Origin of the sequence: Candidatus Aegiribacteria sp. (assembly GCA_021108005.1) — a bacterium.
GTDB lineage: Bacteria > Fermentibacterota > Fermentibacteria > Fermentibacterales > JCC-6 > Aegiribacteria.
Genome location: JAIORS010000117.1, coordinates 1 through 41,357, shown reverse-complemented (window position 1 = coordinate 41,357; position 41,357 = coordinate 1). Strand labels below are relative to the sequence as shown.

General features: G+C 45.9%; 34 protein-coding genes and 1 pseudogene. 27 read left to right on the top strand and 8 right to left on the bottom strand.

Annotation, left to right across the window (positions count from 1 at the left end; translation table 11 throughout):
• Both K8S15_07385 and ahcY read left to right on the top strand, forming a co-directional pair.
• Positions 1-820 (top strand): methyltransferase domain-containing protein (locus tag K8S15_07385; GenBank protein MCD4775859.1); only part of this gene is annotated, 820 nt, incomplete at its 5' end.
• The gene (gene ahcY / locus K8S15_07380; protein MCD4775858.1) at positions 820-2,229 is read left to right on the top strand and encodes an adenosylhomocysteinase; all 1,410 of its coding nucleotides are present in this window, start codon (positions 820-822) and stop codon (positions 2,227-2,229) included. The genes K8S15_07385 and ahcY, both read left to right, overlap by 1 nt.
• Before the next feature lie 139 nt (positions 2,230-2,368).
• Here the strand turns inward: ahcY and K8S15_07375 are convergent, their stop codons facing one another.
• Complete coding sequence (locus tag K8S15_07375; protein MCD4775857.1) at positions 2,369-3,214, bottom strand: site-specific integrase; 846 nt, start codon at positions 3,212-3,214, stop codon at positions 2,369-2,371.
• Positions 3,215-3,512: 298 nt separating this feature from the next.
• Here K8S15_07375 and K8S15_07370 point away from each other — a divergent pair, with 298 nt between their 5' ends.
• Positions 3,513-5,702 carry a response regulator gene (locus tag K8S15_07370; GenBank protein ID MCD4775856.1) on the top strand — a complete coding sequence of 730 codons (2,190 nt, stop codon included), beginning with the start codon at positions 3,513-3,515 and terminating at the stop codon, positions 5,700-5,702.
• Complete coding sequence (locus tag K8S15_07365) at positions 5,692-6,384, top strand: MgtC/SapB family protein (protein MCD4775855.1); 693 nt, start codon at positions 5,692-5,694, stop codon at positions 6,382-6,384. Before K8S15_07370 ends, K8S15_07365 begins: the two co-directional genes overlap by 11 nt.
• 4 nt (positions 6,385-6,388) lie before the next feature.
• Here K8S15_07365 and K8S15_07360 read toward each other — a convergent pair whose 3' ends face one another.
• Positions 6,389-7,729 carry an HD domain-containing protein gene (locus K8S15_07360; GenBank protein MCD4775854.1) on the bottom strand — a complete coding sequence of 447 codons (1,341 nt, stop codon included), beginning with the start codon at positions 7,727-7,729 and terminating at the stop codon, positions 6,389-6,391.
• 352 nt (positions 7,730-8,081) lie between these two features.
• Here K8S15_07360 and K8S15_07355 point away from each other — a divergent pair, with 352 nt between their 5' ends.
• Entirely contained in the window at positions 8,082-8,390 is a 309-nt protein-coding gene (locus tag K8S15_07355; GenBank protein MCD4775853.1) for a nucleotidyltransferase domain-containing protein, read from the top strand.
• A pseudogene (locus K8S15_07350) lies at positions 8,380-8,718 on the top strand (DUF86 domain-containing protein). The gene K8S15_07355 and the pseudogene K8S15_07350 overlap by 11 nt, the downstream one beginning before the upstream one ends.
• 6 nt (positions 8,719-8,724) lie before the next feature.
• Here K8S15_07350 and K8S15_07345 read toward each other — a convergent pair.
• Positions 8,725-9,009 carry a hypothetical protein gene (locus K8S15_07345; GenBank protein MCD4775852.1) on the bottom strand — a complete coding sequence of 95 codons (285 nt, stop codon included), beginning with the start codon at positions 9,007-9,009 and terminating at the stop codon, positions 8,725-8,727.
• 191 nt (positions 9,010-9,200) lie between these two features.
• On the opposite strand from K8S15_07345, the gene K8S15_07340 reads away from it, so the two are divergent.
• The 16 genes from K8S15_07340 to K8S15_07265 all read left to right on the top strand — a co-directional run bounded on the left by K8S15_07340 (position 9,201) and on the right by K8S15_07265 (position 26,000).
• Positions 9,201-10,085 (top strand): PHP domain-containing protein, encoded by an 885-nt coding sequence (locus tag K8S15_07340; protein MCD4775851.1) that lies wholly within the window; start codon positions 9,201-9,203, stop codon positions 10,083-10,085.
• Between the two features lie 3 nt (positions 10,086-10,088).
• Positions 10,089-10,298 (top strand): hypothetical protein, encoded by a 210-nt coding sequence (locus K8S15_07335; protein ID MCD4775850.1) that lies wholly within the window; start codon positions 10,089-10,091, stop codon positions 10,296-10,298.
• A 26-nt stretch (positions 10,299-10,324) separates the two neighbouring features.
• Positions 10,325-11,077, top strand: a complete 753-nt coding sequence (locus tag K8S15_07330; protein MCD4775849.1) for a hypothetical protein — start codon at positions 10,325-10,327, stop codon at positions 11,075-11,077.
• 186 nt (positions 11,078-11,263) lie between these two features.
• Positions 11,264-12,244: a rod shape-determining protein gene (locus K8S15_07325; GenBank protein MCD4775848.1), complete on the top strand. Its 981-nt coding sequence runs from the start codon at positions 11,264-11,266 to the stop codon at positions 12,242-12,244.
• A 124-nt stretch (positions 12,245-12,368) separates the two neighbouring features.
• Entirely contained in the window at positions 12,369-13,043 is a 675-nt protein-coding gene (gene mreC, locus K8S15_07320; protein ID MCD4775847.1) for a rod shape-determining protein MreC, read from the top strand.
• Positions 13,044-13,081: 38 nt separating this feature from the next.
• Positions 13,082-13,585, top strand: coding sequence for a hypothetical protein (locus tag K8S15_07315; protein MCD4775846.1), 504 nt, complete (start codon positions 13,082-13,084; stop codon positions 13,583-13,585).
• Positions 13,572-15,281, top strand: coding sequence for a penicillin-binding protein 2 (mrdA, locus tag K8S15_07310; protein MCD4775845.1), 1,710 nt, complete (start codon positions 13,572-13,574; stop codon positions 15,279-15,281). The genes K8S15_07315 and mrdA overlap by 14 nt, the downstream gene beginning before the upstream one ends.
• Complete coding sequence (gene rodA / locus K8S15_07305) at positions 15,274-16,482, top strand: rod shape-determining protein RodA (GenBank protein MCD4775844.1); 1,209 nt, start codon at positions 15,274-15,276, stop codon at positions 16,480-16,482. Before mrdA ends, rodA begins: the two co-directional genes overlap by 8 nt.
• An 86-nt stretch (positions 16,483-16,568) precedes the next feature.
• Positions 16,569-17,399 carry a prolipoprotein diacylglyceryl transferase gene (gene lgt / locus K8S15_07300; GenBank protein ID MCD4775843.1) on the top strand — a complete coding sequence of 277 codons (831 nt, stop codon included), beginning with the start codon at positions 16,569-16,571 and terminating at the stop codon, positions 17,397-17,399.
• Positions 17,400-17,554: 155 nt separating this feature from the next.
• A complete protein-coding gene (locus tag K8S15_07295) occupies positions 17,555-18,079 on the top strand; it encodes a hypothetical protein (protein ID MCD4775842.1) in 525 nt (174 codons plus the stop codon).
• A gap of 28 nt (positions 18,080-18,107) precedes the next feature.
• Positions 18,108-19,220, top strand: a complete 1,113-nt coding sequence (locus K8S15_07290) for a hypothetical protein (protein ID MCD4775841.1) — start codon at positions 18,108-18,110, stop codon at positions 19,218-19,220.
• A 26-nt stretch (positions 19,221-19,246) separates the two neighbouring features.
• Positions 19,247-22,714: a DNA polymerase III subunit alpha gene (gene dnaE / locus K8S15_07285; GenBank protein MCD4775840.1), complete on the top strand. Its 3,468-nt coding sequence runs from the start codon at positions 19,247-19,249 to the stop codon at positions 22,712-22,714.
• On the top strand, positions 22,711-23,433 hold the full coding sequence (locus K8S15_07280; GenBank protein MCD4775839.1) for a hypothetical protein: 723 nt from the start codon (positions 22,711-22,713) through the stop codon (positions 23,431-23,433). Before dnaE ends, K8S15_07280 begins: the two co-directional genes overlap by 4 nt.
• A 32-nt stretch (positions 23,434-23,465) precedes the next feature.
• Positions 23,466-24,695: an aminopeptidase gene (locus K8S15_07275; GenBank protein MCD4775838.1), complete on the top strand. Its 1,230-nt coding sequence runs from the start codon at positions 23,466-23,468 to the stop codon at positions 24,693-24,695.
• 9 nt (positions 24,696-24,704) lie between these two features.
• On the top strand, positions 24,705-24,881 hold the full coding sequence (locus K8S15_07270) for a Trm112 family protein (protein MCD4775837.1): 177 nt from the start codon (positions 24,705-24,707) through the stop codon (positions 24,879-24,881).
• 105 nt (positions 24,882-24,986) lie between these two features.
• Complete coding sequence (locus tag K8S15_07265; protein MCD4775836.1) at positions 24,987-26,000, top strand: transposase; 1,014 nt, start codon at positions 24,987-24,989, stop codon at positions 25,998-26,000.
• 52 nt (positions 26,001-26,052) lie between these two features.
• Here K8S15_07265 and K8S15_07260 read toward each other — a convergent pair whose 3' ends face one another.
• From K8S15_07260 to K8S15_07245, 4 genes are all read right to left on the bottom strand, one after another.
• Entirely contained in the window at positions 26,053-27,738 is a 1,686-nt protein-coding gene (locus K8S15_07260) for a T9SS type A sorting domain-containing protein (protein ID MCD4775835.1), read from the bottom strand.
• A gap of 368 nt (positions 27,739-28,106) precedes the next feature.
• On the bottom strand, positions 28,107-29,513 hold the full coding sequence (locus K8S15_07255; protein ID MCD4775834.1) for an FAD-dependent oxidoreductase: 1,407 nt from the start codon (positions 29,511-29,513) through the stop codon (positions 28,107-28,109).
• Positions 29,510-31,438 carry an asparagine synthase (glutamine-hydrolyzing) gene (gene asnB, locus K8S15_07250; GenBank protein MCD4775833.1) on the bottom strand — a complete coding sequence of 643 codons (1,929 nt, stop codon included), beginning with the start codon at positions 31,436-31,438 and terminating at the stop codon, positions 29,510-29,512. Before asnB (K8S15_07250) ends, K8S15_07255 begins: the two co-directional genes overlap by 4 nt.
• A gap of 24 nt (positions 31,439-31,462) precedes the next feature.
• On the bottom strand, positions 31,463-32,392 hold the full coding sequence (locus K8S15_07245) for a glycosyltransferase family 2 protein (protein MCD4775832.1): 930 nt from the start codon (positions 32,390-32,392) through the stop codon (positions 31,463-31,465).
• Between the two features lie 244 nt (positions 32,393-32,636).
• Here K8S15_07245 and K8S15_07240 point away from each other — a divergent pair, with 244 nt between their 5' ends.
• Together K8S15_07240 and K8S15_07235 are read left to right on the top strand one after the other, a co-directional pair.
• Positions 32,637-33,650 (top strand): flippase-like domain-containing protein, encoded by a 1,014-nt coding sequence (locus K8S15_07240; GenBank protein MCD4775831.1) that lies wholly within the window; start codon positions 32,637-32,639, stop codon positions 33,648-33,650.
• Positions 33,643-35,004 (top strand): hypothetical protein, encoded by a 1,362-nt coding sequence (locus tag K8S15_07235; protein ID MCD4775830.1) that lies wholly within the window; start codon positions 33,643-33,645, stop codon positions 35,002-35,004. Before K8S15_07240 ends, K8S15_07235 begins: the two co-directional genes overlap by 8 nt.
• A gap of 19 nt (positions 35,005-35,023) precedes the next feature.
• Here K8S15_07235 and asnB (K8S15_07230) read toward each other — a convergent pair whose 3' ends face one another.
• Entirely contained in the window at positions 35,024-36,943 is a 1,920-nt protein-coding gene (gene asnB, locus K8S15_07230; protein ID MCD4775829.1) for an asparagine synthase (glutamine-hydrolyzing), read from the bottom strand.
• A 375-nt stretch (positions 36,944-37,318) separates the two neighbouring features.
• Between asnB (K8S15_07230) and K8S15_07225 the strand changes: the two genes are divergently transcribed.
• The 3 genes from K8S15_07225 to K8S15_07215 form a co-directional block, all read left to right on the top strand.
• A complete protein-coding gene (locus tag K8S15_07225; protein MCD4775828.1) occupies positions 37,319-40,171 on the top strand; it encodes an AAA family ATPase in 2,853 nt (950 codons plus the stop codon).
• Between the two features lie 60 nt (positions 40,172-40,231).
• Entirely contained in the window at positions 40,232-40,774 is a 543-nt protein-coding gene (locus K8S15_07220) for a hypothetical protein (protein ID MCD4775827.1), read from the top strand.
• A gap of 385 nt (positions 40,775-41,159) precedes the next feature.
• Positions 41,160-41,357, top strand: a 198-nt coding sequence (locus tag K8S15_07215; protein MCD4775826.1) for a hypothetical protein, incomplete at its 3' end; no start/stop codon positions are given.

Below are 41,357 nucleotides of genomic sequence, written 5' to 3'. Positions count from 1 at the left end.
TGGGCTGAGTCAATCAAACGTAAGTCATAGCCTTCGAAAGCTTCTCGATGCCGGGATTGTTGTTCGGAAGGGCAGAGGTATCTGGGTTTACTACAGATTGAACAGGCAGGATCCTGTTAATGGGATGATTCTTGATGGTATTTCCTCAGGTATGAAGGAAATTGAGAATTATGAGAACGATATGTCCGAACTCAGGCTCTGCTACGATAAAAGAAGGTCGGAGGCCAGGGAATTCTTTGACCGTGTTGCCTCAGAACTGGATGATGTGTCTTACCTGATGCCTGATCCGGAAGCTTACTTGGAAGATGTTATTGATATGTATCCCGCGGGAAGTACAATTCTTGATGCCGGGTGCGGTAACGGAGAACTGGTTATGAAGCTTGACCGGAAAGGCATGTCGGTAATAGGTGTTGACCAGTCCCGGGAGATGCTTTCAAAAGCGAGAAAAAAAATTGCAGCTGACTGTAGCGTCTGTAACGTTGAACTCCGTCTTGGTAGTGCTGAACACCTTCCTATTGCCGATTCCTCAGTTGATGGGATCATTGCCCATATGCTTCTTCATCATCTCAGTGAACCTTCCGAGTTTTTCAAGGAGGCTTCAAGAGTTTGCAAGGGTAACGGAAAGTGCATTGTTATCGAGCTTACACCACATGAGGATTTCAATCTTAAGCGGATGCAGGGAGATCTTTGGCCGGGCCTTGACCGGAATGAAGTGAGGGAATGGATGTTATTGGCGGGATTTATCGGGATAGAGGAGATTGGTACGGACGATGAGAGAGTATTCATTATTTCAGGTGTACTGAATGAGAGGAGAGTTTAATGGCTGATTACAAGGTTGCTGATATGTCGCTGGCTGATTACGGTCGGCGGGAGATAGAAATAGCTGAAAAAGAGATGCCCGGCCTGATGGCTGTGCGGGAGAAGTACGGAAAAACCAGGCCCCTGGATGGGATGAGGGTAACAGGTTCGCTTCACATGACCATTCAGACCGCTGTGCTTATTGAAACTCTCGTTGAGCTTGGAGCGGATGTAAGGTGGGCAAGCTGCAATATTTTTTCAACCCAGGATCATGCCGCTGCCACAATTGCTAAAACCGGTATTCCTGTTTTTGCATGGAAGGGTGAGAGTCTTAAAGACTACTGGTGGTGTACCAGGAACGCTCTGAGTTTCCCCGGAGGGAAGGGACCAAATCTGATAGTCGATGATGGCGGTGACGCGACTCTTATGGTGCACAGGGGATACGAGCTGGAACAGGGCTATGCTGAAACAGGCATACTTCCGGAGGATATTGAAGGGCCGGAAGATGAAGTTGCTCTTGTTAGAAATTTGTGCGATGGCATTCGTGAAAATCCTGAGTACTGGACCTCCGTTGTACCTGAAATAGCGGGAGTTTCCGAGGAGACAACAACCGGTGTTCACAGACTCTACAACATGATGAAGACCGGGGATCTGCTGTTTCCCGCGTACAATGTCAACGACTCCGTTACGAAGAGTAAATTCGATAATCTTTACGGCTGCAGGGAGTCACTTGCTGACGGGATAAAACGGGCAACCGATGTGATGGTTGCCGGAAAGACCGTCCTCATCTGCGGATATGGAGATGTAGGCAAGGGGTGTGCCCAGAGCATGAAAGGCTTTGGTGCCAGGGTACTGGTAACAGAAATCGATCCAATATGCGCTCTGCAGGCGGCCATGGAGGGTTTTGAAGTTACTACGGTTGAGGATGCTTTATCGGAAGCGACCATAATCGTAACCGCTACCGGTAACTACAATGTATTAACGGCAGATCATATGAGCAGAATGAAGGATCAGGCCATTGTATGCAATATCGGTCATTTTGATAACGAAATCGATGTTGCGGGTCTTGAAGCCCTGCCGGGTATTGAAAAAGAGGAGATCAAGCCCCAGGTTCACAGATTCCGTTTTTCCGATGGTCATTCCATTTTTCTTCTTGCGGAGGGAAGGCTGGTCAACCTCGGATGCGCGACAGGCCATCCAAGTTTCGTGATGTCCAGCTCCTTCACAAACCAGTGTCTTGCTCAGATAGCTTTAGCTGAGGAAAGGCCTGGAATTGGTGTTTACATGCTGCCGAAACTTCTTGATGAGGAAGTGGCAAGGCTGCATCTCGATAAACTGGGAGTTAAGCTGACGAAGCTGACTCCGCTGCAGGCGAAGTACATCGGTGTTGAACTGGAAGGTCCTTACAAGCCGGAGCATTACAGGTACTGATAACTCTGCATTATCCTTGAAGCCAGCGGTTTTGAAGTTCTCACAGCTTCAGGCGGTGCTGAAGAGCTTGAAATGGTTAAGGAAGAGGGCGACAATTTAACTGCCGCCCCTTTCCGTACCGTATACTGAAAAGTGCCGGTTACTTCTTTAAGAGGAACCTGTCCGCGGGGCTGTTAACCCTGAGTGCACTTCTTTTTTCGGCAAGCTTCATGTAGGGAGATATCATTGAAGGAGTGGTAATTCCCAGAAGGCTTCGCACCAGCTTTCTATCTATACCGTCCTCAAGCATATGAACAGCGAAGCTGTGCCTGAGCCATCCCAGTGTTGCCCGTTTCTCGATACCAACGGCCAGCATCGCCTCGGCGAAGGCTCTCTGGATTGTTCTGGGGGAGATGCAGTTGGTTTTGCCTCTGCCGGGGAACATCCATGGAGAATCGTCTGTTCTCGTTTCAATGTAGTACTTGAGAATATCGGCTATCGAATTTGCCAGTATAGTATCTCTGATGAATTCCTTGTCCTGGTCGTTAACATGAATTACCATGCTATCAAAATCGACAGCGTTCCTGAGAAGATGTGTTGCTTCACCCACCCTCAGTCCTGAAGAGTAGATAAGCATAAGGGCAAGCCTGTATTTCAGCTCATGTACATTGGCGAATATCTGTTTGATCTCATCTCTGCTGAAGATGCCATGGAGAGGAATCTTCTTCGAAATGAGACCTGGACCGGGAAGAGGGTTATCCTTGGAAAGCACATGCTTGTACATGAACCTGATAGCACTTTGGGCCTGGTTAATGTAGGAAAGTGATTTTCCTTCATCAACAAGATCCTCAAGGTATTTTCTCAGAGTGTCCTCATCGAGGCTTTCAGTCACATTTCCGTATGTGTTCTCAAGCCGTCGGATATGAGATAGATAGCTGTTAGCCGTTTTAGGACTTCGCCCGGCTGTTCTCAGTACCTTTCTCGTCTGTTCAACATAATCCGTCATTTCCATACCCCTTTCGGATTAGTGTTATAATGAAACAAGTGAAATAAAAATACGAAACCCCCTCTATGCATAAATTAATCTATTAAAGAAATTAATTGTGTCAAGCCACTTAGTAAAGATTAGTGAAGTAAAACTGACTAAATTTGTATCGATGAGATATGTAATGTATTCATATACACCTTTAGAAAACAGAATATCGAGAGGATTTGTGTTTTCCGGGTGGGTTTTGATTATAACCCTTGACATATTCATTCCATTAACCGAAACTATTAAGTTGATACTTTTGAAACGGAGAGAAATGATCCTTTTCCCTGGCGTATCGTCAAAGGTAATATTGCGGGTGTTGCTGCCCTACATTTTCAGTGTAATCGTGATACTTACTGTCATTGCGGGATATATTCATTTTACTGATGGTGTGTGTTCCCAGGTGGTCCAGATTGAACAGGAACAGGCCATCCGGATCGCCAGGAGTATTACCGGGAACTCCATGAATGAGGAGATGTCCATTGTCATGTTCAACAGCAGCCGGAGTAACGGGTCTGTACATATTGAACTGAAGCCCGAATTTTTGGAACTCTTCAATCTGAGCGCTTTTTTAATGGTGTGTCCGACTATCGGAGAAACACAAGAAGTTATCCCATTCAACGAGAATTCTCTTGCAGAGAGCGCTATAAGCAGCGGTTCGCCAACCATGCAATATATAGAAAGCGGGAATCAGACCAGACTTCTTCTGTTCTATCCCCTGATTGATTCATTCGGGAACAGAGCGATTGCAAGGATGGTTTTTGAAAACGTTCTTGGAACAGATTCTGTTAACAGCAGCAGGTACAATATTTTTATAATGTCAGTAGCAGCTGTTATGCTGATTCTCATACCTTGTTTGTTTCTCAGGCTTGCAGGTTTCAGAAGGAAGATAGAAAAGAAAGATTTCTATAACGGCGATACAGAAATTAAAACTGAAAATGATTTGAAAATCACTAACTCCGATATCTGTCCTTCATCGATACTGAATAATTTTGAGTTCCCTGCGTTGTTTCGGCTGGACAGCAGCGGAACGGTATTTTTCATGAATAATACCGCTGAAAAGCTTATCGACATCTCGAAGAACAATATCGTAGGTATTAAATTCCACGAGCTGCCCTGTTTTTCCGAAGAAGACAGAAATTTGATAGTCTACCCGGAGAATGAAAAACCTGTTGAAATGATTCTCGGTATTATGGATAGTTCAGGCAGTTCAAGGAAATCCACTTTCAGGATTGAACTGCTGAGCAATTTCAGGGAATATACGATCGCTGTTAGAGATGAAAGATATGAAGACGGAAAAGTGATGGAAACAGCTAAATCCGGAACTGATTCGAAGGAGCATGAAGAACCCCAGGGGAGCCTCTCTCATAATGATATTAAGTACATCAGGAAGATTATAGAGGATTGCAGGATTAGATCCTCGGAAAATCCTGCCTGTCTTAATGATCTCGGAATCATATCCGATGTTCTTTCCAATATAGAAAGTGACAACGGAATGAACAACAAGGAAAAGGCTGACACTATTGAGATCTTCTCGGAGCTGGATGCAATTACGGAAGCCCTGAACGATGTGCTTCCGCAAAGGGCTTCAATAGAGTTTGATGTTCCGGGTTTTCTGCCGCAGGTTGAATGCTCCAGAGAAGATTTTACACAGATAGTCAAGAACCTGGCTTTCTATTCACTTGAATCCACAAACGGTCCTGTAAGGATAAAACTGGGTGCCAGGGATGTACCTTCACCGGTATCTGATTCAGTATTCTCAGCGAACTGTGATAGAACAGTTTCAAGATCGGTGTCTTTAAGTTATACGGATGGAACCAGAATGCCTGTGGTACTGAAGGAAGCCCTGCTGGATCCCGAAACCGATCTGTCCGGAATTCAGAGGGATTACGGTTCACATATCTCATCGGTTGCAGCTGTGCTTTCAAGACATGACTGTCATCCCGTATTTACGGAAAGACCCACCGGCACTGCACTCAATATCCTGTTCCGTACAAGAGAAGATTATCTGTTTGATGTATCTCACACTGAATCTCTCCACAGAGAAAACCTGAGCAGTATAAAACTGGCGATCTGTGACGCATCGAGGGCTGTGAGGGAAAGCGTATCCGACATTTTAACTATGTATGGAATTGATGTAAGAAGTGAAGCCGATCTGGAAAGAATGAGAGATTGGCTGACTGAATCCCAGGTGGATTTCTTAGTACTGGATTACTCCGCTTCAGGGGAATCAATGGAAGAAATGCTTTCGAATGTAAGTATAGAGTTTCCCGATATTGAGATAATCCTGACTACAGGTTCATCTGAAGCCGGCAGTTCTCTATACGAATTACTGGGGTGGAACGGCAGAATTCTTATAAAACCCTATTCAGTTGATGAGTTGCTGAATATTATTGAAATGTCTGTTTCCACTGAATTGAATACTGAGAATGAACTGGAAACGGGAGGAACCGATGACTATTGAAAATTGGATTGTGAAACTGGCTCTTTCTGTTTTCCTGGGATCCCTGATAGGACTTGAGCGGGAATTCCATGGTCGACCTGCAGGTCTCCGAACACATATTCTGGTCTGCATGGGAACTACAATACTTACTTTAAGCGGCATTGCCGTAGCGGAAACATTCTCGGGCAGTAATTCTCCTCCCGGTGCAGAGATCAGCAGAGTAATAGCTGGCATAATGACGGGAATAGGGTTTCTGGGAGCAGGTGCGATTATGAGAACGAAAGATATGATTCGCGGCATAACTACAGCAGCCTGTATCTGGTTCATTGCCGCTATCGGAATCGTAATAGGCATTGATCAATATGTTCTTGCAGCTTCTTCAACAGGTATTGCACTACTTATTCTTATTCTTCTTCCATTGTTAGAGGGTCGTCTTGCGGCTCTGCAATACAGAGATGTAATAATCCATGGAGAGAACAGCGATCCGGAAACAATGATTGAAAATTGCACCACTGTCTTAAAAAACAATGGCCTCGGGATCCATGATGTTGATATTGGAATTGATAAAGAAGAAAGCTCCATCACTCTTCTCTACCATCTCAGGATTAGAAAACTTGAGAACAAACTGCAACTTATGAATACTCTTTCAGAAGTACAGGGAGTCATCAACGTTCAATGGCAGAGAGCTTCCGCGAAGATTTAGCCGGTTAGCTCTTTGGAAAAAGCGGCATTGCTGCCATACGGAACAGGTTCTCACATGCTTTCCTGACTTTATTCTTTATTTCCGGGCTGCAGCATACGGTAAGATAATTCCTGTTAGGTTGTGCCCTTGAAAGGTATTCGGCGAATGGCGGATCGATCTTCTCAAGAGGCAGAATATTCCCTGATTTGTCTATGTACTTGATGTCCAGCTTCGTAAACCTTTCCTCAGATATCTTTACTGCTTCCAGGGGCATGTCCACAAGTATGTACCCTGGATCCACTCCGGCTGTTTCAGACAGTTTTAATGCAAGACTACCGGCTTTTTGGGATGGAGTTTCATGTGAACTGCCGATTGTGTTCAGGAAGGAGATATCACTTTCGTCAAGTGTTGCTGCATCTATTCTGAATACCTGAGAGAACAGCTTCTGTCTGTATTTAACCCTCCAGGCCATATCCCTCACCCATGGATCCTTTGATTTCTGCACGAGAAAACTCAGTATCTCATCATCGGTCAGTATGTGGAAATCATCTATTTCTTTCAGCTCAACGATACTTCTTCTGGAAGCTGCGAGAAGCATCATATCCACTATCCTTGTTTTCTTGTGAAGGTAGACACTTGAATACATCTGCATCCGTGCGAAGAGGAAATCACGTATGGCTTCGTGTCCCTTGCTGAGGAAAACGATGTTATCGTTCTCAATCTTCATGGTTGAAATTATCCTGTCCATCTCTATATGACCGAAAGCGACCCCTGTGAAATAGAAATCTCTCTGGAGATAATCCAGCATATCGGCATCTACCTCACCGAATATCATTTGCTGCAGGTAACGCGGTCCTTTAAAAGTGCTGCAGATAAGGTCTGCTACGTCCGACGGGTCAATATCGTATGACCTCAGTATTTCGGGAATTCTCCCTGCTCCTTTTATATTGAAAGTTGAGTCACCCCTTACCAGATCCGCTACAAGGCCCATGTGGTCAACGCCGTTCATTTCTATGTAAAGTGGTTCCAGCGTATGTGACCATGGTGTATGCCCGATGTCATGAAGCATACCCGCAGCCTGCAGGAGCTTACGGATACCAGTTTTTTCCATATCCGGCATACCCTGCATATCCTCAAGAACGTGCTTTCCGATGGTGTCGGCAAGGTAAGAGACACCCAGTGCATGTGAAAGACGCATTCCGTGTGCGCCCGGGTAGCACTGAAATGTAGTACCTAACTGGTGTATAAAACTGAGCCTTTGAACCTCCACGGTTTGGATCAGTTCTTCCTGGAGCCCCGAAAGACGGATATTTCCATGTACAGGATCTCGAATGTACATTATCTTGTGATTTTCCTGATTTTTCATTTCTGCCTGTATCTCCATCCGGTCTATGTACTGATGAATCTGATATTCGGTTCAACTTATTTTAATGCTGGCTGCGAAACTGATTTTGGGAGCAGCATGAATATATTTAGCGAATTTTCTTGCGAAAGTAAACAAAGGTGGTATTGCATAGTAAATAGTAGGAAAGTGGATTTTCCACAATCTCTTGATTTGCTTGCAAAGTAACCTAATTCGTCCCGATAACCCTCCGATTCTTGTTGTGTTCTTGTACGAGACAGAGACCGGAGATATATTCATATGTGGTTGAGGAAAACATCTTCAGAGTAAGTTCCTGAAACGGCTCAGTTACAGCTAATGTTAAAAGAGAAGAGCAATGCAGAAGATTCTTGAAAGAAACATGCTTGACCTTAAGAACCTGTGTCTGGCATTTGGAGTAAGAAAGCTCTATGTGTTTGGCTCAGCAGTTTCTGGTAATTTCAGAGATGACAGTGATATTGATTTTCTTTTAACGCTGTCTGAGAACCTATCGATACAGGAGTATACCGATAACTATTTTTCGCTGCAGCATAAGTTGAGAGAGCTCTTTGATAGAGAGATAGATATCGTAACAGAAAGAACTTTGTCGAACCCATATTTTATAGAGAGTATAGATGAGACCAAGGAATTGATCTATGAAGCGTGAGATCAAGAAACACCTTTATGACATCAAAGTCTCGATTGACTCTATAGAAGAATTTATGGGGGAGAGATAGAGTTTTATTGATTATCAGGAAAACAAACTTCTGCGACGTGCTGTTGAAAGAGAGATAGAAATCATTGGTGAAGCAATGAGTAGGATCCTTAAGCTGGATGAGTCAATCAAGATTGAGAACTCACGGAGAATAGTTGATGCAAGGAATTGGGTTATACATGGATACGACAAGGTTGATGATGTTGTAATATGGGGAATAGTATTAAATCATCTGCCTAAGCTTAAAAAGGAAATCGAAAGATTATTGGATGCAGGCTAATCCCTATTACCTGCCACTGGTATCACTCGCCATAATATCCACTGATGTCTCGCCTGCCGTAAGTGGCGGATCGTAATAGTTGAAGACAGCCGTGAGATGCTCTGCAGATACCACCTGTCTGTCAAGAAGCTCGTAGGGGTACATCCCGGTATCCGGATATCCTACCGGGTCCCAGACTTCTGCGTAGAAGTCGCTTGTATCCCATGGGTAGGCAGATGAATGGTAAGTAAAACCAGAATTCCGAGTAGTCCAGTCCCAGGGCGTACGATCCTGGATCGAAGTCGGTAACATGAAACCATACGCCGCGGTGTACTCCCGTCCAGGTAAACCAGACGGCGGCACCATCGTCGTACTGGCAGTAGAAATCGACGGGGGATCATTCCAAACAAGACCTCAATCGACGAGCGTCCTTTAATAAACAAAGGTGGTATTGCATAGTACATCACCGTTAGTAATATTCTTCTTTCTGGAGGAAACTGCATATGAACAGAGTTGATCTACATTCCCACAGTACCGCCTCAGATGGTGTTAGTTCCCCCGTTGAACTTGTGTCAATGGCGTTCGAGAAGTCGCTTTCTCTGTTTTCCATTACAGATCACGATACATTTGATGGGATTCCTGAAGGTGCTTCAGCAGCAACGAAGCTGGGGATGAATTTTCTTCCTGGAATTGAGCTGAGCGTGGATCTTGAGGAAGACGGGCTTACAGCTCACCTGCTGGGATACTTTCCGGGAATTGATATTTCTGACCTTGTAAACGGTTCAACCACTCTCGGAGAGGCAATATCTTTTGTCCAGGGAGGTCGTTCCCGAAGAAACCCGGTAATACTTGAGAAACTGGCCAACAGCGGTATATTCATTGAAATGGATGAAGTGGAGGTAATCGCTGGAGGTGACGTTGTGGGAAGACCTCATATAGCCGAAGCAATGCTTAATGCCGGGTATATAAGCAGCATGAGGGAAGCTTTCGACAGGTTCCTCGCAAAGGGAAAACCCGCATACGTAGAGCGGGACAGATTGCCTGTGCTGAATGCAATAGAGATTATTACGGAATCCGGCGGATTGCCTGTAATGGCCCATCCCGGATATATTGAGATGGACCATGAAACGCTGAAGAATTTCTTTAGAACAATGAAAGAGTATGGATTGGCGGGAATAGAAATCTACTACCCTACACATACATCTTCAATGGTGGAAAGACTCAAGTCTTATGCTCTGGAATTCCAGCTTGTTGTTACGGGCGGAACCGACTATCATGGAAGGAATAATGAAGCCGCTCCCCTTGGGGGAACAGAAAATGGGTTTCATGTTGATATTGAAGATGTAAAAGATTTTATAAAACTATGCGGATATCATAGCAGGAGGTAACAAGTGGCAAAACTTAGCGAACTGGTAAGCAAGATAGATAATGAGGCCAAAGAGGGTAACCGGAAAAAGGCACTCTTGATGCTTGACAAGCTTCTTGAAAAAGTACCGGATAACAAGCAGCTTCTCACACGCAAGGCGAAGTTCAATAAAGAGTACGAATACGAACAGAGGATAATTGCCCTCGAGAAGAAGTACGATATAGCGCCAGGATAATGAAGGTTCGATCTGCAGTATTCCTGATGAGTATTCTCCTTTCCTGCGGTACGGTAACAGTTGAATCCTTACACAGGCAGAGCGAACTATACGCAAGCAGGATAGCTTTCGGCTGGGAGAATCTGGGTTGTTTTCAACTCAGGGGCAACGCAAGGCTGCAGGGAAGTAATCTTGTTGCCAGGGGTCCCTTTGTGCTCTGGGGTGATGCTGATGGTGGGCTTCTCAGAGGTGATTTCTATGGACCCGACGGTAAGCCCGTGGTTTCCATCAAGGGTGATTCAACCGGCATACTGATCTATATGCCCCAGGATGAATACGCAACTTTCACTCCGGGAGGTCTTCAGGCTGGCGGAGGAACCATTCCGTCAGCCGATCTTATTCATCTTCTTAGAACAGGCTATCCTCTTACAATGGAAGCATGGGAGATAACCGGTAGCGCAGCCGTGATAGATGAGAATATCCAGTGGACCTTCCGCGGTTCGGATACAACGTATCGAATGGTTCTTACAATGGAAAACGGAGATCTTTTCCCGTCTGAATGTAAATGGGGGTCGGGAGAATTTTCGATCAACGGATCTTCACCGCACGATGAATATAACGCCTGGCCCTGGAGCTGGAGCACAAGAATTAGCGATAATGCGGTAGACCTTGAGTTAACAGAGATAAACACAACAGCTGTACCCTGGGAGGGTATATGGGAAATGAACGTGCCAATCCCTGTAGATACAGTTGTTTACGTTCCTTTATGGCAATCATCGATTAAGTCTGATCAGAGGTAGTGTTAACACTATACTCAACTTGTTAACCATGATTATTCTTGTATATTATCAAACTGTTTGAACCGGGAGTTGACGCAAGCCAGTTTGTTTACTATTCAACCAGCTATCGTTCAGTATACAGGAGGGTAAATGCGTATATTAAACAGTGTTTTCGGCAGAAAACCCGGAACACTGCTTTCAAATTCAATGGCCATTGATCTAGGAACCGCGAATACACTCGTATACCTTCAGGGCAGGGGCATTGTACTTGAACAGCCAAGTGTTGTGGCTCTTGATCGAGAAACGAACGAACTAGTAGCGGTAGGACACGACGCCAAGGCAATGCTTGGGCGTACCGGAACTACACTGCAAGCTTTGAAACCTCTGAAAGATGGTGTTATAACCAACGCCACCGCTACGATGGCAATGCTCAGAGAATTTTTCAGTATGGCAAAAACTCGCAGGATATCGATGAGACCAAGAGTTCTTGTATGTGTACCAAGTGGTATAACCGAGGTTGAAGTGTCAGCAGTGCGGACAGCACTGGAAAGAGCTGGCGCAAGGGAGGTTCTTCTGGTCTCTGAACCTCTTGCTTCTGCTATTGGTGTGGGAATTCCAGTGGAAGGAGCTGCAGGTAATATGGTTGTTGATATCGGTGGCGGAACAACTGAAGTTGCAGTGATATGTCTCTCCACTATTGCGGCCAATAATTCCATAAGAATAGGTGGAGATGAGATTGACAACGCGATATCGACATATCTGAAAAAGCAGTACAGCCTTCTGATAGGCGAAAGAACAGCTGAAACAGTTAAAATTAGAATGGGAACAGTGCTGGAGGCTGACGATGAAGAATACGAGGTCAGCGGTCTCGATTTTGTGAACGGAATTCCAGAAACCTACATTATTAATTCTGAAGATGTCAGAAACGCTCTGAAGGAAGTTATCGGAACGATTATTGAAGCCGTAAGACATGGCCTTGAGAAAACACCTCCGGAGCTTGCAAGCGACATTGTTGACCGCGGAGTAATACTGACGGGGGGCGGAGCCCTTCTAAAAGGATTGGACAGACTTTTAATGAGTGAAACCGGGCTGCCTATAAGAGTAGCAGACAACCCGCTGTCCTGTACAGTGCTGGGTGCCGGTCTGATCCTGGAAGATATATACCGGTACCGTAACCTTCTTCTGTAGCTGTATAATGGATAGTTCAGGAAGACGGACCAGAGACCGCAGGAGCGGAAAGCACAGCAGATTCTTATTTTTTATTTCCATATCATTTCTCCTTCTTATATTTGGTCCATTTCTTTTGAGCGGAATGGGCAGCTGGCTGGGAGCCAGGTTCTCAGAAGTTATTTTAAGGGGGACGGATACACCAACAGAAGAAAAACTCAGAAGTGATATCGTGCAGCTTATGCTTGAGAATTCGATTCTCCGGGAGGAGGCTGTTAAAGCAGAACGATACAGAACACTGCTTGGTATCACCCGGACGGATAACGGAGAAGCTATTCCTGCGAATGTTCTATACCGTTCGGAAGGGTTGGTTACAGGCACGATTGTTATAGATCAGGGGAGCAGCGACGGTATAATCGAGAATTCGGCATGTATCTCTTCTGAAGGTCTTGTGGGCATTGTATGTTCGGTGGGTGAAGCGACAAGCGAGATCCTTCCCATTATTAACCCTTCTGTTAACGTAAGCTGTGTCACATGGCCATCGGGAGCGTACGGAATACTCCAGTCAACATCAGATGGTTCACTGAGCCTTGTTCATGTTGATCTTACAAGCGAAGTGGAGACAGGCGACCAGGTAATCACTTCAAGATATGGTGGTATTTATCCAGATGGACTTCTTGTAGGAAGAGTGTCGGGTATCTCATCAGGCGAGCAGGGACTTGCGTTGAAACTCAGTGTAATCCCTGATGTTGATTTTCAGAATACCGGAGAGGTTCTCATACTTCCTCCGGAGGATTTCAATGAATCCGATACTCAGTAGTTGGCATGTGATCGCCCGGGATGGATTTCAGGTGAAATTTGCAGTTTAGGGTATTCTTTCTCGCTTTCACAGTAATTATCCAGTTTCTGCTGGAAGTGACAATCGGCAGAATATTCGTTGCGCCGTCTCTTATACCTTTACTACTTGTTTACCTTTCGGAGAATTACGGGAAAATTTGGGCGGTTGACGGAGCTTTCTGGTCAGGAATCGTTCTTGACCTCCTTCTGCACCAGCCTCCGGGTTCATCTTCTCTTGCCCTCCTTACTGGGCTTTTTGCGGCAAAAATTTTCAGTAGACTGTCATCCGGAGAGGGTAGAAGCTATCTTCTCAGTATGATGGCCATTTCGGTACTGGTTTCCGATACGGTTTTCATACTTGTTGCATCAAAGCCTATCGGTTCAGGTTTCAGTCCCGTGCTTCTTCTTGTCGTTCCAAGAGCGGTCATTACGGTTATTATAGGCGCATTGATCCTATCTATAACCACCTGGGTCACTGAAATAAGATCCAGGAGAGTAACCGGCAGGCTGCATGTTCAGGGATAAGAAGCAATGGTCCTTTGTGGCGTATCTATTAACGGTACTCGTTCTTTTCCTTGTACTTGGCGTGAGGCTTTTTTACCTGCAGATAGTCAGGGGGGACTACTATAGAAGTCTTTCCAGCCAGAATCATATCAGGATAATCACCAGGCCGGCACCACGCGGACTGATAAGTGACAGAAACGGAGTAGTTCTTGCGGATAGCAGGCCTTCCTTCATTGTAACTGCTGTGCCTTCGGAATTCGATAGTTTGAACATCGTTCAGGTTGCGTTTCTTCTGAATATGCAGGTGGATGCTTTATCTGAAATTTTGAGTGAGGCTTCATCGGTACCCCATAGACCTGTCGTTCTGAGGGAGAGTATGAGCGTGGAAGAAGTAAGTTCGATTGCAGAAAACATATACAGGATCCCAGGCGTTCTAATCGACGTTGCGCCACTTAGGAGATATCACAGAGCCGAAGATTTCTGCCATGTCATCGGATACGTAGGACTGGCTGACGATCCAGAATCCTTCAGGGGGGAAATAACCGGAAGAACCGGAATTGAACTCAGCCTGAATGGTACTTTACAGGGAAACCCCGGGCTGCACAGGGAAGTTGTGGATGCCATGGGCAGGATTGTTGAGGAATACAGGGGAACGGAATCCGAAGAGCCTGTCCCCGGGAAGAATGTGGTACTTACCTTAGATGCGGAACTACAGAGAACAGCCTTCGAGAACATAGGGAAAACCGGGCTGCCCGGTGCCGTAGTTATCATGAATTACAGGAACGGAGATATTCTTTGCGCCGCATCTTCTCCTTCTTTCGATACTAATATGTTTTCCAGGGGAATAACACAGGACGAGTGGAATGCTCTTCTTCAGAATCCAGAGAATCCCCTGTATTGCAGAGCCTGGGCAGCCTCCTATCCGCCTGCTTCCACCTTCAAGATAATTACCGCTTACTGGCTTATCGCTGAGGATCTGATCGATGAGAAAACCATGCCTGCTCCATGTTACGGTTCACTTACTCTTGGGGACACTGAATTCGGATGCTGGAGGGCACATGGAAGGATGAACGTCATCCAGGCTCTGGCGCAGTCCTGCGATGTTTTCTTTTACAGAACATCACAGCTGGGATCACTGAACGAGCTTGCTGAATACGCAGGATTCTTTGGCCTTGGATCACGGCTAACTGAAGTTCTTACGGATGAAAGAAACGGTCTTGTTCCCGATTCGGACTATCTGAACAGCACCTACGGTCCTGACGGATGGGGATTGGGAAATCTTCTTAATGTTTCAATTGGTCAGGGTGAGCTTCTGACCACTCCACTGCAGATGGCTGCCATGACGGGAGTGATCGCATCCAGTGGCCGGATGCCACTGCCTCGGATACTATTGCATGAGGAAGAAAGAGACCCCCTTTTCCCGGTTGGAGCAATCGATGATTTCGCATTCGATATTGTAATTGAGGGTATGCTTCAGACGGTTGTTTCCAGAAAGGGAACCCTTAACAGGGTATTTTTGGATTATCCATGGGATTTCTGGGGAAAAACCGGAACCGCCGAGTGTTCCGGTGAAAATCACGCTATTGTTGTGGGGTTTACTCGTGAGCCCGAACCGGTTGTCATATGCGTTATTATTGAACACGGAGGACACGGAGGGTCTATTGCGGGCCCCCTTGCCAGAGATATACTTCTGAGCTACTTCGAGGGGAGTGATTGATCTGATAGGCAGAGACAGGCCCGATTTTGTTCTGCTTTCATCGCTGCTGGTGCTTTTCGCAATAGGCATGGCAACCATCTACTCCGCTTCAACTGTTATTTCCGAAAGCGGCCTGTTCGGAAAACAGTTGATATGGTCCGTATTCGGTCTTGCCGCATTTCTTGTGGGAAGCATGGTTTCATTCAGGAGGCTTGAAGAAATCTCACCTGTGGCATACGTTTTTATATCTATACTTCTTCTGGCCACGCTATTTATAGGAAAGGGACCGGCGGACAGGTGGATAATTATCGGACCAATTCACTTGCAGCCATCGGAAGCGGCCAAGGCAGGTTTGATACTCGTTACAGCCTGGTGGCTTTCGTCACTGAAAGTCAGACCCAGAAAATTTGGTGAAGCACTTGTTTTCATAACCATAATTCCCGCGATTATGCTGACGGCAGTTCAGCCTGATCTCGGCACTGCGGTTTCAATGCTGTTGATAGTACTTGCGATGTTCGTATGGGCAGGTTACGGGCTGGGATGGATTATACTTCTTGTCAGCCCTGTTCTGGCTGCCGTTTCCTCAATGGATATACTTTTCTGGGTGGGTTTTGTATTGATACTCTCCGTAATACTTTACAGGCGCAGGTATCCGGTTCCCATATGGATCGCATTCATTGGAGGTAATTCCATCGTTGCGGCGCTTACCCCCACTGCGTGGAATATGCTTGAGCCATACCAGCAGTCCAGACTGATAACTTTTCTGAATCCCGCGAACGATCCTCATGGTTCAGGATGGAATATCATTCAATCTGAAGTTGCTGTGGGATCAGGAGGATTGTCGGGCCAGGGGTTCCTTCAGGGAGCCCAGAAGGAACTTGCCTTCCTTCCAGCGAGACATACGGATTTCGTATTTTCTGTCTGGGCGGAGGAAACCGGTTTTATCGGATGCGTAATACTGCTCACCGCTTTTCTCATTCTGTTCTGGAGAATAATCATAGCCGCCAGAAAGTCCGTCAATCCGTTCAACTCCCTCGTAACAGCAGGTGTTGGGGCATATATAGGGATACATGTATTCGTAAACATCGGGATGACACTGGGGATTATGCCCGTAACTGGCCTCCCTCTTCCATTTATTAGTTATGGTGGCAGTCAGCTGGTGGTTGTGCTGTTTCTTCTGGGACTTGTGCTTAACGCCGGAATGTACTGGAGAGAGGTTTAGGGGCAGAGTCACCGAGGGGAAGTGACAGCTTCAAATCAAGAGTTTAGATTATCTCAATAGTTCAACCGATACGGAGGTTCCCTGTAATGCATCCTGTTCTTTTCAGAATCGGTTCTCTGCCCATCAATACCTATGGTTTGATGCTGGCCATATCGTTCATTCTCGGGCTCTGGCTTGCCTCCCGGAGGGGCGAAGCTGTTGGAGTTAAAAAAAACGATGTGTACGACCTTGGAGTGCGATTGATGGTTGCAGCCATAATTGGGTCACGCCTTTTCTACGTTGTAACTCACGTCTCCGAGTTTCAGGGACACTGGCTTGACGTAATCGCACTATGGAAGGGGCTGTACGGCCTGAGCATGCTCGGCGGAGTTATTCTCGCGGTTGCCGTCGGGTTCTATACCGTCTGGAAGAGGAAACTCCCGGTATGGGAACTTTCCGATGCCGTTATTCCATCCTTTGCGTTGGGAATATTCGTAACAAGGATAGGATGTTTCCTGAATGGGTGCTGTTTCGGTTCCGAGACATCATGTTCCCTTGGAGTTGTTTTTCCTGATTCGGCGATGCCCTACAGTAATACCGGTATGATACCAGGTACACATATTCATCCCACTCAATTGTACAGTTGTTTATCGGGGCTGTTCATCCTCATAATACTGCTCTGGGCCGGTCACCGCAAACATTACCCGGGTTTTATCTTCGTCCTTTTCACAGGCCTGTATGGGGTCACAAGGTTCGGGATAGAGGAGTACAGGTACTTCGATCATGAGCCTAATATGCTTTTCGGTTTCAGTTCAATTGCCGGAAGGCCGGGAATAACAGACAATCAGCTGATAAGCCTGATAATGCTCGCCGCCGCTCTTCTGCTTGGTCTATGGCTATATCTTCGTTATCGAAGAACCTACTCAGTCTCTTCCTGAAGAACACATGCCCTGCATGTGGAGGCGTTCTTCCCGGGGAAGAACCGCTCTGTCCCTGGTGCCTGTTGAGGATAGATCGCTGCAGTGAGATCCATTGGAGTAGTACGGGAACGCCTGTCGGAGATCCTTCCGTATCTTCCCGCCGGGATTGTCCAATGAAAGGGGTGCCTGTGTATTCGGCCGTTATGTATCACGGGCTTCCCGGAGAAATTGTTGTAAGGCTTAAATTCAACGGCGAGAAACACCTGGCCACAACAGCAGCAAAGATGATGATGCGGTATTCGATGAAGCTTCCCGGTTCGAATGACATTCTCGTTCCAATTCCCGCGAGTAAAAGAAGGAAGAGGGAACGGGGGTACAACCAGGCCGCTTTGATAGCCGGGCGGCTTGCGTACATGTCAGGCAGCAGAAGTCTTGATGTTCTGACCAAAGATGAAAGCCCTTCGCAGGTTGGTCTGTCTTTTTCACGCAGAAGAAAGAACGTAGAAGGTATCTTTCATATGAAAAGCCGGAACCGGGCACTATCGGGAGCGGACATCTGGATTGTGGACGATGTTGCTACAACCTGCAGCACCATCGACAGCGCTGCTCAAGTGCTGCTGGATTCGGGAGCCCGCTCTGTCATGGGGCTCACTCTGACCTACCGAAAAAGGATGACTGATAGTATTATTCATCAATGAATAATCAGATAAGCAGGAGGGAGCTGACGTGGCCGAAGAACTGACGTTCAATGTGAAAGATATCCCCATGTGCACGAGGTATGGTTTCAGCGCGCGGAAAATGTGGGTTTTCTTTAAAACACTTGTTCTTTCCCTGATCATCTGGGACTTTTTTGTTTACCTCGGTTTCTTTGCCGCCGGTCATGATCTTGCGGCAAGGTGGGGCCAGAGCCGTCTTCTTCCTCTTCCAGGATCCCTGTTCTGGACAGATCCTGTACCCGTTATTCTTCTGGGAATCGGTGTTGCGCTGATTATCTACATATTTATGCGAGCCTCGCTGATGGTTTCAAAGATGACATTCCAGCAGATCCGGGGAGATGATTTCTTTTCAACTACCGATGCCGCTGTCTTCGCAAGAGGGCATGCCACTCCCCTGATTTCGATTCCCGTTCTGCTTGCCATTACACTGCTTCTTGTATACGGCACAGGCGCTTTGACAGGGCTTGTTTCAAGGATTCCCGCCATTGGCCCTGTTATTGCCTCGCTGTTTTCTATACCTCTCTGGGGAGTCATGTTGCTCGGAGTGCTGACTGCGATAGCACTGGTTCTTTCAATTGAGCTTTTGCCCGCAATTATCGCATGTACGAGGGGCGATTCCTTTGAGTCGGTCTTCGAACTTTTCTCAATACTCACATCTCAGTCCTGGCGATTGTTTCTATACCTGCTCGTCTCAATACTGGTTATCGTAATCGGAGGGGCACTCTTCCTGTTCCTCTCATCCATTGCCATCAGCTTTCTCTCCATTTCGGTTTCGTCGGGTGCCGGAAACGGCGGATTGGCCGCTGCACTTGCATCAGGCCCGCAGTTGCTGGCTCCGGAGGCGCTTCCATTTTTTTCCGGGCTTATTACCTTGGGGCAGCAGGGAGATGTTCAGGTTTTATCCGGTGTTGCTGGAACCCTGGCCGGCATCTCCGGAATTGCCATTTTTCTGATTGTCGTATCTTTCTTTTTATCCAGTTATTCTTCAGCATGGACCATAATTTACATCGTTCTCAGATACAGAAAAGATGGAGAAGACCTGATGGACAGGGCTGACAGAGAAGAACGGCGGGAGTTTGACCGCCTGTATGGAGACGCTGGAAAAGATTCCGAGGCGCAATGACACATAGGGTAACGGGTCTGTCCTGAATGACTGCTAATATCGATTTTGTTCATCTGCATCTGCATTCGGAATACAGTCTTCTTGATGGTGCCATCAGATTCGACCGTCTCGCGTCGTATCTCACCGAGAACGGAATGAATTCGGTCGCGGTAACTGATCACGGCAGTCTTTTTGGCGCGGTTCAGTTCTTTGAAAAAATGACAGAGAAGAGTATTCATGCAATTCTCGGGATGGAAGCCTATCTTGCATATCCATCCATGACAGAGAGAAGCAGGAACAGTAAAAGGTATCACCTTACAATTATCGCCAGAAATGAAACGGGATACCACAACCTATCCAAGCTTTCATCAGCGGGTTACATTGATGGTTTCTACTACAAGCCAAGAATAGACAGAGAGCTTCTTGCTGATTACAGCGAAGGCCTGCTGATAGGCTCCGCGTGTCTTCAGGGAGAAGTTGCTCAGCATCTTCTTTCAGGCCGCAGGGAAAAAGCCATCGAAACGATTCGTTTCTACCAGGAAATCGTGGGCAGAGAAAATTTCTTTATCGAGCTCATGGACCACGGCCTCAACGACGAGAAGATAGTGCTGCCTCTGCTTGCCGAACTGGCAAAGGAGATGGAGGCTCCTGTGGCAGCCACCAACGATGCCCATTATCTGAGGAAATCCGATCATGAAGCTCATGAAGCGCTGCTGTGTCTGCAAACTGGCAAAACTCTCGATGATCCCAGCCATATGAGATTTGATACAGCGGAGTTTTACGTAAAAACGCCCCTTGAAATGCAGAAGCTTTTCGGATGGATTCCCGAGGCTGTTACGAATACAGTGAATCTTGCTGAAAAGTGCGATTTCGAACTGACTCAGGGAGACTTTCTACATCCGGAATTTCCACTTCCCGATGGGAAGCACGACATGCAGGGATATCTGAAGAAGCTATCCTATGAAGGCCTTGCTAATCGTCTCGAGCGGAAACCTGAAACTCATGAACTGGAGAGGCTCGATTACGAACTGGGAATAATCAGGGATATGGGCTTTCCGGGCTACTTCCTTGTCGTGTCGGAGTTAATGCGATGGGCGAGATCCAACAATATTCCCGTAGGGCCTGGAAGAGGTTCCACAGCCGGAAGTCTTGTTTCGTATGCCGTTGATATTACCGATATAAATCCCCTTGATTACGACCTGAGTTTCGAGCGTTTCCTCAATCCCGCTAGAAAGGAAATGCCCGATATTGATCTTGATGTATGCTGCGAACGCAGGGGAGAGATCATAGATCACATCATAGAATTGTACGGCAGGGAGAATGTCTGCCAGCTGATTACATTCAGCAGGATAAGAAACAGATCTGTAGTACGCGATATGGCAAGGGTCATGGGCATGAGTGTCGCGGAGGGGGATGCCCTGGCGAAGCTGGTCGCCTCGGCTCCGAATCCGGACGCACCTCTGCCGGAGCTGGTTAGCAGCGTGCCGGAACTTTCCCGGATGGTTAAAGAAGAAAAGAAAATCGAAAAACTATTCGATTACGGTTACACACTTGAAAATCTTGCAAGGCATTCCGGCGTACACGCCGCGGGAGTGATCATAGCTCCCGGTAATCTTCGGGAATTCGTTCCGCTGTATTCAGCCAAAGAAGGCATCACAACCCAGTACGAAAAGAAGAGCGCCGAGAAAGTAGGACTTCTGAAACTTGACCTTCTTGGTCTTCGAAACGTTACCATTATACACAGAGCGCAGAAAATGATCCGCAGGAAAGAATCCGGTCTGGAAGTGAAGGAACTTCCATTCAATGACCCGGAAACACTGGAACTCATCGGAAGGGGGGAAACCGCAGGGGTTTTCCAGCTGGAAAGTTCTGGTATGCGTGAAGCCTTGAGAAAAATTGATGTCAACAGTTTCGACGATGTTGTGGCTGCGGTTGCCATCTTCCGTCCCGGTTCTATGGACATGATAGATCTTTACGCAGATAATAAAAAAGGTATAAAATCGAGAGCCTCCGATTTCACTATTACTTATCCTCACCCGGACCTGGAGGAAGTTCTCTCTCCGACCTACGGTGTAATCATCTATCAGGAACAGGTTATGCGAATCGCGAACCTTCTGGCCGGTATGTCTATGGCAGAAGCTGATATTCTCAGACGGGCAATGTCAAGAAAAGATCCGGAAGTTATGGCACAGATGAGGGAGAAATTCACTTCAGGCGCTGTTAACAGAGGAGTAAACAAGAAAACCGCAAAAAAAATATTTGACCTCATTGAAAAATTCGCAGGTTACGGTTTCAATAAGTCCCATGCCGTCTGTTACGCAGCCCTTGCCTACTGGACCGCCTGGCTGAAGGTTCACCATCCTTCCGAATTCCTCGCGGCGTGTCTTACAAGCGAGATAGGAAAGATAGAAAAAATAACCCGGACAATTGATGAATGCAACAGAATAGGTGTTATTGTTAACTCTCCGTCAGTTAACGCGAGTTCCGTTTCGTTTGATGTTGACGAAAAAGGTAAGATCATCTACGCATTGGCAGCGATTAAAAATGTCGGTGAAGGCCCCTCCTCGGCAATAGTGGAAGAGAGGAAGGAAAGCGGAGAGTTCAAGAACATTTTTGATTTTTGTACCAGGCTTGGGAATGGAGCTGTAAACAAGAAAACACTGGAATCGCTAATTGGTGCTGGCGCAATGGATTGTTTTGGAGTAAACAGAGCTACACTTCTTGATTCGGTTGAGCATGCGCTTAATTATGGCGCTGCTGAAAGAAAGCATGCAGAAGCAGGGCAGATGTCACTGTTCCAGGGTGGAGCAGAAGAGAAAAGCAGTCATTTCGAAGGTGAACCTGTTATAAATGAAAAGCCGGAGCTTCAGTTTGAGGAACGCTGTTCGCTTGAAAAATCACTGCTGGGATTCTATATGACAGGACATCCACTTGAGAAATATTCCGATGAAATAGATAGTTTCGCGACTGATTCGGTAGAGAGAGCAAATGAGAGTAAAAGAAGTATCGTTACAACAGCTGGAATGATTATGCAGAGAAAGATAATCCCTACAAAACGAGGAGACATGGCTTTTATTCTTGTAGAGGGAAGAACTGGAACAGGAGAAGTGGTTGTGTTCAACGATGCTCTTCAGAAGTACAGTGATCTTCTCGAACCCGGAAGACTTGTTCTGATGGATGGAGAAGTCTCGCGAAGAAGAGGGGACAGTCGATTAAGCGTAAGAGCAGTATTTCAGATGGATGATGTCCGGACGAAGCTCAGGGCGGGTATAACCATACGTGTCGATGGGAATAATCCCAGAATGAAACTGCTGCAAAAGGCAGTAGGATATATGAAGGAAAGTAGCGGGAACGGCGAAGTATCTGTGGATATAAAACACAGATCCGGATGGAGAGTAAAGGGACTTTCCAGGTCCATCAAAGTATATCCTGACAATGCACTCATGGATAAGCTGAGGGAACTTCTCGGAAGAGAATCGGTAATTCTATCGAGGGGGAAGGGACCGCGAATATGATTGTAAGAGTTATTCTAATTGTCTGCTTTCTCCTGATTTCATCAGGTGAAGCCGTTTCGGGAGAGTTGATGAGGCTGGTAAGGGAGCCCACAGCTGGAATTGTCGCTCCCAGGACATACCATTTCTCCATGAACACTTTTCCCGATGACGGTCTGAGATTCTCTTTTACTACTGGCCTGTTTTCAAGATTTGCCGCTGGACTGGGTTACGGAGGATGGAATATTACCGGGCTTAACAGTCCGTCGTGGTTCGATCATGTTTACATTAAGGCAAGATTCCGTCTTATCGATGAAAGTGAATCTTTTCCAGGTACAGTACTCGGGTTCGACAACGAACCGGAGGCAGTCCGCTCCGGTGGCACCTACAGAAGAAAAGCAAGATATCTGTATCTGGTTTTCAGCAAGAATTTTCTATCATTCGGCGGAGATATGGCATTTCATTTCGGTATGAGCGCAAATGTAAGAAGACTTGTTCATGCCGGCATGTGGACCGGTATTGACAAAGCTCTTCCGGGGGGATTCGGACTGGCCCTGGAGTACGATTTTGCTACGGACGAAGCTGACTCTGTCCGTTTTGATAACAACGGCGGTTTTATGAGCGGTGAGATATACTGGGAAAGTTTCGGTCAGGTAAGAATATCACTGCAGTTCGTTGATATATTTGAAACAGGCGGAGAAAGTTACAGGGCTCTCGGGATTGATTTCCTTGGACTTCTTTAAACCTTCCTGACTTAATTTGAACGGAGACTGAAATGGATTTTGATAAGCTAAGAAAGAAATATGCTGGTATTATTGTTAACACCGCGATCAATCTTAAGGAGGGAAAACCCCTTCTTATAAGAACCGAAGTCGGGCAGCGACAGTTTGCGAAGGCTCTTTCGGAAGCTGCATATAAAAGGGGAGCTTCTCTCGTATCCGTAGAATTCTCCGATACGGAGCTTGGCAGGCTCAGAATTGATAAGGCACTTGAGGATGATTATCTTGATTTCTTACCGTCCTACCTTGAGAATATGTACGACTGTTACCTTAACGAAGGCTGGAGCAGCATATCTCTCAGGGGACCGGAATTCCCGGATATTATGGAGGGAGCGGATTCTGCAAGAGTAGGAATAGTCAACAAGGCGATTTCAAAGGCCAGGCGCAAGTTCCTGCAGGGTATTTCAGCTAACAGGATCGCCTGGAACGTTTGTCTTTATCCTACCGAAGCCTGGGCTACCAAGGTGCTGGGGAGTAGTGAGAACTGGGAAGAAAGAATATGGGAAGTGCTTATTCCGATTCTACGGATGAACAGTGATGATCCGGCTGAAGCCTGGCTTGAGCATGACGCTGAACTCAAGCGAAGAAGCGCATATATGAACAGGGCCGGGTACGATAAAATTCATTTCACAGGACCGGATACTGACCTTTACGTAGGAATGGCCCCGAACAGGGTTTTCACTGGAGGCAGATGCGTAAATAAAAATGGTGTGGTCTTCTTCCCTAACATCCCCACAGAAGAAATATTCAGTACACCCGATCATACAAGAACCGAAGGTACCGTGAAGGCTACCCGTCCCGTGGAAGTATTTGGAACTCAGGTCAGCGGGGCCTGGTTCAGGTTCAGTGGTGGACGTGTTGTGGAATTCGGTGCCGATACCAACAAGGGAATACTGGAGCAGTACCTGAATTTTGACGATGGCGCCTCCGCTCTTGGAGAGGTTGCTCTGGTGGATACCAATTCGCCAATATACAGGAGTGGAAAGATATTCTACAGCATTCTCTTCGATGAGAACGCCGCATGCCATATAGCGCTTGGAAACGGCTATGCCGACTGTATCGTAAAAGGCACTGAAATGACCGATGATGAGCTTTCAGCGACCAGGTGCAATTCATCACTTGTTCATACGGATTTCATGATCGGTTCGGAAGAAGTTTCGGTTTTCGGTATCGGAGAAGACGGTTCCGAGGAGAAGATAATTGACAAGGGTGTTTTTGTAATTTAGGAGTGTACTATGCTTGATAAAAAACTGCTGGATATTCTCGCCTGTCCGAAATGTAAGGGAGATCTGGAATACAGAACCGAGCCGGAGGAGGTGCTCATCTGCCATTCCTGCAATCTCGCCTACGAGGTCAGGGATGATATTCCCATAATGCTGGTGGACGAAGCAAAACCCTTCGAAAAGGAATGACAGAAGAATAGGGGTCAAATCTTTACTCTTGACAATAGGGGTCAATGACAATAGGGGTCAAATCTTTACTCTTGACAAATAGTACCATTTTACGAATATTGAAACATGGTTAGATCTTTAAGAATCCAGTATCCGGGTGCCTATTATCATGTCACCTGCCGTGGGAACGAAAGAAAGCTGATATTTGCAGATGCACAGGATCAAAAGGCTCTTCTTGAAAAACTTTCGCTCTCCCTGGAGATCTATAATGTATCTCTTCTGACATATGTATGTATGCCGAACCATTTCCATTTACTGGTAACCACTCCGGATGGAAACCTGTCTGAATTTATGCGTCATTTTAATATTTCCTATACCTCTTCTTTCAATAGAAGACATGACCGGGTGGGGCATCTTTATCAGGGAAGATACAAGGCTTTTCTGATCGATTCTGATAATTATCTTCTATCTGTATCCCGATACATTCATTTGAATCCGATTCGGATTAAAGCTTATGCTGAAAAATCAATCGATGAAAAACGTGGAATACTCCTCAATTACGAAGCCAGTAGTTTCTCGGGATATTTATCGGTGCTGAAAAGAAGGGATTTTGTAAATTACAGCAATGTTCTGGACTATATTGGTGGAGATAACCGCAAGGGCAGGCAGGAGTACCAAAAATTCGTAGAATCGGGTATTGATCAGGATACAGAAAATCCACTGGAATCAGGTAAAGGGATTGGGATTGTTGGAGGAGCTGACTTCGTTCAATCGATTAAAGAAAGATTTCTGAATATGAAAGCATCCGAAAGGGAGCAACCCGCCCTGAAGGAATTAAGAAAAGAACTCAAGCCAGAAGAGTTGATCAATCGTTTTACAAAACTGATCAATAAGAGCAGGGATGATATATGCCAGCGTGGGAAAAGATCTTTGGAAAGATCGATGCTGATGGAATTGCTGTACCGTTTCTGTCGGATAACCCAACCTGAAATCGGGAGGCTGCTGGGAGGGATTGACTATAGTTCAGTTAGTCAGGCCAGGAAGAGATTGCATATCAAGCTGGAGAATGAACCACAATTGAAAAAAAGATTTGAAAAATTAAGTGATCAGTTGATTCAAATGTCAAGAGGAAAGATTTGACCCCATTGCTGCGGTTCTCATCCTGGTAGAGGCAGCAGCATTTTTGAAGAAGTTACCGCTCCAGAAGAACTATCCTTCCTGATGAAATAACTGATTCGTTGTTATTGGCCACTGCGAAGTAGACTCCGGGATTACAGCCATCCGTGTTCCACAGAAAAGAGTTTAATTGCTGATTCTGCGATGCAATTTTTAGTATAAGCCTTCCCAGAATATCATAGATGGCGATTTCAGATGGAACAGAGTCGCCGTTCATCTCTATTCTGACTGTAGCTCCGGCTGGATTAGGAGAAATGTACATCGTCTTTTCCGCAGCAGTTGAAGAATTTCCATTTCTTTCACTAACACCTGTAGATGGATGCCATTCATAACAGCCGATATCATATACGCCATTGTATGGTCTCGCGAAATAATCAAGATCATCCAATAAACCCGTATCAATACCTGTATCAACACCCGATGAATATTGATCTAAGTGAAAATCGCCATCTTGTCCCCATGGTGGTATGAAAACAAATTCAGGATCCCCATACGTATTATCTGATCCAAGGTTCCCAATATTCAAACTATCATAATCCTGTCCATTCGCTGTAATCTGAATACTTTCATCAATTACATAGAATATATTATTGTTTGCGATAATATTAGCTATTGGCTGGCAATAAACTCTCTTATTACCACAAAATATATTATTCCTCATAGTCAATGTAATTGGTGTAGTAGGACAATCATATTGAATGGTTGCTAAATAATGGGAAGGTCTTTCAGGCGAATCCCAGAAAGTACAGTTAGTAACTTTAAAGTAGGCATTAACATCATATGTATCGATAACCAAAGCACACCAGGGAGTAGAAAGATTGTTATTATCACCTATCCCATAAACCAGAGTATTTTCAACAATACTACTGTCTCCCCATAGTTTAATTCCATCGGCATAACAATTTGAAACAATGCAATGATGAATATGAGTTCTTCTCGATTTAGAATCCAATCCATCACCATTAGTATGTTCAACAAATGTATATCTTATTTCAATCGGTCCTTCAGATTCTTCAAAGCCAACACCATCAGGTCTATCCCATATAGAAAGAGTATCTTCTCCCTGGTAAAAATGACCGGCATAACCCAGATAGCAACTGTCAATCTGAACATTTACCCAGCCATCACCAATAGCTGCTGGCCCGCCGATACATGTATAAGCTGTATGATGAATATTGCATCTGTTAATAATTATGTTTTCCGCATCACCACCCAGATCAATCCCCATCATTTCAGTTCTGTGAATTTCCAAGTCTTCCAATAGTATATTATTGATAAAGGAATTGCCTTGAAAACCTCCTCTGGAACCTCCTGTATATGGAGTATCTATTAAACTCGTCAATTCCAGATTTATTATCTCTACAAACGATGTGGAATCCTCTAATTGGATACATGAAAACAATGATCCTGCTCCAAGCATTTTAGGTTTAGTTACACCTTGCCCTATTATGACTGTTGGAGATCCACTTGATCCGGAGGGAGGGGTGATCATATCTACGTAAAACAAATTCATAATGTAATCACCAGACAATACTATTAAACTGTCTCCTCCTGAGATATGCTTTGAACCGTATCCAGGTGTAGCCCATGGATAATTAATTGAGCCATCATTTGAATTATTGCCAGTCGTTGAAACGTAGTAGGTTGATGCAAATAATATACTGATATTTAGTATAACTAATACAAAAGCAGTAATCTTCATTATATTCCCCTTTTCTATTTTTAACTTCAAGCCTTAAAACACTTTTTATATCCGATAGTAAAACATAAGGAAACTGGATTTCTCGTAATATCAGAATCAGCGCCAAATATGACTTCTCAGTTCCCGTTTTCTCAGTTTTTCATTTGAACAAAAATACCACCGGAACTATTACCGGTCAACATTTATTCCTAGTCCTTCACCTCCTTTCTATAGAAGTCCGGATAGCCTAATTCAATTTCAGAAATCAGGGAATTTTAACTGTCGGTGATAGTATTATTCAGTGAGGTAATACGGCAGACAATATGGCTTGACGTTGATCAGTATCTACTACCCGGGCGCGGGAGTAGGTCTATGATGCCGGGTACAAATCAGTCAACAACAATATGACTGTTGAATTTTTCTCTGTGAAGAGCCCATCTGTCGGCGTCCCATTTCAGAGCCGGGGAGAGGCAGTCCACGGCGGCAATTCCCATATCGATTGTATGATGGGTATTGTCATGCACGAACAGTCCCTGTCTTCCAAGAGATACCATTCGGCTGAAGGTTCTCAGATGCCGTTCGATGATGTCGAGATGACTTGAAAAGCTTTGGTCATAAACCGGGTATACATTCTTCTTCCTGCGAACGGTAAAATCCTTCACTTCCGGTACGGGAAGATCTGTTTTCTTCAGGTCATCAAGGACCATCCTGAGAATTTCTTCATTGCTCAGTTCCCATAATTCATCTTCATCGCCGCAGGGTATCTCAAAACATAGGCCGGTGCGATCAGAGGGAGTATTCGCCAGGCTGTAGTTCTTTGGTTCGGAAAGCCTTGAAAAACATGTTTCAGGACCTGGGAAGTAGTGCGCGTCAAACGGTGTGTATTGCGAAATGGGCAGTTGCAGTATGCAGAAGATCATGGATCTGAAGGACAGTTTTTTCGCTGCGTCGGAAACCAGGCGGGGTACCGCAGGATCAAGCAGTCCCGCAAATTCGGTAACGGGAATGGTTGAGAAGATAAAATCCGTGTTTATCTTTCTACCATCGGAAATAACAACAGTCCCCATCTGTTCTTCTGCAGGGGGAATAATTGAGACAACTTCTGCGTTGAATATGATATTTGCTCCAAGTTTCTCTACGGTCGCGGCCGTTACCTGAGCTATCTGACCGAAACCCTGCCTGGGATAGTAGAAGATGCCTGTCTTTCGCGAAGATCCCGAGATGGAAGAGAGCGCTTTTCCAATCATCTTTCCGATACTTCCGGACGCGATCCGCTTTCTGGCCTGTACGGGAGAAAGTTTTGAGGGGGGAAGCCCCCAGAGTTTTCTTGCATAGGGGAAATAGAATCTGCTGCTGATGGTTTTCCCAAGCCCGGAGAGGAGGGTATCTTCAAATGAAATACCTTCTTTTTTACGCCTGAAAGAGGATACCAGAGAATCGAGCATTACACCGGATGAAAAAGAAAAGGGAAGATTGAACAGGAGATTGACGGGATTCAATGGAAAGGCGATGAACCTTCCTTCGAGCCATATTCTCCCGTTGCGGGGTCTTTCTAGAAGATCGCTCCCGAGCATCTTGCGAATTTTATTCAACAGCCGGGGATCAGCTGCGGGATGGAGTCTGTGACTTCCGTAGTCAAAGATCATTCCTTTGTACTGAAAACTCGCCGTGATCCCCCCGGGGCAGTTTTCTTTCTCGATAACCGTTATCTCAAGATCATTGAATTTCTCCAGAAGCGAAAGAGCTGTCCACAATCCCGCCGGGCCTGCTCCGAGAACAGCAATTTTATATTTCACAGGCGTGCAACTCCCGGATTGATGTAGGATTTGTAATTCGTGGTGGAGATGTACATTTCATGCCACATCATGTAATTCAGTATCCCCCAGAGGGCTCTGCCATGGTCCATTTCCCCCCTGTCGTGCTGTTGCCAGAGTTTCTCAACTCCCATTGCATTGAAAAGCCCGGTAGAGGAAAGTCTGGAAGGACAGAGATAGTCCAGAGCTATATCTTTCAGTTCTTTCCGCAGCCACCTGGAATAGGGCATCTCCAGGCCGACTTTTTTCTTTTTGATGATGGAGGCGGGAAGAAGATCCTTCATGGAATTTCTCAGCAGATATTTCCTGTTCATTCCAGGAAACTTGTACTTGACAGGTACGCTGGAGAGAAAACGGAACAGTTCCACATCGGTGAAGGGAACTCTTGCCTCTATGGAGTGGGCCATTGTCATTCTGTCGTTCTTTACCATAAGATCATGGGGAAGGTGACAGGAAGCATCGATACAAAGCAGTCTGTTCAGGTCGGATTCAGCATTACAACCAGTATATATATCCCTGAAGAACTGTGAAGAGTCCGGGAATTCATCGAAACGATCAGGATTGCTCAGCACTTTCCGCTTGGCATCAGCCGATAGAACAACCCGCCAGAAATAGTGTGAGCCTGGAGTATCCAGTTCGGTACCCTCTGTGAATCTTTTCGCCTTGAATTCAAAACTCAGTTTCCTGTGGGATACGGGAAGTCTTTCAGCCAGATATCTGATAACTTTCTGCCTTATGAAACGCGGCACGGTTTTTCTATAGAGTTTCCTGGCTTTGCAGGCAGCATGGGTATCGTAACCTGAATATACCTCGTCGCCTCCCTCACCGGACAGAAGCACCGTGACAAGGTCCGAAGCTTTTTCCGCCAGAAGCCATGTGGGGATAGCTGAACCGTCTCCGTAAGGTTCGTCTATGTGGGCAAGGTACCGGGGAAGGAGATCAGCAACTTTTTCGGGTGTTACTTCTATTCTGTGATGTTTTGTACCAACAACTTTCGCCACGATCTCCGCATAATCCGATTCATCAAAGCTGCTGTCTTCAAAGCCCAGGGAGAAAGTATGAAAGTCACTGCTTCCCTTTGCACGGGCCATCAGGGCTGTAAGGGCGCTGGAATCCATTCCTCCCGAAAGCATCACACCTACCGGAACATCTGAGATAAGGGTACGCTCTACAGCCTTCTGAAGCAGTTCTCTGCTGTGGGCGCAGGCAAATTCGGAGGATATCGATTCGTCCTCTGTGTAATTAAAGTCGAAAAACCGCCACTCGGACCTTACTTTCGTTTCCCAGTCAATCCACATGGCTCTACCGGGCAGCAGTTCGTAAATGTTCTCGAACGGAGTTAGAGAACCGGGCACATAATCGAAGGAAAGGAAATGATGCAGGGCCTGCAGAGAAGGCTCCCTTTCCACTCCGTTTACTTCAAGAAGCGCCTTTATCTCGGAAGCGAACCAGAAACCTTCTTTTGTTGTGGTGTAAAACAGGGGTTTTATTCCGAAGGGATCCCTGGCAAGAAGGAGTTTCCTCTTCCTTCCGTCCCACAGGGCAATTGAATACATGCCATTCAGAACATCAAGAAAACAATCTCCCATTGTTTCGTAAAGGTGTATAAGAACCTCTGTATCAGTTCTGGATCGGAAAATGTGCCCTTCAGCGTCGAGATTGTATTGTTTTCGGAGTTCCAGGAAGTTGTATACCTCGCCGTTATAGACAATCCAGATGCTTTCATCCTCATTGCTCATGGGCTGATGACCTGATCTGCTCAGATCTATGATGCTCAACCTTCGATGAACGAGTCCGCAGGGACCTTGAATCATCTGTCCTTTGTCATCCGGTCCCCTGTGAGCCAGAACGGTTCCCATTCTTGAAAGGAGCTCAGCATTATGGAACATCTGGGAATTGAAGAGCAATCCCCCTGCAAAGCCACACATATATCAGTCTTTTTTTTCGTGAATGAATTCAGCTCTGAAGCTGCGCTTTGAAAGAGCTTCAGCAACCATTCCAACAAGCAGGATCTGCAGAGACGCGAGAAGGAAAGTTACTGCTGTGGATGAGACAACCGGGAGAACCAGCAGGCTCGCCCCTGTATCGCGGGAAATGCCGATAGTCATAATAACATCATGAATAAGCTTCAGGAAGCCAACTGAAAAACAGAAAATCGATACTGGAATAAACACTCTGAGAGGTCTGAAAAGAACTGATAAGCGCAGAACAAGCATAACGAACGAAAAAAAATCTGCCGGGACGATCTTGGATTTGCCTTCACGTTGATGATAATTGATCGGTACATACTCCACTATGAAATTATCACACATTGAAGCAACTGTAATTGTCGAAGTGAATGAGAAGCCGTTCGGGTATATGTTGTAATAGCGGAGAGCCAGATCTTTTCGAAACACCCTCAGCCCGGAGTTCAAGTCCGGGATAGGTCTTTTGACGATGTACTGGGCCAGACGGCGAACAACCCACTTGAATGGTTTTCGGGTAAGCGGCACATTTACCTTATCACCGGTTCTCGCGCCGACAACCATATCCGCATCGGTTTTCTCCATGCGATTCAGAAGTTCGGGTATCATATCAATCGGGTATGTACTGTCAGCATCGGTTATTACAATGGTATCGTAGCTGGCGTTCCTGATACCCGTTTTAAGCGAAGCACCATATCCCAGATTGTTCTGATGCCTAAGAACCTTCGCGCCGGTCTTTCCCGCCAGTTCGGCTGTTTCATCGGTGGAACCGTCATCGATCAGGAGTATCTCTCCTGATAAATCCGAACTGCCGAGTATTCGCTGAATACCGAGAATCGTCTGTTTTACAGATTGAGCCTCGTTAAAGGCGGGAACGATTACACTGATTTTTAACATCCTTCTCCAGACTGTTTGATTTACAGTACAAAAACATAATCACCCGTAAGGATTCATAACAGCCCTCTGGACATTGCCACCGGATTGTGTCAATTTACCCCTGGCAATCATCATCTCTCTTTTGAGTGATTGCTTTTTGGTTTATTTATATTACTCAATTGAATTGAGATGATGACCGTATTGACAAAAAATACAAATGAGATCATAGAAATATACGTGAACAAACACCCGCTGAATAGATAGTATGCATTCAAACTCGAACAGCAGCAGAAGAAAAATCGTAATGCATGTCTTTTCTGCCCTTGCAGGAATGGCAATTCTTATCCTCATTGCCTCAAAAACGGGATTTGAGCATTTCGTGCAGAACCTTCAGGAAGTCAAGCCGATAGTGCTTATTCCTCTCGTCATAGTTTATTCAATATCATGGCTGCTTCGCGGCATCCGTTTCAGAATGATACTCTCCCTGCTGAAAGTTAAAACAGGTTTATTCGAAGCTCTTGGAATTGAGCTGGTGGCTGATATGGCGAATATGATTATTCCCGCAAAACTCGGAGATTCTATAAAAGTCATTTACTTGCACAAAAAGAAAATGCTGAACTACACTTCAGGAACCTTCGCGGCTTTCCTGGTAAGAGCCATGGATCTTGCGGCCGTGATACTCCTGACTCTGTTCAGTGTTATTTTTGTCTCCGGATCAATCGCAGCGAACTATCTCTCCTATATCGTTACGATGTCAGTCCTGATGCTTCTTCTCGCTCTTACCGGCTGGCTGTTTGTTTTCCATCCTTCCATCTTCCGGAAAATGCTGATAGGACCGCTGAAAAAACTAAGGAGCTCCGTCACCGAGCTTGCCGAGCAGATGAGGAAAAACCCGGAACGACTCTTCACGGTTCTGCTCGTATCGATGCTGGTCTGGATATTTGATATTCTCACCCTCTTCATCTTCCTTCTTGTTTTCGGGGTAAAGCTCTCCTTCGCCGGGACTTCGTTCGTTATGCTGCTATCAACTGTAACGAAGATCCTTCCATTAACACCAAATGGTCTGGGAATCTACGAAGGGATGATGGTTATGCTTCTCACCGGATTCGGTGTCTCGGAAAGCACCGCATTTACTATAGCCGTACTTGACCATGGCTTTATGAATGTGTATTCACTCCTGCTGTCGGTGATGGCCCTTCATTACCTGGGGCTGGGTTTCAGGAGCACAAAAGAGCTGCTTGACACGAAGCAGAACCGAAACAGGGAATTAAGTGATTAAGCGCCATATATTTTTAATATTACTCGTTCTCATGTTTTATCCGCTCTTTGTAACTACTATTATACCTGACGTTCTCAGGACCCCTTTCGATACGGAAACCATCGGTCGTTTCATTATTCCGTTCCAGTTTCAAGGGAATGACAACATTCCATGGGCAGTTACCGAATCGGTACAGTGGGATATATTCAGACCGATCTACTGCCTTTCCATCCTGTCTGATTATGTACTCTGGGATACTGACGCGCGAATGTATCATGTGACAGACCTCCTCCTTTCATGGGTGTGCTATTGCCTGGCATTTTTCCTGCTGAAACGACAATTCGGCTTTCTCACCGCCGCCATCGCTGTCTGCCTTTGGACAGTTCATCCTTCGCAATGCATGTCTCTGTTAAAGATATATGGAAGAAACGATCGCCTGGTTACACTGTTTACCATTGCGGCGCTCTTCACTTACGATATGTCTTTCATAAAAAATGAACACCGGAAACTTCTTTTCACACTTACCCTGCTTTTTGTAATTCTGTCTACACTCTCAAAAGACACGGGTATCTTTTACTGTCTGCTTCTTCCTGCCTGGAGTATCCTGGTAAAAAAACGCTCAATAAAGGAAACAGTCAAATCCGATCGTATGCTATGGTCAGGTCTTCTCTTCCTGATTGTTATGTTTGTCGTGTTGCGGAGCATTGCTGACTTCAGTATTGCCATAGACTCTGACGGGCTCAATTTAGGATTGAATTATTTCCGACTTCAGTCCATACTGATCCAGATGGGTTTCCCTCTGCCGCCAGTCTGGAATCTCAATCCGTTCGCGGTTTGTGCAATTACTGCTCTTGCAGTCATTACAGCCGTTTTCTCCAGAAAATGTCCAGGGGCAATAAGATTTGGAGCGTTCTCATTCAGTATTTTCATTTTTCCGTTTCCTTTTTTCTGGATTCAGGACTCATTTCTATGGGGTTTCTGGTTGTGGATCTCACTCGCTATGGCCGGAAGCGCAGTTTACCTATTTGATAAGTACGTAAAGAATCGGAATATAGTATTCAAGCTGTTAACATTCAGCGTTCTTATTATCGTTCTTTCTATTTCGGCGGTCTGGTCGATCAGAGTGACCAGGCGGATCTCAGCACCGATGATAGAAATGCATGAAATAGCGATGTATGCGGTGTCCTCCGAAGAGGGTCCCGTTTACTCCGAAGAAAACATCTTTTCCCGGTTTCCGGGATGGGCACATCGGATGAATCATGGTCCCGTCGAGGAACGCATGAAGTTCAGCTTATACATAGTTCATATGATTCGTGTGGAAACCGGAATTTTTGCTTCAACGATGAATTCCCCATTCATCAGGGAAAATTGGTAAAGACGGTTACATTTCTGAATTACATGTAGTCCCTGAAATCAGAATTGTATATGAACATCTCAAACCAGATCATGAAGTTCAGTATGCACCAGAGAGTTCTGCCGTTATCACGCTTTCTGGCAAGATGATCCGTCCATAAACCTCGTACATGTTCGCAATTCAATATTTCTGTTCGCTCAATTCTTTCCCGCGTGAAATAATCACGCCCGAGCTGAGCTAATGAATCTTCGAACCAGATAGAATAAGGAAGTTCTATGCCGAAGTTCTGCCTTCGATGGATTACCGGCGGCAGCACTCTTTTCATAGCCCTTTTCTCAATGTATCGTCTTGTCAGTCCTCTGATCTTGTACTTCGAGGGAATCGTGGTGAAGAATTCAACTGCTTTTCTGTCCATGAATGGAAATCTTGCTTCCACCGAATTGGCCATAAACATCCTGTCGTTCTTCTGCATAAGGTCTCCTATGAAGAAATATTTCATGTCGATCTGCGATAGTCTGTCCAGCTCATCTCTATAATCAAGTGAGTTGAACAGTTCCGAGAAGAACGTGTCAGTGTGAGGAAAGTTCTCTGCCGAGTTCATCAGATCAAGCTTCTCTGATCTGTCAAGAACATGTCTGTAGTAAAGATGAGCTTCCGGGGCTGGAAGCTCGGCTCCTCTTGTGAACCGTTTCGCGAGAAATTCAAGACTCAGTTTGTTGAACGATACAGGCAGCATACCCGCCAGTTTCAGATTTACCGTACGTATGAACGATGGAACAAATTTTCTGTACAAACGCGAGATGTGATTGGCCATATGTGTTTCGTACGCGTTTGAAATCTCATCACCGCCCTCACCGGAGAGAAGCACCTTCACATATTTCCGGGCTTCCGCGGATAGAAGCAGGAAAGGTATTGCGGAACCGTCACCGATTGGCTCATCCATGTATGCCATCTGCCGAACAAGGTTCTTCTTCACATCATCGGGATTAACCGGTATTTCGTGGTGAATAGTGCCGGCATACTTCGCCATAGCCCTTTGATAGGAAGACTCATCAAAACTCTTCTCGTTTATTTTAAGAGAGAAGGAATGAAGTTCGTTACCCTTGCCCAATTCGCGGGAAAGACCAAGGATGGAACTGCTGTCCAGCCCTCCCGAAAGAGTGGTTCCTACAGGCGCATCGGAGATAAGATTCCTGTCGACTGCTCCCAGTATTGCCCGATAGAATCCCTCTTCCGCTTCTTCCATTGTCATTTCGTAGTCCGGGTTGAATCCTATAGTGTAGTACTCTCTGGGGGATGGATCAGACGGATTATCAAGGTCAAGTTCAATAAGATGTGATCCGTCAAGCTCATTTACTCCCTGGAAGGCTGTCAGTGTTCCCGGAATGTAGGCCAGAGAGAAGTAATGGAAAATTGCCTCCTCATTCACGCGTGGTTGGAATTCAGGGATCTGCATGAATGATTTGATCTCGGATGAGAAGTATAGCCTGTTGTTCATTGTTAGCCAGAACAACGGCCGTGTTCCATAAAAATCCCTGACTATGAAGGCTTTTTTTCTGATTCTGTCGTACAAGGTGAACGCAAACATTCCTGAAAGGTGGTCAAGACACTCTATTCCAAGTTCTTCGTAAAGATGCAGCAGCACTTCTGTATCAGAAGAGGTTCTGAAAATGTACTTCTCATCCAACCGGAACTGCTCGCGAAGCAATCTGAAATTAGTGATCTCACCGTTGTATGCAAGCCAGACACTGCCGGATTCGTTACGCATTGGAAGATTTGCCTGTGGAGACAGGTCAATAATGCTTAATCTTGTGTTTCCCAGGAAACAATTCTCGTCATGGATAAACCCCTGATCGTCCGGCCCGCGATGGCGGAGAATGGAGGTCATTTTTTTGCCTGATTCAATATCGGTTTCAGTCAGTCTTGAATTCAGACAGATTATTCCGGCGATTCCACACATGAAAAAACTCCCTGGTTGAACTGTTCCTGAAGGTAATCAATCTCAGGTATATTATCCACCCTGAGTATCTGCGCGTCGGTTTCAAAGAGTGAAGATTCCTCCGAAGTTTGCCATCACTGTTTAAAATCCTGTATTGTATGATTAAGAAGTACTGTTCGAGAAAAAGACAGGTATTGAAATCGGAAGAATTTGTATTGAACATTCAATGAGAATATCAATGATAATTATCGTTTTACCGTTAACGAGTACTATTTCTCTATCATCTGTTACTTCTGAGTCAACGCCGGTACTTCGTAATACTATCATATTCGGAGATACACGCGCCATCACCGGATTATTCTCAAGCATCACCAACCGGTTTATAGGATAGCGTTCATGTCATCGATACCCCTTCGCGGAGCAATGGTAGGCCGGGAACATCAGCTGTCCCGGGCAGTTAGTTTTATCTCCAGCCTGGAGATTGAAAATTGCAACGGGATTCTGTTTTTCTGGGCTCCGCCGGGTATTGGCAAGACCAGGCTTGTTACTGAAGTAAAAAAAGCAATCCCTCAGCGGGAGTTTGTTTTAATAGAGGGTGATTCTGACGCTGGCTCCGCCCCCTTTCCGGATTTTCTCGAAAACTGGTTCAACCTTAATCCGGTAGTTCTGCCGGAAGACAATCTTGATGCATTCAGCAGAATCTGGGAAGGGCTCCTGATGAATCTGGAAATGAGATCGCTGAAGGATATACGGATGGAGCTGGAAGAATCCAGACCATACTTCGAATACCTTCTGGGACTTAGCCTGGATGATGATTCGATTGCGTTCAGATTGGAACCCTCCCAGAGAGCTGAGAAAATCAGCCTCGCTCTGGTGACCTTTTTCGACGCTCTTGCTATACTTGATCCTATAGTTTTAGTGCTGGAAAACGTGCAATGGTTTTCCATGGAGGATATACTCACATGCAAAAGGATTATTGAAAGAACTCCCGGCTTCCCCAGAGCGTTTATCGTAACCGGAAGACCTGATGAAGACGGAGCAAAGCCTGACTTTCCGGATATAGCTTCTTACGTTAAAACTGATACGATTTTTCTTGATGGACTGCCTGAGCGCAGCATAGAATCCTTCGTTGAGGAACTCGGAGCCGGGTCACCGGAAAAACAACTGGTTGAATTTCTCTGGGACAGGGCCGGCGGAGTTCCTCTCTTCCTCGAGCAGGCGATTGATTATCTAAGCGAAACTGGTTCGATTGAAATCAATGGCAGTGAATTACTTCTAAAGATTCCCGTCGCGGAAACACCTGTTTCAATCAGGGATATGTTCATCTCCCGCATGCTTTTCATGCCTGACTCGGTAAGAAAAGCGGCAATAGCTGCATCAGTTCTTGGAAGCAGTTTCAGAAAGTCCGATATAGCTGCAATGCTTGAGACAGAATCTGTGGATTCCGATTTGATGACAGGCGCAGAGAAGCGCATTTTTATTCTTGATGGATACTCCTGCTCCTTCTCGCATATTCTTTTCCGTGACTGGATAAGCGAGTTGTCACCAATTGAAGAACTCAGGGAGCTTCACCTGAGAGCCGCCCGCATTCTTGAGAAGGAATCCGATTTGTATCCTTCGCCTTCCAGAATGGAGAAAATATCCGACCACTACCTGTTCGGAGGGGAGAATAAGAAAGCCGCTTTTTTCATTGAACAATCGGCAGCCGCGTACACGGTCAATTTCGAAAATAGGGCTGCTTCAAGGCTGTACAGGAAATTGATACCGATGCTTGATGAACCGGAAAAAACCCGTGCGGAGCTGCAGCTGTCCGATGTGTACAAAAACGAAGGGCTTCTCAACGAGGGAATAGAACTGTTATCCGGCACTCTTGAGCGGATACGCGACCTTCAATCCATCGACACTCATCTCGAAGCGTTGATAAAACTCAGGCTTGGAGCGTATCTGGGCTCATCCGGGAAGCTGAAAATGGCAGAGGAGATGCTCCGGGACTGCCTGAAGGTTTTCGAAGAGTATAACGATATTGAGAACCAGGCTATTGTTATACGGCAGCTGGGTTCGACTGTGCGTTCTTCGGGAAGAATCGCTGAATCTGTACATCTTGTTGAGAGATCGATTGAAGTAGCCAGGGAATCGGGCAATCCCATGCTCATATGCGCGTCTCTTTACTGGTCCGCTATAACATACAGGCAGATAGGTGATTACAAGAAGATGAAAAAATGTACCGAGGAGCAGGTGAGAATTGCGGAAAAAACCGGTATCATCAAGAGCATCATTGGTGGATACGATAACCTTATGCGGATACATATTTACAATAGAGATTATGATGCCGCTGAGAAGGCATACGATAAGCTTATAGGTTTGGCGGAGAAAACCGCGAACTGGGCTGCTCTCAGTACGGCCACCAGCAAGCTGGGAATTATTCACCTTCGCACAGGCAAATGGAAAATCGCTACGGAATGCTTCAGAAAGTGTGTAAGCCTTTCGGAAAAAACGGGCAATCTCAGAGCGAAATGCGCTGCCCTCGGGAATCTCGCTCATGCATCAATTGAGGTGGAAGACTTCGGAGCAGCCCTGAAATACTCAACGGAACTCATCGATACAGCGTCCGCAATAGGTTTCAAGAGCGGGCTCATGTCCGGTTATGCAAGAATGGGGTACATTTTTTCCCTCCGCGGGGATTATGAATCTGCTCTTGATTGTATGCAAACTCAGATCGAACATGCAGAATCACTGCGGGATATCCGGAATCTCTCCGACGGCTGGGAAGCAATTGCCGATATTCAGTTCAAGCTGAATGAAATACCGGACTCTATCGCAAGTATTGAAAGGGCGATGAAGTATTCACTGAAAGCCGACGACATGCTTCTATACTCAAGCCAGCTGGCTTACAGGGGCAGAATTCTCTTCATGAGCGGCAGTAAGAAGGAAGCGGAGGGATACCTGGAGAAAGCGCTTTCTCTCACAGAGGGAAGGGAGGGGCGGGGAAAACGGGTTTTTCGCTGCAGGTTATATCTAAAGGCAATCAAAGTTGAAACACATCCGGGTCTTTCCGATGAGATACTGGAGATGGTGAACAAGGCTCCCGATGCTGAACTTAAGGGAGAAGCTTACTATTGCCACTGGAAACTTACCGGGAACAGTAAATCCGCCGGGAAAGCTGTTCATCTGCTTACAGAATCAACCGGTTCCCGTCCCCATCCGGTTCTCCAGAGACTTCTTGATGAACTGGTGAAAAACGCAGGTTGATGATTGACAAGACTCGTATGGTTACCCATCTTTACTTAACTTATTTGAAAGGGGATTCTAATGGAAAAGAAACGCAAATTCATACTCATCATCGCGGTAGTGGGAATGATAGGCACATTCCTTCCCTGGGCCAGCGCTTTTGGGTTTACTTTAAGCGGTACTGAAGACGGAGGATGGCTCACTCTTGCCCTGTTTGCGATAGGCGGTGCAATTGCCTTCTTCAACGGAGAGAAGACGGAAGCACTCCAGAAGAAGATAATGACCGCAGTATGGATACCTGCCGTAATAGCAGCCGTGATTGCTCTGCTTAAGATTTTAAGAAGCAGACCTGCAGGTGTGAACAACGGCATAGGCCTCTGGCTCGTATTTCTTGCCGGTCTCGCGCAGGTATTTGTAGCATTATTCTTCAAGGGTGAAGGCGGCTGGGATCTGCCCAAATCGGTAGCTGACGTTAAGGCAGCAGCCAATATTCCGTCCGTTGGAAAACCGGAAGCAGCCCCTGCAACCCCTGCAGCGCCAGCGGCACCTGCAGCTCCAGTCGAACCTGCTCCCCAGGCCGCTCCAAAGGCTCCACCCGCAGAGGAAAAAGAAGATAAGGAGTAACTCCTTATTTATCAACCATAACGGTTGAGGACTCTCTGTTTGTAAATTTAAGTGCCCCTGCCTCGGCGGGGGCACACTTGCAAATATGCACCGGAGACTCGGTATCAAGATGTACGTCCCAAGTGAAACCGGATCCTTGAATTATTACCCAACCTCTATTTCAGGAATATAGTCCTTCCATGGAACCGATATTCGCGGATGTAATTGCTCGCATAAAAGTTCCGGAGGTGGCGTCGGAAACCACGGATTTGGATTGACTCAGCCAATATGAAACAGTATGAATGCAGCCAGGAATGAATCATGGCTGTAACATTGAACCAGTACGTTTTCCGGTGTTTGTAAAGTCAGTGTAACAAATCATTTAAAGTACTAGAGGAGGGTTAGTGTGAAATTCACAAAAATATTAATATTGTTAGCTGCAATGTCTCTCTTTGCTGCTGGCGGCTGTGGTAGTAACGGGGAATCGAGCGATTCCAGTGAAGACATCTCAAGCACAGATACCGAACAACAGAATACAGATGCTGCAATCTCTTCATCTTCTGAGGAAGCATCAGAATATGACCCCGTTCCTACCGACATCAAT

What these genes read in the sequence shown, in the direction of transcription:
- mrdA (MCD4775845.1), top strand. Translation starts at nt 13,572, where the DNA reads ATGTTCAGGGATAAGAAGCAATGGTCCTTTGTGGCGTATCTATTAACG.
- dnaE (MCD4775840.1), top strand. Translation starts at nt 19,247, where the DNA reads ATGACTGCTAATATCGATTTTGTTCATCTGCATCTGCATTCGGAATAC.
- K8S15_07270 (MCD4775837.1), top strand. Translation starts at nt 24,705, where the DNA reads ATGCTTGATAAAAAACTGCTGGATATTCTCGCCTGTCCGAAATGTAAG.
- K8S15_07355 (MCD4775853.1), top strand. Translation starts at nt 8,082, where the DNA reads ATGCAGAAGATTCTTGAAAGAAACATGCTTGACCTTAAGAACCTGTGT.
- K8S15_07220 (MCD4775827.1), top strand. Translation starts at nt 40,232, where the DNA reads ATGGAAAAGAAACGCAAATTCATACTCATCATCGCGGTAGTGGGAATG.
- ahcY (MCD4775858.1), top strand. Translation starts at nt 820, where the DNA reads ATGGCTGATTACAAGGTTGCTGATATGTCGCTGGCTGATTACGGTCGG.
- K8S15_07280 (MCD4775839.1), top strand. Translation starts at nt 22,711, where the DNA reads ATGATTGTAAGAGTTATTCTAATTGTCTGCTTTCTCCTGATTTCATCA.
- K8S15_07225 (MCD4775828.1), top strand. Translation starts at nt 37,319, where the DNA reads ATGTCATCGATACCCCTTCGCGGAGCAATGGTAGGCCGGGAACATCAG.
- K8S15_07240 (MCD4775831.1), top strand. Translation starts at nt 32,637, where the DNA reads ATGCATTCAAACTCGAACAGCAGCAGAAGAAAAATCGTAATGCATGTC.
- K8S15_07260 (MCD4775835.1), bottom strand. Translation starts at nt 27,738, where the DNA reads ATGAAGATTACTGCTTTTGTATTAGTTATACTAAATATCAGTATATTA.
- mreC (MCD4775847.1), top strand. Translation starts at nt 12,369, where the DNA reads ATGGGCAGCTGGCTGGGAGCCAGGTTCTCAGAAGTTATTTTAAGGGGG.
- K8S15_07360 (MCD4775854.1), bottom strand. Translation starts at nt 7,729, where the DNA reads ATGAAAAATCAGGAAAATCACAAGATAATGTACATTCGAGATCCTGTA.
- K8S15_07365 (MCD4775855.1), top strand. Translation starts at nt 5,692, where the DNA reads ATGACTATTGAAAATTGGATTGTGAAACTGGCTCTTTCTGTTTTCCTG.
- K8S15_07295 (MCD4775842.1), top strand. Translation starts at nt 17,555, where the DNA reads ATGAAAGGGGTGCCTGTGTATTCGGCCGTTATGTATCACGGGCTTCCC.
- K8S15_07375 (MCD4775857.1), bottom strand. Translation starts at nt 3,214, where the DNA reads ATGACGGATTATGTTGAACAGACGAGAAAGGTACTGAGAACAGCCGGG.
- K8S15_07370 (MCD4775856.1), top strand. Translation starts at nt 3,513, where the DNA reads ATGATCCTTTTCCCTGGCGTATCGTCAAAGGTAATATTGCGGGTGTTG.
- K8S15_07340 (MCD4775851.1), top strand. Translation starts at nt 9,201, where the DNA reads ATGAACAGAGTTGATCTACATTCCCACAGTACCGCCTCAGATGGTGTT.
- K8S15_07330 (MCD4775849.1), top strand. Translation starts at nt 10,325, where the DNA reads ATGAGTATTCTCCTTTCCTGCGGTACGGTAACAGTTGAATCCTTACAC.
- K8S15_07245 (MCD4775832.1), bottom strand. Translation starts at nt 32,392, where the DNA reads ATGTTAAAAATCAGTGTAATCGTTCCCGCCTTTAACGAGGCTCAATCT.
- lgt (MCD4775843.1), top strand. Translation starts at nt 16,569, where the DNA reads ATGCATCCTGTTCTTTTCAGAATCGGTTCTCTGCCCATCAATACCTAT.
- K8S15_07275 (MCD4775838.1), top strand. Translation starts at nt 23,466, where the DNA reads ATGGATTTTGATAAGCTAAGAAAGAAATATGCTGGTATTATTGTTAAC.
- K8S15_07325 (MCD4775848.1), top strand. Translation starts at nt 11,264, where the DNA reads ATGGCCATTGATCTAGGAACCGCGAATACACTCGTATACCTTCAGGGC.
- K8S15_07265 (MCD4775836.1), top strand. Translation starts at nt 24,987, where the DNA reads ATGGTTAGATCTTTAAGAATCCAGTATCCGGGTGCCTATTATCATGTC.
- asnB (MCD4775829.1), bottom strand. Translation starts at nt 36,943, where the DNA reads ATGTGTGGAATCGCCGGAATAATCTGTCTGAATTCAAGACTGACTGAA.
- K8S15_07345 (MCD4775852.1), bottom strand. Translation starts at nt 9,009, where the DNA reads ATGTTACCGACTTCGATCCAGGATCGTACGCCCTGGGACTGGACTACT.